The organism is Novosphingobium flavum, from assembly GCF_014230315.1.
In the GTDB taxonomy this organism is placed as follows: Bacteria; Pseudomonadota; Alphaproteobacteria; order Sphingomonadales; family Sphingomonadaceae; genus Novosphingobium; species Novosphingobium flavum.
In genome coordinates, this window is the sequence record NZ_JACLAW010000002.1 from 229,676 (window position 1) to 285,175 (window position 55,500).

Here is a 55,500-nt window from a genome sequence, read left to right on the forward strand (position 1 = left end):
ATAGGCCTCGACCATCTGCTTCATGCAGCCGGGCGCACCGATCATCAGTTCGTCGGGCAGAAAGATCGCAAAAGGTTCCTCGCCCACGATGGCCCGGGCGCACCAGATGGCGTGGCCGAGCCCCAGCGGCACCTGCTGGCGCACGGCGACGAGGTTGCCCGGCTGGATCCGGGTGGCAGCGAGGATATCGAGCACCTTGCCGCGATCGGCCATGGTCGCCTCAAGCTCGAAGGCGGTGTCGAAATGCTCGACGATCGCGGTCTTGCCGCGGCCGGTGACGAAGATCAGCTGTTCGATGCCGGCCTCGCGCGCCTCGTCCACCGCATACTGGATCAGCGGCCGGTCGATAATCGGCAGCATTTCCTTGGGGATTGCCTTCGTCGCCGGAAGAAAGCGGGTGCCGAGGCCGGCAACCGGGAACACGGCCTTGCGGATCGGTTTGCGCACGTTGAATTAAGCCCCTGAGCAGAAAGGTTATTGCCATCGCGACCCGCGCTGCACTGCAGCTAAGCAGAATGCCGGAGGCAGTTCAATCCTGCGCCCGCAAGGTTGCAGCCGTGCGAAAGGTGGCGGGGGACGCGCCCGGCTTATTGCGGGACGGGACGCAGCCCACTACACGGCTGGGATGGACAAGATCATCATCGAGGGGGGCAAGCGGCTTTCGGGCACGCTGCCGATTTCCGGAGCCAAGAATTCCGCGCTGACCCTGCTGCCGTGCGCCCTGCTGACGGACGAGCCGCTGACCCTGCGCAACCTGCCGCGGCTGGCCGACATCGACGGGTTCCAGCACCTGCTCAACCAGTTCGGCGTGACCACGACGATCGCTGGTTCGCGGCCAGAGGACTTTGGCCGGGTGATGACCCTCGCCGCCACGCGGATGACCTCGACCGTGGCGCCCTATGAACTGGTGCGCAAGATGCGTGCCTCGATCCTCGTGCTCGGGCCGATGCTGGCGCGGATGGGCGAGGCGACCGTTTCGCTGCCCGGCGGCTGCGCCATCGGCAACCGCCCGATCGACCTGCACCTCAAGGCGCTTGAAGCGCTGGGCGGACAAATCGAACTGGCCGCCGGCTACGTTCGCGCGATTGCTCCCGATGGCGGCCTGCCGGGCGGGCGCTATTCCTTCCCGGTGGTCTCGGTCGGCGCGACCGAGAACGCACTGATGGCCGCCGTGCTGGCCAAGGGCAAATCGACCCTGCACAATGCCGCTCGCGAGCCCGAGATCGTCGACCTGTGCCGCCTGCTGGTCGCGATGGGCGCGCAGATCGAGGGGATCGGCACCTCCGACCTGACCATCCACGGCGTGCCGCGCCTGCACGGCGCGACGTACCGGGTCATGTCCGACCGGATCGAGGCTGGCTCCTATGCCTGCGCCGCCGCCATCACCGGGGGCGAGGTGACCCTGCAGCACGCGGTAATCGAGGAGATGGAGGCGACCGTCCAGGCCCTGCGCGACGCCGGGGTGATCGTCGAGCCGCGGGCAGACGGGATCTATGTCGCCGCCGACGGCCCGCTCAAGGCGGTCACGCTCTCCACCGCGCCCTATCCCGGTTTCGCCACCGACATGCAGGCCCAGCTGATGGCCCTGCTGTGCCGCGCCGAGGGGGCCAGCGTGCTGACCGAGACGATCTTCGAGAACCGCTACATGCACGTGCCCGAGCTCAACCGCATGGGCGCGCACATCGAGACCAAGGGCCGCACCGCCGTGGTCCACGGGGTGGGCAAACTGACCGGGGCCGAAGTGATGGCGACCGACCTGCGCGCCTCGATGAGCCTCGTGATCGCCGGCCTTGCCGCCGAGGGCGAGACCCAGGTCCACCGGCTCTACCACCTCGACCGCGGCTATGAGCGGCTGGAGGAAAAGCTGGCTCTGGTCGGCGCGCAGATCGAGCGGGTTGGCGGAGATTAAACGCGGAACCCGGGAACCTGACTGACCTCCTCGCGCGTTGATGGAATGAAAGCCCTTCAGCCTCGAGGAGTATTCCGATGGCCCTGTTCAAGCTCGCGTGTGTCAGCGCCGCTGCCTACGCGCTCTATCGCTACGCTACCCACCAGCGACAACACGAAGGCCATGTCGCTTTCGCCGACGGTGAGACCAACGGCGCCAACTTCACCAAGGTCCGCCACGCCGGGCCGCAGGGAATGCGGTCCGATCCGCCCGAGTGGGACAAGACCGACGAAGCCAGCGACGAAAGCTTCCCGGCCAGCGATCCGCCGGGCACCTATTGATGATCGCGCCGTTTTTCGTTCGCGAAGCGCATTAAAAAATTGTTTTAGAAAGAAGGGTTTATGCAGGGGCTAATACCCCTGCACCCCTGTTCTTTGCCGTTGCGAATCCATGCCGCGTTGAACTGACACCGCAAGGCTGACAGGTCCGGGGTCTGGGGCTTAGTTTACCCTGAGCGGCCGGCCTGCCGGCCAGCCGAAGGGGCCCCAGGACTTCCCACTTTCTTTCTTCCCGAAATCTATTCCGCTTCGCGGATTTGCAGGCGCGCCACGAGCCAGCAGCGCACCGCCCCGGCAAGGCCGGGCGGCGTGGGCGCGACGATGCGTTCGGAGTCGATCCTGCCGACGAGGGCGTTGATCGGCAGGCCCTCGGCCTCGGCGGCGGCGTGGAGCATGTCCCAGAACAGAGGTTCGAGGCTGATCGAGGTCTTGTGGCCGGCGATTTCGACCGAGCGCTTGACCGGCGGGTGGAAGAGGTCGTCGTCGTCCATCACAGCAGGACGTCCGCAGCGTGGAGGAGGAGGCCGACGCTGCCGCCGACGAGGGTGCCGTTGATCCGGATGAACTGGAGATCGCGGCCGACGGCGCCTTCGATCCGGGTGGTGACGGTTGAGCTGTCCCAGCCTTTGACGGTTTCGGAGACGAGGCGGACGATCTGGTCGCCATAGCGGTGAGCCGTGCCGACGAGGGTGCGGCGCGCGAAGCGGTTGACGAGGCGCTGGAGGTGGGGGTCGTCGCGCAGGGCTTGGCCCAACTCGCCGCTGGCACGGCCGATAGCCTCGCCGATCGGGCCGGAGAGGGCGCCGGACGGATCGCGCAGGGCGCGCAAGCTGGCGGCGCGCAGGCGCTCCCACATCGCGTCGAGCCATGCCGCGATGGCCGGGTTGGCGAGCAGTTCGCCCTTGAGCGCGGCGACGCGGGCCTGAGTGGCGGGATCGTGAGCGAGATCGCGGGCGAGGGTTTCGAGACCTTCCTCGGCCTTGCGGCGCAGAGGGTGGTTCGGATCGACCATGCATTCGGCGAGGAGCTTGTAGAGCCCGTCGAGGATGGCATTGGCGAGACGTTCGTCGAGCCCGGTCCAGCGCAGGACGGCGTTGGCGCGGTCGTGAATCAGGGCGCGAATCATGCCCTCGTTGGCCTCGAGCGTGAGGCCGGCCCAGTGGAGCAGGCTTTCGAGCACGGCAAGGTGGCGCCTGTCAGCAATGGCGGCGGCGAGCATCTGGCCGAGCAGCGGGGCGAGGTCGAGCTTTTCGAGCTGCGTGCGGAGCCCGCCCTTGACCATGGCGCCAAGCTGTTCGGGATCGAGCGCTTCGAGCACGTCGGCGAGGAGATCGGCCCCGCCTTCGCGCAAGCGCGAGGGGCCGCCGCGCGGAGCCGCGAGGAAGTCCCCCGCCATGGCGGCCAGGTTCATCGCCCCGAGGCGGCGGGCGACAACCTGGGGGGTGAGGAAATTGGCACGCAGGAAGGCGGCCATCGAATCGGCGATGCGGTCCTTGTTTTCCGGGATGATCGCGGTGTGCGGGATCGGTAGGCCGAGGGGATGACGGAACAGGGCGGTGACGGCGAACCAGTCCGCCAGTCCGCCGACCATGGCCGCCTCGGCGAACGACAGGGCCCAGCCCCAACCGGGATGGGCCGGTGCCATGTGGCGGGCGAGCAGGAACAGGCTGGCCATGGCGACCAGCAGGCCGGTTGCCACCCGGCGCATGGTCCGGGCGCGATCGGGGGCGATTGCTGCGGTCGCGATCACTCGGCCGGGAGCTGCGCGTCTGGGCGGTCAGCCTGGGCGGGCAGGGCGTGGTGCGGCTCGAAGGTCAGGAACCGGCGGCGCAGCAGCGGGCCGACCCGCTTTTCAAAGCCGTCGGCAAGGCTGAAGGCGGCCGGGACGATCAGCAGGGTCAGCGCGGTCGACAGGATCAGGCCGCCGATCACGACGATGCCCATCGGCGCGCGCCAGGCCGCATCGCCCGAGAGCGAGACCGCCGTGGGGACCATGCCGGCGGTCATCGCCACGGTGGTCATCACGATCGGCACGGCGCGCTTGTGGCCGGCTTCGACCACGGCCTCGAACTTGGACTTGCCGGCCGCCATTTCCTCGATCGCGAAGTCGATCAGCAGGATCGAGTTCTTGGCGACGATGCCGAACAGCATGAGGATGCCGATGATCACCGGCATCGAGATCGGCTGGCCAGTGATCAGCAGGGCAATCAGACCGCCGAGCGGGGCGAGGAACAGCGAGCCCATGTTGACCAGCGGCGAGACGAAGCGGTGATAGAGCAGGACCAGCACCGAGAAGACCAGCAGGATCCCGGCCACCACGGCGAAGGCGGCGTTGACGATCATCTCGTTCTGCCAGCGGTCCTCGCCAAACAGGGTGTTCGTGACCCCGGCGGGCAGGTTCTTCATGACCGGCAGGGCATTGATCGCGGTCATCGCATCGCTCTTGATCACGCCGCGGGCGAGATCTGCCCCGATGAAGACGCGGCGCTGCTGGTTGTAGCGCTGGATCGAGGTGGGCCCCGAACCGAAGGCGATGTCGGCCACGCGCGAGAGGGGAACCGTGCCGCCGCTAGCCGTCGGCACGGGCAGGTTGGCGATGTTGGAGAGATCGCGCCGGGCCGATTCGGGCATCCGCACCCGGATCGGCACCTGCCGGTCGGACAGCGAGAACTTGGCGGCGTTCTGGTCGATCTCGCCGATCGTGGCGATGCGGATTGCCTGGCTCATCGCCTGGGTGGTGACCCCGAGGCTGGCGGCAAGGTCCATGCGCGGGGTGATGACCACCTCGGGCCGGCGCATGTCGGCCGAGACGCGCGGGGCGACTACGCCGGGAATGCCCTTCATCTGTTCGACGAGGGTGGCGGCGGTCTGTTCGAGCAGGCGCGAATCGGTGCCGGCGAGCATGACCGAGATCGGCCGCCCGCTGCCCCCGCCGCCGCCCATGCCCATGGACTGGAAGGTAACCCGGGCATCGGGGATCTGTTGCAGGCTCGGAGTCATTTCCCGCTGGAATTCGACCAGCTTCTTGTCGCGGTCCTTGCGCATGACCAGGAAAACGCGCGCCGAGCCTTCCGAGATCCGCTCGAGCACGGATTCCACCTCGGGCCGGGCACGGAGCAGCCCGGCGACCTCGCCGGAGACCTGCTCGGTCTGCCGGAGGGTGGTGCCGGGGACCATCTCGACCCGGACCTGGGCGATATTGCCATTTTCGTCGGGGAAGAACTGCGAGGGGACGATGAAGAACATCGAAGCGGTCAGCAGCAGGGCGCCGAGGGCCATGCCGATCATTGCCACGCGGTGATCGCGCAGGCGGGCGGCGAGGCGCTGGCCAATAGTCAGGTGCCCGGCGGCGCCCCGGTGGCGGGCACGGTAGGCTTCGGCCTTCGAGGCATCGAGCGACCAGTGCAGGACCTTGAGGTAGCGGTCCATCCACGCCCCGCCGGCATGTTCGGCCTCGCCATGCGCCTTGATGAAATAGGCCGCGACCATCGGCGTGATCATCCGCGCGACGGCAAGGCTCATCAGCACCGAGACCACCACGGTCAGGCCGAAGTTCTTGAAGAACTGCCCCGAGACGCCCGGCATCAGGCCCACCGGCAGGAACACCGCGACGATCGAGAAGGTGGTGGCGACGACCGCGAGGCCGATCTCGTCCGCCGCGTCGATCGAGGCCTGGTAAGCGGTCTTGCCCATGCGCATGTGGCGCACGATGTTCTCGATCTCGACGATCGCGTCGTCGACCAGCACGCCCGCGACGAGGCCGAGTGCGAGCAGCGACATCTGGTTGAGGGTGAAGCCGAGCAGGCTCATGAACCAGAAGGTGGGAATGGCCGAGAGCGGGATGGCAAGGGCCGAAACCGCGGTTGCCCGCCAGTCACGCAGGAAGAAGAAGACCACGACCACGGCGAGGACCGCGCCTTCGACCATGGCCGACATCGAGCTTTCGTATTGCCGCTTGGTATAGTCGACCGTGTTGACCAGCTTGGTGAACCTGATCCCGGGATTGGCCTTCTCGATATCGCGCAGGGCGGCCTCGGTCGCGTCGTAGACGCTGACGTCGGAGGCGCCGCGCGCGCGGGTGATGCCGAAGGTGACGACCTGCTTGCCGTTCATCTTGGCGATCGAGGTGACCTCGGCCTGACTGTCGCGCACCGTCGCCACGTCGGCCAGCTTGATCGTGCGCCCGCCGCCGAGCGGGATCTGGGTCTGCGACAGTTCATAGGCATCGGCGGCATTGCCGAGCACGCGGACCGACTGGCGCGAACCGGCGATTTCGGCCCGGCCGCCGGCGGCATTGGTGTTGAGCAGGCGCAGCTGGGTGTTGACCTGGGCCGCCGTGACCCCGGCCGACTGCATTCGCGCCGGATCGAGGGTGACGAGAATTTCGCGGTTGACCCCGCCGCCGCGCCCGACCGTCGCCATGCCGTCGATCGAGAGCAGGCGCTTGGCCACGGTATCGTCGATGAACCACGAGAGCTGCTCGAGGGTCATGTCGTCGGCCGAGACGGCGAAATAGGCGATCGGCTCGGACGAAGTCTGGGCCTTGATTACCGAGGGTTCGAGAATCCCGTCCGGCAGGTCGCCGCGGGCCTGGTCGACCGCGTTCTTGACCTCGTTTACCGCCTCGATGATGTCGTCCCCGATCTGGAACTCGATCATGGTCAGGCTCTGGCCTTCGGACGCGGTCGAACTGATAGACTGGACCCCCGAGACCGAGCGCACGGCGGATTCGATCCGCTGGGTGACCTGTTTCTCGATCTCGGTCGGCGCGGCGCCGGGCTGGGTGATCGTGACGATCACCATCGGGAATTCGATGTCTGGCTGCTGCTGCACCTCCATCCGGGCGAAGCTGACGAGGCCCATCAGCATCAGCCCGGCGAAGATCACCAGCGGAACGACCGGGTTGCGGATCGACCAGGCCGAGATGTTGCGCAGGCTCATCGGATCGCCCTGCCGCTCAACGCGCCGCGGCGGCGGCCGGTTTGGGATTCACCGTCTCGCCCGGCTGGAGGAAACCGCCGGCGCGCAGGACCACCCGCTCGCCGCCCGACAGGCCCGAGATCACGGCGATGCCGTCGGCGCTGACCGTGCCGGTCTTGACAGTGCGGCGTTCCACCTTGTTGCCGGGGCCGACGACGTAGACGAACGCGCCGTTTGCGTCCGACATCAGGGCGGATTCGGGCAGCTTGGGCGCGACCACCGTGCCGCTGGCGATCTCCACGCTGGCGAAGCCGCCCGGGCGCAGTTCGGGCGCATAGGCAAGCGCGACGCGCGCCGTGCCCTGGCGGGTGGCGGGATCGATCACCGGCGAGACCTGCCAGACCTGTCCAGTGAAGCTGCGGCTCGACCCGACCGGGGTGACCTTGGCCTGGATGCCCGGACTGAGCCCGGCGAGATCGGTTTCGGAAACCCGGGCGAGAATTTCCAGCTCGCCGCCCTTGGCGATGCGGAACAGCACGCCGCTGCCGGCGCCGACCACCTGCCCGCGCTCGACCCCGCGTTCGAGCACGAGACCGTCTTCCGGCGCGAGGATGTTGAGGCGGCCCGCCTGGGCGCGCAGCTGGCCGAGCTGGGCGCGGGCTACATTGACCTGGGCCACGGCGGCATCGCGCGTGGCGGTCAGCCGGTCGACGTCCGCGCGGGAGATGAAGCCGCGATCGACCAGCTTGAGGGCGCGGTCGAGATTGGCCTGGGCGAGACGGGCATTGGCGGCCGCGACCTCGACCTGGGCCGACTGGCTGGCCTGCTGCTGGACCTGGACCGAACGATCGACCACGGCGAGGACCTGGCCCCGGTGGACCCAATCCCCCGCCTCGACCCGGACATCGACCACCTGGCCGCCCTCGCCGACCGAACCGACCGGCATTTCGCGGCGGGCCGCAATGGTGCCGGTGACGTTGATGATCCCGGGAATCGTGGCACGGCCGGGCGTGATCACGCTGACCGTGGCGGCCTGGCGGGCCGTATCGGCCGCGCTGTCTTCATCCTCGCCGCGGTGGGCCCAGTAGTAGAGGCCGCCAAGCAGCAGGACCGCGACCAGCCCGGCGAGCCATGGCTTGCGGCGGGCACGGTCAGCCCACGAGGCGGCGACGGGCACTTCCTGCCCGATTCCGTCCGTCCCTATCCGCGCCTCGTAATTCATCGTCACACTCGCCCCGTCGGCCAGGCGGCGGCCGGGCCCAGTCCGTTCCGCGAAATCGCGGCACGGATCATTGCCCCGAACGCCTAGGCGCCGGGCCTTGCAGACATAGGCGCCGCACTGCGGCATGGCAATCCGCGCGTTCCTGCGTAGAGCCAAACCTTTGCGGTAACTGGGAAAGGCACGACCAGGCCGCCAAACGACAACGGCCGGGCCTTGCCGGCCCGGCCGTCCTGTGGCGCAGCGCGGGCGCCTGCCGCGCCGTGCTCAGTACTTGAGCTGGCGTTCGTAGAGATCGCGGTAATGCTGGATGCGGGTGACGCGGAGCCCCTGCATTCCCGAACGGTCCACCGCGCGCTGCCACGAGGCGAATTCCTCGAGCGTGAGGTTGTAGCGCTCGCAGGCTTCCTCGATTGTCAGCAGGCCGCCGTTCACGGCTGCGACGACTTCGGCCTTGCGGCGAACGACCCAGCGGGTGGTGGTGGGCGGCGGCAGCGAATCCAGCGTGAGCGGTTCGCCAAGCGGGCCGATGACCATGGCCGGTCGGATGTTCTGGTTCTCGATCATAGCATTCCTCGGTCACCGGGTGTGGGAGAAGCGGCGACGGGTTTCATGATGACCCGTTCGTCTTTGCCATTGGCCGAACAAACAGGGTTAACGACCGGTCGGCGCTCCCGGCAGGCATGAAGCACCGCTTCGCCCGAGGCGGCGAAGCCGCCGCCGGGGAGGAGCGATTCGCCCGACGCAGCCAGGGTATGGTGCAGTGCATGGATCGCGGAAAAGCGGGCGCGCAGGGCCATCCAGTCCGGATGGCGCGCTTCAAGGTCATCCGCCGCGATTTCGCCACGCACCACCGCAGAGCCGGCGAAAAGGCCGATTCGCGGCAGGGGTGCGGGGCCGCGGGGCCCTTCATCGAAGTCATATCCCATCTGCATGAGGGAGGTCATAACCCCGTTTGGTCAACGTCCCGTAAAGACGGGTTTTACCTGCCGGTCAGGATGGTTAATTTGCGGCAACACCACGGTTTTTGGCGATTCAGCTGGCCGCGTGTATGGGGCAGGTCATGGAAATGCCCTTAACCACTGCTGTTGGCGAAGACCTTGCCGCCCTGTTCCAGCTCGCTCCGGCGGCCGATGGAACCCTGGCCGGCAAGCGCATCGTCGTCGCCATGTCGGGCGGGGTGGACTCCTCGGTGGTGGCCGCGCTGGCGGCGCAGAGCGGGGCCGAGGTGATCGGCGTGACCCTGCAGCTCTATGACTACGGTGCCGCGACCGGACGCAAGGGCGCCTGCTGCGCCGGCGACGACATCCGCGACGCGCGGGCCGTGGCCGACCGGCTCGGCATTGCCCACTATGTGTTCGATCATGAGAGCGCCTTCCGCGAGGAAGTGGTCGAGCGCTTTGCCGACGATTACCTTGCCGGGCGCACCCCGATCCCCTGCATCCGCTGCAACATGGGGCCCAAGTTCACCGACCTTTTCGCCATGGCGCGCGAGCTCGGGGCCGATTGCCTTGCCACCGGGCACTATGTGCGGCGGGTGACGGGTCCGGCCGGGGCGGAGCTGCACCGCGCGCTCGATCCGGCGCGCGACCAGTCCTACTTCCTTTATGCCACGACCGAGGCGCAGCTGGACTTCCTGCGCTTTCCGCTGGGGGGCCTGCCCAAGAGCGCAGTACGCGAACTGGCGGCTGCGGCCGGGCTGAAGGTGGCCGCCAAGCCGGACAGCCAGGACATCTGTTTCGTGCCCGACGGCGACTATGCCAAGGTGGTGCGCGCCGTGCGGCCCGAGGGCGCGGCGGCGGGCGAGATCGTCCACGCGACGAGCGGCGAGGTGCTCGGCCACCACAAGGGCGTGATTCACTATACTGTCGGCCAGCGCCGGGGGCTGGAGATCGGCGGCCAGCCCGAACCGCTGTACGTGACCGGGATCGACGCGCCGGCGCGCCGGGTACTGGTCGGCCCGCGCAGCCTGCTGGCAGTGAGCGCGGCGCGGCTGACCGAGACCAACCGAATCGGCCCGCTGCCTGACGCCCCGCTGCTGGCCAAGGTCCGCTCGCTGGCGAAGCCGGTGCCGGTGACGCTGGAGGGTCCGCTCGGCGAGGGGACGGAGACGGTGATCCGCTTTGCCAGCCCGGAATATGGCGTGGCGCCGGGGCAGGCGGCCGTGCTCTATGCCGGGGAACGGGTGATCGGCGGCGGCTGGATCGAGGAAACCAGCGCGGCCTGAGGGCGGCCGGCGCTCAGCCGCGCCACGGCTCCAGCACGCATCCCTGCCCTTCGCGGAAGGTCGCGGTCTGGCTGGCGAAGAAGGGGACGCGCGCGGTGACCGCACGGGCATCCTCGTCCTCGCTCAGCATGACCATGGCCATGCCCGGCTCGAAATCGCCCCGGCAGTCGGACAAGGCGCGGCCCGCGACATAGCGGCACGAACAGGCGATCCGCGCCCCGAACGCGCTTCCGGCCAGCGCGGTCTGACGCAGCGGCACCCAGTAGAGCGCGCCGACCAGCAGGGCGGCGAGCAGGGCAGCAACGGTCAGCCGCCGGCTCCATTTCCGGTTTCCCTTGCCCTGACCAGTGGATCGGTTTTGCTTTGCAGTTGCCATCGGCGCTCGTTCTTCGCATGACCTCGCGCGCCTCCATCATCCCGTCCGGACAAATGCCGCCGCGCCACCTGCCTCTTATCCTTGCGCTTGCCGCCCTGCCAGCCCTTGCCGCCTGTTCGGGCGGCGGGGCGGCGGATAAGCCGCTGAGCGATCAGGCCATGGCCGCGGTTGTCGCCGATCCGGGGATCGCGCGCGAGCCATTGGCGCGGGCGGTGGACGAACTGTTTGCCGATTCGAAGGCCGGGGAAACGCGGGGGCTGGTCGTCGTCTATGCCGGCAAAGTCGTGGCGCAGCGCTACGGCGCGGGCTTTACCGCCGACACGCGGCAGATCGGCTGGTCGATGGCCAAGACCGTGACCGGCGTGCTCACCGGCCTGCTGGTGGCAGACGGACGGCTGCGCCTGGACGAGAGCGTGCCGATCCCGGCATGGCAGCGCAGCGGCGATCCGCGCGGGGAAATCACCCTGCGCCAACTGCTGCAGATGCGCTCGGGCCTGAGGCACAGCGAGCGCGCGCCGCGCCGGGCCGAGAGCGACCAGGTGCGGATGCTGTTCACCGACGGCCGCGACGACATGGCCGCCTATGCCGAGGCCCAGCCGCTCGAGGCCGAGCCCGGGCGGACCTGGAAGTATTCGAGCGCGACCAGCGTGATCCTCGCCGACGTGGCCGCCCGGGTCCTTGCCGAAGGGGCCGATCCGGCGCGGCGGCGGCAGGTCGTGGCCGACTATCTCAAGGCCCGGCTGTTCGCGCCGCTGGGGATGAGGTCGATGACCGCCGAGTTCGACGCGGGCGGGACTTTCATCGGTTCCTCCATGGTCTGGGCGACGGCGCGGGACTGGGCGCGCTTCGGCGAATTCCTGCGCAGCGGCGGGGCCGTGGCGGGGGCGCAGATCCTGCCGCGCGGCTGGGTGGAGTTCATGACCACGCCCGCACCGCGCAATCCGGGCTATGGCGGGCAGCTCTGGCTCAACCGCCCGCAGGCGAATGGCGAGACCGTGCTCCTGCCCGGCCGGGCGCCGCAGAGCCTGTTCGGCATGGTCGGCCACGCCGGGCAATATGTGCTGGTCTCGCCCGCCCAGAAGCTGACCGTGGTACGGCTGGGCGAAAGCCGCGAGGACGAGGTGCCCGCCGTGCGCGACCACCTTGCCGCGATCGTGGGGCTTTTCCCCGCTCGTTGAGTCATTGTCGGGGTGCGCCCTCGAGATCCATCGAGGGCTTGCGGCACCGGCCCGCGCGAGGTCACGCCATCAGGCGAGACCGCTGCACGCACCTAACGCGCCAGCACGTTGGTGCTGGCCAGCCCCCCATCGACGTGGCCTTCGGGATCGGGGTGGATCAGGATCTCGATCCCCGGAAATTCGGCGAGGATCTTTTCCTCGATCTCGTCCATCACGTCGTGGGCCTGCGAGACGGTCATCTTGCCATCGACCCAGACGTGGAACTGGACGAAGTCGCGGTTGCCCGCCGTTCGGGTGCGCAGGTCGTGGACCCCGCGCAGTTCGGGATGGCGGGCGATGACCGCGATGAAGCGGTCCTTCTTTTCCTGCGGCCATTCACGGTCCATCAGGTTGTCGATCGCGTCCTGCGAGGCGCCCCAGGCGCCCCAGCCGAGCCAGCCGGCGATGGCGAGGCCGAACAGCGGATCGGCACCCTTGACGTCGAGATACTGGTCGAGCGCGAGGGCGGCGATCACCGCGAGGTTCAGCATCAAGTCCGACTGGTAATGGACATGGTCGGTCGAGATCGCGAGGCTGTTCGTCCGGGCGATGACGTGGCGCTGCCAGACGAGCAGGGCGACGGTCGCCACCATGGCCACGGCCGAGACCGCGATGCCCTCGCCCGCAGCTTCCGTGCGCGCGCCGGCGATCAGTTCCTGGACCGAGTGGAAGGCGAGCGTCAGCGCCGAGATCGAGATCAGCACGACCTGGAACATGGCCGCCAGCGCCTCGGCCTTGCCGTGGCCGAAGCGGTGATCATCATCGGCCGGGTGCGCCGCGATCCACACTCCGGCGAGGGTGGCGAGGCTGGCGACGAGATCGAGCGTGGTATCGGCAAGGCTGCCGAGCATCGCCGCGGATCCGGTCGTCCAGGCGGCCCAGCCCTTGAGACCCAGCAGCAGCGCGGCGACGGCGATGCTGGCGAAGGCCGCGCTGCGGTTGAGCGCGGCGTTATCGGCGGCGGAGGGCGTCATCGGCGCGCTCATGGATAGAGCAGCGTGCTGGTCCAGCCGCCGGGCGCGGCGGCATCGCGGACATAGCGGCGGCGTTCGTGGAGGCGGTGCTCGCGGTCCTGCCAAAACTCGATCGCGGTGGGGACGCAGCGAAAACCGAACCAGTGGCGCGGACGCTCGACCTCATTGCCGGCGAAGCGGGCCTCGACCTCGGCAAAGCGGGCGAGGAAGGTTTCGCGGCTTTCGAGCGGGGCAGACTGGTCGGACGCGACCGCGCCGAGCTGGCTGTCACGCGAGCGGCTGGCGAAATAGGCGTCGGCGGTTTCTTCGCTGACACGCTCCACCGCGCCCTCGATGCGGATTTGGCGGCGCAGGCTCTTCCAGTGGAACAGCAGGGCGCAGTGCGGATTGGCGATCAGTTCGCCGCCCTTGCGGCTGCGCGAATTGGTATAGAACACGAAGCCATCCGGGCCGTGACCCTTGAGCAGGACCATGCGTACCGAGGGCAGGCCGCTCGGCGTGGCCGTGGCGAGGGCCATGGCGTTTGAATCGTTGGGCTCGGTTCCGCGCGCTTCGTTGTACCACGCATCGAACAGGGCGAAGGGATCGCCATGAGCGAGGGGAGCGGCTGCCGGTTCAGGTTGCAACGGATTTTCCTGACGAAGTTGACACAGTTGACACTGCCCAGGGGTTGGAAAATCCTTTCCCGGACAGGCGGCGGCCTCGGCCCCGTCCATAGCGGCGCGCGGGCGAGTAGGAAAGGCACCACGCGTTCCGCGCCCTTGTGCCGGCCCGATCTGGCGCCTAGCTAGGGGCCATGGCAGACCCATATGTGACCCTGGGGGTGGCTCGCGGCGCGAGCGAGAAGGACATCAAGTCCGCCTATCGCAAGCTCGCCAAGGAGCTTCACCCCGACCGCAACCAGGACAATCCCAAGGCGGCCGAGCGCTTCGCCCAGGTGACCCAGGCCTATGACCTCCTGTCCGACAAGGACAAGCGCGCCCGCTTCGACCGCGGCGAGATCGATGCCGACGGCAATCCGGCCAGCCCATTCGGCGCGGGCGGGTTTGGCGGCGGGCCGTTCGGCGGGGCGGGCCAGCGCGGCTTCGGCGGCGGGGGCGGCGGGGCCGGTTTCGGCGCCGGCCACGAGGGCCCGGACCTGTCCGACCTGTTCGAGGGCCTGTTCGGCGGGCGCGGTGGCGGCATGGGGGGCGGCATGGGCGGCGGGCGACGCCACGCGCCCAAGGGCGCCAACGTGCAGTATCGCCTCAAGGTCTCGCTGACCGATGCGGCGACCCGTGCGGCGCAGCGCATTACCCTTGGCGACGGCAAGACCATCGACCTCAAGCTGCCCGCGGGCGTCGAGGACGGCACCCAGATGCGGCTGGCTGGAAAGGGCGAGCCGGGGCCGGGCGGGGCGGGCGATGCCATCGTGGTGATCGAGATCCAGCACCATCCCCATTTCCGCCAGGACGGCGACAACCTGCGGCTCGACCTGCCGGTGACGCTCGCCGAGGCGGTGAACGGGGCCAAGGTGAAGGTGCCGACCGCCGACGGCGCGGTGATGCTGACCGTGGCGCCGGGCTCTTCCAGCGGCAGGACGCTCAGGCTCAAGGAAAAGGGCATGAGCCGCAAGGACGGCAGCCGGGGCGACCAGTTGGTGACGCTGCAGATCGACCTGCCCGACCTTGACGGGACCGCCGGGGCGGAACTGATCCGGCGGCTTGACGGTTGGCAGGACGAACGCAATCCGCGCGCCCGGCTCGGGGTGTAGAGCCTGATGGCACGGCAACCGGGCAGGACCGCCTGAATGGAAGAACGGCCGATCGTCGGCGCCGGGGCAGCCGACCAACAGACCCTGCTCGACCCGCCCGACCTTTCGCCCGAGGCGCGCCGCCGCCATGCCCAGCGCTGGCAACAGGGGCTCGAGCCGGTCACCCGCAGCGAGGTCGCCGGGCACCGCGACTGGCACGCCCATGTGCGGCAGGTGCTGGGCCGGACCCTGGCCGGGGTGTGGAACGACGGCTTCATCCATGCCGGGAACCTCGCCTATACCGCCGTGGTCGCGCTGTTTCCGTTCTTCATCCTCGCCGCCGCGGTCTTTTCCGCGATCGGCGAGAAGGCCGACCGCGCCGCTTCGATCAACGCCTTCCTGCTGGCCGTGCCGCCCGCCGTGGCCAAGGCAATCGCCCCGGTGGCGCGCGACGTGATCGAGGCGCGGACCGGCTGGCTGCTGTGGATCGGCGGCGTGGTGGGCATATGGTCGGTCGGCAGCCTGGTCGAGACGATCCGCGACGTGCTGCGCCGGGCCTATGGCACGAAGCAGACCCATGCCTTCTGGCGCTATCGCCTGCTCTCGACCGGGATCACCTTTGCCGCCGTGATCCTGCTGCTGCTCTCGCTGATGGCGCAGGTGACGATCGGCGCGGTGGAAACGGCGATCTATGCCTGGTTTCCCCGGCTCGACCCGATCGCGGGCGAAGTGGCGATGACCCGGCTGATCCCCGCAGGGGTCTTGTTCGCCTCGCTCTACCTGCTGTTCCTTTCGCTCACCCCCTCGCAATACCGCAAGCGGGCCTATCCCAAGTGGCCCGGCGCGCTGTTCGTGACGGTGTGGTGGGTGCTGGTGCTGATGGCCCTGCCCTGGGCGATCCGCCACCTGTTCAACTACGATGCGACCTATGGCAGCCTTGCCGGCGTGATGATCACGCTTTTCTTTTTCTGGCTGGTGGGCTTAGGGATGGTATTCGGAGCCGAGCTCAATGCAGCCCTGGCTGAAACACCGGAGGAACGCGACATGATCGGGCAAGCGGATGACCGCAACCGGCAGTCGCGGATGAGGAACGGCGGAGTACGGACGGAATGACAGGATTGATGGCAGGCAAGCGCGGGCTGATCATGGGCCTTGCCAACGACAAGTCGCTGGCCTGGGGCATCGCGCAGAAGCTGGCGGAGCAGGGGGCGGAACTCGCCTTTTCCTTTCAGGGCGAAGCGCTGGAGAAGCGGGTGCGCCCGCTGGCGGCATCGCTGGGCAGCGATTTCCTGATCGAGTGCGACGTGTCGAGCATGCCGGCGCTCGATTCGGCTTTCGACATCCTGAAGGCACGCTGGCCGACGATCGACTTCATCGTCCACGCGATCGGCTATTCCGACAAGAACCAGCTGCGCGGGCACTATTACGACACCACGCTCGACAACTTCCTGATGACGATGAACATCTCGGCCTACAGCCTCGTTGCCGTCACCCAGCGGGCGATCCCGATGATGTCGGCGGGCGGATCGATCCTGACCCTGACCTACTACGGCGCGGAAAAGGTCGTGCCGCACTACAACGTGATGGGCGTGGCCAAGGCGGCGCTGGAAACCAGCGTGAAGTATCTCGCCAACGACTGCGGGCCGCTCGGCATCCGGGTCAACGCGATCTCGGCCGGGCCGATCAAGACCCTCGCCGCCAGCGGGATCGGCGATTTCCGCTATATCCTCAAGTGGAACGAGCTGAACTCGCCGCTGCGCCGCAACGTGACCATCGAAGACGTGGGCGGGGCCGGGCTCTACTTGCTCTCCGACCTCTCCAGCGGGGTGACCGGCGAGACTCACCATGTCGACGCGGGCTATCATCTCGTGGGCATGAAGCAGGAAGATGCGCCGGATATCGCGCTAAGCTGATTTTCCGCGACGCGGTTTCAGATCAAGGATCAATGCAGGGGTTAACGCCCCTGCACCCCGTTCGATCTTCCGGCGATGGGGCCGTGCGGGCGCACGACTTGCGCGCCACGGGCGCGCCGTGAGACGGTATGGGGTCCGGGGACCTGGCCCCGGATTCATCGTTTTATCCTATTCATTTAGCCGATCCCAGCCGGCCCGTTTCGGGACAGGTTTTGGGTGCCTGTGCATAAGTGAAGGCCCGGGGCAGACATGCCACCGGGCCTTCGGGTAGGTCTCCCGACGGAACGCGTTCGATGGAGGCAGCCATGCACGACGTTCCGCCGGAAGTCCGGCTGGCGGCGCGGTGAGGCGCCGCCCGGAAACTCAACTCAGCCGACGGCCGAAAGCCTTGCGGACGAAGCGTCCACGGCCTTCGGCTGGTCGGGCCAGATACCCCGCGTGTCGTAGACGATCTTGCCGAGCCGTTCGGTCAGCGGGATCGACCTGAACAGGTCGTGGTCGACCAGGACGATCAGGATCTCGCAGCGCTCGAGCGCGGTATCGATGTCGATCAGCCCGACCGGGGTATCGCGGTACTCAACCGGAAGTTCCGAAATGAACGGTTCGACGATCGAGATGCGATCCGCATAGCGCCGCGTCAAGGTGGAGGCAACGAGGCGCGCGGGGCTTTCCCGGAAATCGTCGATGTTAGCCTTGAAGGCGAGGCCGAGGCAGGCGACCTGCGCTTCGGGATGGGCCGCGAGCAGGGCATCGGCCCGGGCGATAACGTGGTGGATCTTGCTGTCATTCACCCCGCGCGCGGTGCGGATCAGCGGGGTTTCCTCGGGCGCGCCGTGGACGATGAACCACGGGTCAACCGCGATGCAATGGCCGCCGACGCCGGGTCCGGGGGTGAGGATGTTGACCCGCGGATGGCGGTTGGCGAGGCGAATCACCTCCCACACGTCGAGGCCCATTCGGTCGGCGATGATCGACAGTTCGTTGGCGAAGGCGATGTTGACGTCGCGGTAGGCGTTCTCGACCAGCTTGGTCATTTCCGCGGCGCGGCTGTCGGTGGTGACGCAGGCGCCCTTGACGAAAAGCTTGTAGAACGCGAGCGCGCGGCGGGCGCAGCGCGGGGTGATGCCGCCGATCGAGCGGTCGTTGCCGGCCAGTTCCTCGAGAATGCGGCCGGGAAGGACGCGCTCGGGGCAGTAGGCGATGGAGACGTCGGGCGTGTCGGACACGAGGCCGGGGAAGCGCAGGTCGGGCCGGGCCTCGGCCATCAGGTCGCGCAATTGCTCGGTCGTGCCGACCGGCGAGGTCGATTCGAGGATCACCGTGTCGCCGGGCTTGAGCACCGGGGCGACGGCGCGGCCGGCTTCCATCACGTAGGTGAGGTCGGGCGCGTGGTTCTTGTCGAACGGGGTGGGCACGGCGATGACGAAGACGTCGGCCGGTTCGATCCGGGTGGAAGCGGTGAGCAGGCCGCGCGAGACGACATTGTGGACGAGCCCGTCGAGATCGGCTTCCTCGATGTGGATTTCGCCGCGATTGATCGTCTCGACCACCTCGCGGCTGACGTCGACCCCGCGCACGCGGCAGCCGGCGCGGGCAACGATCGCGGCGGTGGGAAGTCCGATGTAACCCAGCCCGACGACACAGACTTCGGGCTTATTGTCCTGCTTCATTCGCCACGTGCTCCACGATCCGGGCGCTGGCCTGGCCATCCCCGAAGGGGTTGTGAGCGCGGGCCATCGCTTCGTAGGCCGCCTTATCGTCGAGCAGGGTAAATATTTCGGTAACGATACGGCCCTCGTCGGTGCCGACGAGGCGCGCGGTGCCGGCAGCGACCCCCTCGGGGCGCTCGGTGGTCTCGCGCATGACGAGGACCGGCTTGCCCAGCGCGGGCGCCTCTTCCTGCACCCCGCCCGAATCGGTCAGCATGATTTCGGCAAGGCCGAGCAGGCGGGCGAAATGCGGATAGTCGAGTGGGGCGATCAGCGCCACGTTAGGCAGGCCGGCCAGCGCCGCGTCCATCACCGCGCGGACATTGGGGTTGGGGTGGACCGGGAAGATCACCGCGACATCGGGCCGCTGGGCAATGCGGGCGACGGCGCGGGCGATGGCTTCCAGCCCGCCGCCGAAATTCTCGCGCCGGTGGCTGGTGACGCCGATCACCCGCTTGCCGGCGAAGCGCGCTTCGAGTTCGCCGAGACCCGCGACGAGCAGCGGCTGCTCGGCAATGCGGTCCGTCACCCAGTGCAGCGCATCTATCACCGTGTTGCCGGTGACGTGGACCCGCGCGGGATCGACGTTCTCGCGCAGCAGCGCCCCGGCCGCGGTCTCGGTCGGGGCGAAGTGCAGGCTGGCGAGCGAGCCGATGATCTTGCGGTTCACCTCCTCCGGCCAAGGATGGTGGATGTTGCCCGAGCGCAGCCCCGCCTCGACATGGTCGACCGGGAGCTTGCGATAGTAGGCGGCGAGCGCGCCGGCCATGGCCGTGGCCGTATCACCCTGGACCATCACCCGGTCCGGCTTCACCGCGTCCATCACCCCGCCAAGGCCGGTGAGCAGGGCCGCAGTCAGCCCGTCGAGCGTCTGGCCCGGGCGCATCAGGTCGAGATCGTGATCCGGCACGATCCCGGCGATCGAGAGCACCTGATCGAGCATGTCGCGGTGCTGGGCCGAGACGCAGGTGACGCATTCGAACCGGGGATCAGCCTTGAGCGCGGCAATCACCGGGAACAGCTTGATCGCCTCGGGCCGGGTGCCGAAAATGACGAGGATGCGAGTGCGCGTGGTCATGGCGAGCGCGATAGCACGCACAGGTTAAGGGGCGCTAACCGCCTTGGCGGGCGCAATTTCGTCCGCAAAGCGGAATAATTTTCTGGAAGAACAGAAGGATGAAGCCCTGGGGCCATCGCCCCAGACCCCTTTAATTGGCTTACTCAGCGGGCTCATGCGGCATGGCATAAGCGGGAGAGGCTGACAGTAATGGGGTGCAGGGGTTTTGACCCCTGCATAATCCCTTGTTCTTCCGAGATTCTTGGTCCGCTTCGCGGGAAGAAAAAGCGGCAATCCCGATTTCAGGGCTTCGCGGCGGCTTCCTGTTGGGCGCGGGCGGCCTGTTCGCGCTCGACCTGTTCGACGCGGGCCTGGGTGGCGGCGGCGTCGGCGTCGACCGTAGCGGCGCGCTTGGCTCGTTCCTGCGAGATCAGCTCGGCAAAGCCGGGTTCGCTTTCCTGCTTCTTTTCGGCGTAGGCCGCGTCGATCATCTTCTGGGTGCAGCCGACCGAGCCGCCCGGGCCGACCGGCGAACACGACTTGGTGCCGGCGGCGCCGACGGTTTCGTAAGCGAGGACCTTGCTGTTCCAGGCTTCCGAGTGGGTCGAGTTTTCCTCCCGCAGGACGGGCGGGATACGGTAGCGCTCGCTTTCGGCCTTGCGCGCGCAGACGGTGATTTCGCCGCCGGTCGAGGCCGGGCAGGGATCATCGCCGTAGACGATCACGGTGTTGACCTTCTCACCGGCCGCGTCCTGCGCCTGGGCGGGGGCGGCGAGGCCCGAAAGGGCCGCGAGGGCGACGAGCGGAAGGGCAGTAAAGGCGCGCATGGGGAAGGCTCCCGGTCTGGACTGAATGCAACATAGGCCCGTCTGGGCTTGAACGGTAGATGAAGCTTGCGGTTTCCCTCCGCCTTGGGAGAGATCAAGAAACGCGGCGATTTTTGACGCGATCAGATCCGCTCGGACAGGCGAATGGCGAGGCGGCAGCCGAGGCGGATCGCGCCGGAGAGCAGCGGGTAGGCCGGGGCCTGTTCCGCGCCGGCGGCAATGGCCGCCTCCTTGTGCTCGCGCTCCTCGTCGCGGAATTTCTCGATCAGGGCGCCGAGTTCGGGATCGTCGCCGCCCAGTTCCTCGAGCTGCTCGGTGTAGTGGCGGTCGATCTCGGTCTCGATCGCGGCGGTGCAGGCCATGGCGGCTTCGGGACCCATCAGCGCCGTGGCCGCGCCGAGCGCGAAGCCGGCGACGGACCACAGCGGCTGCAGCGCGGTGGGGCGCACGCCGCGCTGCGCCAGCAGGCGGTCGAAGGTGGCGCGGTGCTCGGCCTCCTGCGCGGCCATGCGGGCAACTTCCTGCGAGTGCGGCGCGCGATCACCCATCACCGCGAGCTGGCCGGCGTAGATCCGCACGGCGCCATATTCGCCGGCCTGGTCGACGCGCAGCATGCGGGCGGAGCGGGCCTTGCTCATCTCAGGATTCCTTGGCCGAGCGCCGCAGCAGGGCGGCAACCAGCAGGGCGCCGCCGAGCGAGATGGCGAAGTTGAAGCCCGCCAGCGAGATCCCGAACAGGGTCCACTGCGCCTGGTCGCATGAGACCAGCGGGGCCTTGTTCATGATCGCATCGAGCGGGTCGCCGCTGCCGCCGAGCTGGACCGCGCTGGTGCAGGTGGTGAAGCCTTCCCACCAGCCATATTCGACCCCGGCGTGATAGCCGCCGATCAGGCCGGAGACGGCGATGGCGAGGGCCGCGAGGGCGATGGGCCAGCGCGCTTTCGGCAGGGCGAAGGCAAGGAGCGCGAAGGGCAGGGCGGCGAAATGGGCATAGCGCTGCCACCAGCACATCTCGCAGGGGAACAGGCCGAAACCATATTGCGAGGTATAGGCGCCGCCGAGCAGGGCAGCGGGAACGAGCAGGGCCAGCAGGCGGGCCCGGGACAGGTCAGGCGCCATGTTACTTCGCCTTGGTCGCCGGCATGGGGCTGGGCATGCCCGCCGTGCGCCGAATCGTGTTCAGCGCGTACCACAGCTGGAAATCGTCGATCCCCTTGGTCTTGAGCTCCTCGGCGGTCCACTTGAAGCGCGGATCGGGCTGCTTGTCGTTTTCCAGCTGTTTGTCGTCGAGATCGACCTCGTTGACGAGGTGGCCGCGCAGGTCGCTCTCGCGGAAGGCGAGGGCCGAGCGCTTGCGCTGGTCGGGGTCGGAGATCTGCGGCACGCGGATGTCGGGCTCGATCCCGCCTTCCTGCACCGAGCGGCCCGAGGGCGTGTAGTAGCGCGCCGTGGTGAGCTTGACCGCGTGAGTCTTGTCGAGGCGGATCAGGCTCTGCACCGAGCCCTTGCCGAAGGTCCGCTCGCCCATGATCAGGGCGCGGTGCTGGTCCTGCAGCGCGCCGGCGACGATTTCGGAGGCCGAGGCCGAGCCGGCATCGACCAGCACGATGATCGGCAGGCCCTTGGCCGCATCGCCCTTGAACGGGGTTTGCTCGGCCCGGTAATACTCGTTTTCGCTGGCATTGCGGCCGCGCTGCGAGACGATGTCGCCCGAGGAAAGGAACAGGTCCGACAGGAGCACGGCCTCGTCAAGCGAGCCGCCGGGGTTCTGGCGCAGATCGAGGATCAGCCCGGCGAGCTTGCCGCCCGACTGGCGCTTGAGCGTGGCCAGGCCCTGGTTGACGTAGCTGCCGACCTCGGCCGAGAATTCGTTGACCGAGATGACCCCGACATTGTCGACCAGCTTGGAGGTAACCGGCTCGAGGCTGATCACGCCGCGGGTGACCGTGGCGTCGAACGGCTCGTCGCGCCCCGGACGGTAGATCGTGAGGCGGATCGAGGTGCCGGCGGGGCCGCGCATCCGGCCGACCGATTCGTCGAGATCGAGGCCATAGATCAGCTTGCCGTCGAGGTGGGTGATATAGTCCCCCGCCTTGACCCCGGCCTTTTCCGCCGGGCTGCCGCGCATCGGGGCGACGACCTTGACCGCGCCGTCATCGGCCACGACCGAGAGGCCAAGGCCCGAATAGTTGCCCTCGATCATCGTATCGAGGCGCTGCAGGCTCGACCCTTCGAGATAGGATGAGTGCGGATCAAGCGAGGTCAGCATCCCGTCGATCGCGCCCTTGATCAGCTTGTCGTCGTCCACCGGCTCGACATAGTTGGCCTTGATCAGCTGGTAGACCGTGAACAGGCGGCCAAACTCCGGCCCGGCGCGGCCATCGACCGCAGCAAGGCCAGCCGTGGTGGCCGGCAGCAGCGCGACAGTGGTGAGCAGGACGGCGGCACGGGAGAGGGAACGCAAGTTCATCAGGTTTGTCAGCGCCTTTCGCGCGGGAGTTCGCCCCCCGGTTGTATAGCGGGCGCGCGATGAATGCCAGATGGCGGGGCGAGAAGGATTAATTCCGGTCAGAACTTCGCGAAATCGAGCGGGTTGACCGGCTGCCCGTCCTGGCGAAGCTCGAAATTGACCACCGGGCGTCCCTGCCCCGCCGTACCGAGCGGGGAGCCGGCGACGACCGTGTCGCCCACGGAGACGCCGAGCACGGCGAGGCCGGTGACGAGGCTGGTCCAGCCCTGTCCGTGATCGACGATGACGATCTGGCCATAGCCCCGGTAGGGCCCGGCGAAGGCGATGCGGCCGGGCGCGGCGGCGACGGCCTGGGCGCCAGGGCCGGCCGCGATCGAGACGCCGCGCGAGCGGGGGGCGCCATTGAGGGTTTCCGGGGTCTGCATCCCCTGCTGCGCCTCGCCGAAACCGGCGACGATGCGGCCCTGCACCGGGAGGACGAAAGCGGGCCGGGGATGGGCGGCGAGGACCGGCGGTTCGGGCGGGAGCACCGGCAGGGCCGCGGCGCCGGGAACGGCCGGGCGCATGACCGGGCCGGGCAGGGCGGCAAGCTGGTCGCGCAGCTTGCCGGCTTCGCCGAGCCGGTCTGCGAGGGCGCCGAGATCGCGGGCCTGCTCGGCCAAGGCCAGGGCGCGTTCGGCCTCGCGGTCGGCCACGCCGGCCGATTGGCGGGCGGCGAGGCGCTGGCGGGTTTCGGTTTCGGCCAAGGCGGCGCGGCGCTGGCCGAGATCGGCAGTCTCGGCGCTGAGGGCGGTGACTTCGCGTTCGGCAGCGGCGCGCAGGAGCCGGGCGCGGTCAAGCTCGCCGCGCAGGCCGCGCGTGCGGCGGGCAACCTCGGGCAGGATCGTGGCCATGACCGCGCGGACGTGCATGGTGTCGCGCACCGAGCCGGGGCGGAACAGGGTGAGGAGGAGTGGGCGCCGGGCGAGGCGCTGGAGCCCGGCGGTGAGGCGCAACAAGGGTTGCTGGCGCGCGGCGATGCGGGCGGCGATCGCGTCCTGCTGGCGGTCGATCAGGAGAATCGCGGCGCGGCGGGCGGCGATGGCAGCCTCGGCCTGCTGGATGCGGGCGGCGGCGGCGGCGGCCTCGGCGGCGCTCTTTTCGGCGGCGGCCCCGGCGGCGGCGGCCTGAAGTTCGAGTTGCTCGGCGCGGGTGCGGGCGGCATCGCCTTGGCTGCGCGCCTCCGAAAGAGCGCGGCGGGCGTCACCGGCGCTGGTCAGGGCAGCTTCCTCCTGCGCGCTGCCAAGCGCGGACCAGCCGAGCGCCAGCGCGCCGGTGGCGGCCAGGACGGCAAGGGCGAGAGCGGGCGCGCGGCGCATCGGCGCCTTATCCCGAACGGTGGTAGGGATGGCCAGCGAGAATGCTGGTGGCGCGCCACAGCTGTTCGGCGAGCATGGCGCGGGCCAGCATGTGCGGCCAGGTCATGGCGCCGAAGGCGATGAGGAGATCGGCCTCCGCGCGGCGCTGATCGCCGTGGCCGTCGGCCGCGCCGATCAGGAAGCGCGCCTCGCGCACCCCGTCGTCGCGCCAGCGGCCGAGCAGGGCGGCGAATTCCTCGGATGGCAGGTTGCGGCCGCGCTCATCCAGCAGGACATCGCGCGAGGGGGTGAGCGGAGCGGGAATCGCGCCGCCGATGTCAGGCAATTCGGTGATCTTCACCGGCCAGGCAATGCGCTTGAGGTAGCGGTCGACCAGCTCGCTTTCAGGCGAGCGGCCGATCTTGCCGCGAACGATAAGGTGGAGGCGCATGACAGGCTTCTAGAGGCAAGTGGCCGCGCGGGGAATCCCCAGCCTCGCCCGGTACCGGCGCGCTCCCCCGGCCCGGTCACCTACGGTAGAATCTGGGTGGCCGGGCCGGGGGAGCGGGCCGGCACCGCAAGCCCCTGACGGATGTCAGGGGCGCACAAAACTCACGATGCGGCGGCGACGGCGCCGTCGAAGGCCCACATCCGCTCGAGGTTGTAGAAGCTGCGCACTTCCGGGCGGAACAGGTGGACGACCACGTCTCCGGCGTCGATCAGCACCCAGTCAGCCGCGGGCAGACCCTCGATCCGGGCATTGCCGAAGCCGCCGTGCTTGATCCGCTCGGCCAGTTTCTGCGCCATGGCGGCGACCTGGCGGGTCGAACGGCCCGAAGCGATCACCATGTGGTCGGCGATCGCGGTCTTGCCTTCGAGCGGGATGGAAACAATTTCCTGGGCCTGGTCATCGTCAAGCGATTGCAGGACCAGCGCATGCAGCGAACCGGGAACCGAGGGCGGCAGAGGTGCCGAAGCGGGGTTGCCGGGCTGCGGGGTTGATAGGTCGGTCATCTAGGTTCGTTGTGCTCCTTCGCACAGACGCGGGCATGAGCCGAAACGCTCTGACAAGAGACAGGTTTCATGGGGTCGGCTCGATCGGGCGGAAGGTGACGGGATCCCGCTGGCGTGATGCCGGCAGGCGGCTGGCCCAGTCCGGATCGGCGCGGCGCAAGGCCGTTGCCGAACGGGGATCGGGGTCAAATCGCAGGATCACCAGCGCGGGTGCGCTCCATTCTGCCCGGTTGCGGAAACTGGCGAGAGACCGCCGGTAACGGCCAAGCCAGGCCATCGCGGGGCTCGCGAAGGCAGCGGCATCATAACCCGGACGGGCGATTACGGCAATCGGCACTGTGCGGGCGATCTCGCGCCACGCTTTCCAGCGGTGGAACTGGGCCAGATTGTCGCTTCCCATCAGCCAGACGAAGCGCCGTTTGGGATAGCGGCGGACGAGGCCGCGCAGGGTGTCGAGCGTGTAGCGGGTGCCGAGCGCGCGCTCGATCGCGGTGGCGCGGATCGGGGCGCGGCGCGACTGGTGCCGAGCCGAGGCGAGGCGCGCAGGCAGCGGGGCCATGCCCTTGGCGGGCTTGAGCGGATTGCCGGGCGAGACCAGCCACCACGCCTCATCCAGCCCGAGCGCGGCGAGCGCGGCGAGGGTGATGCGGCGGTGGCCGCCGTGCGCCGGGTTGAAGCTGCCCCCCAGAAGCCCGGTGAGGATCGTTGGCCGATTCAGGGCCGGGTCTGCCCCGTGCCGCGCACCTGCCACTTGTAGGTGGTCAGCCCCTCGAGCGCGACCGGGCCGCGCGCGTGAAGCCGACCGGTGGCGATGCCGATCTCGGCGCCGAGGCCGAACTCGCCGCCATCGGCGAACTGGGTGGAGGCATTGACCATGACGATCGCCGAATCGACCTGATTGAGGAAGCGCTCGGCGACTTGCGAATCGGCGGTGACGATCGCGTCGGTATGGGCCGAAGAGTGCGCGGCGATATGGGCCAGCGCGGCATCGAGCCCGTCGACCACGGCGACCGAGAGGATCGCGTCAAGGTATTCGGTGTCCCAGTCATTGGCCGAGGCCGGCTTGATCCGGGGATCGAGCGCCTGGGCGCGGGCATCGCCGCGCAGTTCGCAGCCCGCATCGAGCAGGGCCGCGACTACGCCATGCGAACCGGGGAAGGCGGCGTCGAGCAGGAGGGTTTCCATCGAGCCGCAAATGCCGGTGCGGCGCATCTTGGCGTTGAGCGCGATCTCGCGCGCCATGGCCGGATCGGCCGCGGCGTGGAGGTAAGTGTGGCAGATCCCGTCAAGGTGCGCGAGCACGGGCACCCGCGCATCGGCCTGGACGCGGGCGACGAGGCTCTTGCCGCCGCGCGGGACGATCATGTCGATCAGGCCCGCCGCCGTGAGCATCGCGCCGACCACGGCGCGGTCCTGCGTGGGGACGAGCTGGACCGCTTCGGCCGGGGCGCCGGCCGCGGCGAGGCCCGCGGCAAAGGCGGCCATGATCGCGCGGTTGGAATGGACCGCCTCGCTGCCGCCGCGCAGCAGGGCGGCATTGCCCGAGCGCAGGCACAGGGCGGCGGCATCGGCGGTGACGTTGGGGCGGCTTTCGTAAATGATCCCGATCAGGCCGATCGGCACCCGCACCCGGCTGAGGGCAAGACCGTTGGGGCGCATCGACCGGTCGATCACCTGGCCGACCGGATCGGGGAGGCCCGCCACCTGGTCGACCGCGTCAGCGATTCCGGCGAGGCGCGCGGGATCGAGCCGCAGCCGGTCGAGCATGGCGCCGGTGAGGCCGTTCGCCTCGCCCGCCGCGACGTCGAGCGCATTGGCGGCGAGAATCTCCGGCTCGGCCGCGCGCAGGGCGGCGGCGGCGGAGCACAGGGCGGCAGCCTTCTCGCCGTCGGTCAGGCCGGCAAGTTCGCGCTGCGCAGCGCGGCCGGCGCGGGCGAGGCGGTGAACCAGCGCTTCGGCGGATTCGGCGGCGCTCTCGGTGAGGGGGTGGACAGCGGCAGTCATGGGGCGGGCGCCTATCATTATCGGGGCGGATTGTCAGCAAGCGACTCTGCCGACAGGGGAATGTGGGGACGACCTACCCGGTTGCGCAATGGTTCCAACGGTTCGTCGCGCGACTCTTTCGATTCAACCCGAGTCTGGCGGCACGGATTCGATTCATCGCCGCTGCCCTGCTAGCGGCTGCGCCCGGACGGGTCTTCGAGATCGGGAAAATAGGGGTCGCTTGGTGCAATCAAACCGGGCTGCGCTGCAAGCGCGGCTGCGGAGCTGGTTTCCGGATCGCGAATTCTTCATGCGATCGGAAGGGCAGGTCCGTTTTATCCGCATTTCCGCGAAGACGCAGATGCGCGCCGCCGGCGTTGCCGCCGCGCTGCTCGTCGCCTGGCTCGGCACCATGGCCTGGGTCGGCGTCGCCTCGGTGATCGCCTCGTTCCAGCACGAAGACCTGCTTGACCGCGAGGCCAAAGTGGCCAGCGCGGAAAGCCGCGTCGCCGCCTATCGCGGCAATATCGACAAGGTGGCCGACGACCTCCAGCGCCGCCAGGATTTCATCTCGAAGATGGTCGAGGCCCATGTGGGCGATCTGCCCGCTGCCACCAAGGCCGGGGAAACCGTCTCCGATTCGGCGGGCGAGGCGAAGAAAACCGTCGACAAGGTCAGCGCCGCCGTGCCCGAGGCCGCGCCGCTGGCCCGGATCGAGGCGCGCCAGCTCGCCTTCGTCGAGGCGCTGACCCGCATGGCCGACCGCCGCTCCGCCGCGGCCGAGACCGCGCTGCGCAAGTTCGGCCTCGATCCGCGCCGGGTTCTTGCCGAAGTGCGCGACGAGAGCGCCATGGGCGGCCCGGCCATGCCGCTGTCCACCTCGGCCGACGGTTCGCTCGACCCGCGCTTTGCCCGTCTCGGCGCTTCGGCTTCCGCAGCAATCCGTTCGGCGGCGGCGGCGGCGAGTTCCACCCCGGGCTCGACTTCAAGGGCCCCTACGGCGCCCCGATCTATGCCGCCGCAAAGGGCCGGGTCAGCTTCGTCGGCCAGCGCTCGGGCTATGGCAACTGCGTCGAGGTCGATCACGGCAACGGCCTCGTCACGCGCTATGCCCACATGTCGGCCTTCCGCACCAAAGTTGGCACACGGGTTGAACCGGGCCAGCTGATCGGCCAGATCGGCAGCACCGGCCGCTCGACCGGGCCGCACCTGCATTTCGAAGTCCGCATCAACGATCGCGCGATCAACCCGCGCCCCTTCCTGGAGGTCGCCCCGCATGTTCTCGAAGAAGCCCGAAGCCCAGCACGCACCTCGGACCCACACACCGCAAACAGGGGGTAATACCATGGCCGGATCGACCTTCTCGGTGCTTGGCGCCGACCTTTCCATCAAGGGCGACATCACCGCCCGCGCCGACCTCCACATCGACGGCACGGTGGACGGCGACATCACCTGCTCCGACCTCGTCCAGGGCGAGGCGAGCACGATCATCGGCGGCGTGACCGCCGAGAGCGCCCGCCTTGCTGGCACGATTCGCGGCTCGGTCAACGCCGCCACGCTGGTGATCCTCAAGACCGCGCGGATCGACGGCGACGTGACCTACGACGCCCTGACCATCGAGCAGGGCGCCCGCGTTGACGGCCGCCTGACGCCGCGCGCCTCGGCCGAACCGAAGCTCAGCGTGGCTGGCGGGACCGAGGCCTGAGGCTTTCCCTCGAAACGGGTTAAGAAAAGTTCTCTAAGAACAATGACTTACGCAGGGGCTAACACCCCTGCACCCTTTGCCGTCTCCCGGCGATGGGTCAATGTGAGGGGGAGCCTTGTACGCCGAGGCCGCGCCGGAAGACGTTACGGGGTCTGGGGCCCTTGGCCCCAGGATCAACGTCCCACTTGGTCAGGCGGGTTGGAGCTCGGCCTGTGCCTCGGCCCGGAGCGCCTTGCGGTCGAGCTTGCCGATCATGGTCTTGGGCATGGTTTCGCGGATCACCACGGCATCGCAGCGTTCGTGCTTGCCGACGCGGTCGTTGAGCCAGTCGCGCAGGTCGGCTGCGCTTGCGGGTTGATCGGGCCGAAGGGTGACGAAAGCGCGGGGCACTTCACCGCGATAGGCATCGGGCATGCCGATCACGAGGGCTTCCTTGACCGCGGGATGCTGCAGCAGGACGGCCTCGACCTGGCTGGGGAATACCTTGAAGCCGCCGACGGCGATCATGTCCTTCATCCGGTCGACGATGCGCACGAAGCCGTCTTCCTCCAGCACGGCGACGTCGCCGGTGCGCAGCCAGCGTTCGCCGGACAGGGTGGTGAAGGCGGAGGCATCGGCCTCGGGGCGGTTCCAGTAGCCCCGCATGATCTGCGGGCCGGCGATGACCAGTTCGCCCGGTTCGCCGGGGGTGGCGAGGCGGGAGGGATCCTCCTTGTCGACCATGGCGAGGCGGGTGGCGGGGAGCGGCTGGCCGATCGTGCCGGGGCGGTCGGCGCCTTCATAGGCATTGGCGCTGGCAACCCCGGAACATTCGGTGAGGCCGTAGCCTTCGCACAGGCGCACGCCGGTGATCGCCTCGAACCGTTCCTTGACCGCGCCCGGCAGCGGGGCGCCGCCGGAGATGCAGACGCGCAGGCTCGACATGTCGGTCCCCTCGAGGCGCGGATCGTCGAGCAGGGCCTGGAACATGGTCGGCACGCCGGGGAACGAGGTGGGCCTCGTGCGGCGGATCGCGGCGAGGACCTGGCCCGTATCGAAACGCGGCAGCATGGCGATGCAGCCGCCGTCGACCACGGTGCGGTTGAGTACGCAGGCATTGGCGAAGACGTGGAACAGCGGAAGGGCGCCGAGGATCACGTCCCGCTCTGACTGGTGGGGATCGATCGCCTCGATCTGGCGGGCATTGGCGGTGAGGTTGAAATGGCTGAGCATGGCGCCCTTGGGGGTGCCGGTGGTGCCGCCGGTATATTGCAGCAGGGCTAGGCTCTCGCGGGGATCGAGCGCGACCGGATCGGGCTCGGCGGGGTGCAGCATGGCCGCCCATTCGTGCATGTCCGCGCGGCGCGGAACGGGGGTGAGCTGGGCGCCGTTGACGAGGCGGAACGCGAAGCCCTTGAACCGGGGCAACATGGCGGTGAAGCGGCCGACGACGAGGCCTTCGAGCGCGGAGCCATCGAGCACGGCGAGCGCATGGGGCAGCAGCTTGGCGAGATCGACCGTGACGAGCAGGCGCGTGCCCGAATCGGCGACCTGGGCTTCCAGTTCCTCGACCGTATAGAGCGGGGAGAAGTTGACCACCGTGGCCCCGGCCAGCATCGCGCCGTAGTAGGCCGGGACGTAGATCGGCACGTTGGGCAGGTAGAGCCCGACCCGGTCACCCGGCCTGATGCCCCATTGCTGCAGCCCTGCGGCGAAGGCCTTCGCCTCGGCATGGAGCGCGGCATAGCTGTAGGTGCGGCCGAAGAATTCGACGAGGGGGTGCGAAGCGTGATCGCGGGCCGCCCGCGCGAAAAGCTCGGGCAAGGTCAGCGGTTCGTAGTCCTGCTCCCACGCACACGGATGAGCGTAACCCGTGCGCCACGGTTCCGGCGCCTTATTGACATCCATGTAAACTAGTGTGCGCCATTGCCGGCGTTTCGGCAAGGGGGTGCCGAGATTTCCTGATCCACGGCGCGGAACAAAAAAGCCCCGGATCGGGTGATCCGGGGCCTTTCGTGTTCGGGTTGGCGCGTGGCTCAGTCTTCGCCGGCGGCCTCGGCAGCGCGCTTGGCGATGAGCCAGGCAGCGGCTTCGGCTTCCTGGGCCGCCTCGCTGGCGATGCGGACCTGGGCCTGGCGTTCGGCGCGCAGTTCTTCGATCAGCGCGTCGCGGTCATCGCCCAGACGCTCGTCGTCGAGGCCATCGTCCTCGATCCCGGCGCGCTTGGCCGCCTTGGCGACGATCGCATCGAGTTCGCGCTGCGAGCAGAGGCCGAGGGTGACCGGGTCCTTGGGGTTGATGTTGGAGATGTTCCAGTGAGACCGATCGCGGATCGCGGCGATCGTGGTGCGGGTCGTGCCGATCAGCTTGCCGATCTGGGCGTCCGACACCTCGGGGTGGTTGCGCAGGATCCAGGCGATGCCGTCGGGCTTGTCCTGGCGCTTGGACACCGGGGTGTAGCGCGGGCCCTTGGTGCGGCTGACGGTGACCGGCGCCTTGAACATGCGCAGGCGATAGTTCGGATCGGCCTGGCCCTTCTCGATTTCGGGCATGGTCAGCTCGCCCGAGCGGACCGGATCGCGGCCGGTGTACTTGGCCGAGGCCAGATCGTCGGCCATGGCCTGTACTTCGAGGATGTGCAGGCCGCAGAATTCAGCGATCTGCTCGAACGACAGCGCCGTGTTGTCGACGAGCCACGAGGCCGTCGCGTGCGGCATCAGCGGGGTGGGCTGGGTCACTGGAACGTACTCCGGAAACAATAAGGGCCGCCCCTTCGGGCGGCCTCACTGTCGACCATCTAGGCGCGCCGGGCGGATTCGGCAAGTTATTGCTGAACCCGCACTCGCCTTCACGGCATTTCGAGCACGATCTTGCCGACATGGCCGCCCGAATCCATCCGCGCATGGGCGGCGGCGGCCGCGGCCAGCGGGAAGGTGCTGTCCATCACCGGGCGGAACTCGCCCGATTCGACCAGCGGCCAGACCTCGGCGGCGATTTCGGCGCGGAGCATGGCCTTGAACTCGGCCGAGCGGGGACGCAGGGTCGAGCCGGTGAGGGTGAGGCGGCGGCTCATGATCACGGCCATGTTGAGCTCGGCCTTCAAGCCGCCGAGCACGGCGATGGTGACGTGGCGGCCATCTTCGGCAAGGCACTTGAGATTGCGCGGGACATAGTCGCCCGAGACCATGTCCAGCACGAGATCGACCCCCTTGCCGCCGGTGATCCGCTTCACCTCCTCGACGAAGTCCTGGCTCTTGTAGTCGATCGCGTGAGCCGCGCCGAGATCGAGCGCGGCGCGGCACTTGGCGGAGCTTCCGCAGGTGACGATGGCGGTGAGGCCGAACAGGCGGGCGAGCTGGATCGCGGTGGTGCCGATACCGCTGGTGCCGCCATGGACCAGCAGGCTTTCCCCATCGCGGGCGAGGCCGCGCTGGAACACGTTGTGCCAGACGGTGAACAGGGCCTCGGGAATCGCCCCCGCCTCGGCCATCGACAGGCGCTCGGGCACGGGCAGGCAGTGGTCGGCCCGGGCGATGCAGTAGGGCGCATAGCCGCCGCCATTGACGAGGGCGCAGACCTTGGTTCCGGGGAGCAGCGTGATCACCCCGGCCCCGAGCGCGGCGACCGTGCCCGAAACCTCGAGCCCCGGCAGCGGCGAAGCGCCGGGCGGCGGCGGATAGAGGCCCTTGCGCTGGGCAACGTCGGGACCGTTGATCCCGGCATAGGCGACCTTGATCAGGACTTCGCCGGGGCCCGGCTCGGGCACGGCCACTTCGACCGGCTGCAACACCTCGGGCCCGCCGGCGCCGGCAAAACCCATTGCGATCATCGTCGTGCCCATCGCAGTCATCCTCATAAAAAACCTGGCAAAGTCCGTCCGTCGGCCAATGGTTTGCTGCGATCCCTTGTGGGTCACTCCATGGAGGGCGTTGACAGGAAGCGCAAGGCGTCCAATGTTGCAGTGCAGTGGATGACGAACCGCCCCTTCGCCGCGGGGATGCCGCGAACCAGCTTTCCCGCGAAAGCCTCGACAGCTATTCGCAGGAGGAACTGGCCGAGCGCGTGATCCTGCTCGAGGCGGAAATCGCCCGGGTGAAGGCGCACGGCCAGAAGGCGGCGGCCCACCGCCTGGCCGCCGAGGCCTTCTTCAAACCACCCAGCGACACGGCAAGAAGCTGATGCCGCGCGCCGCCTCTCCCAATCGCGCGGCGGCCTCCTATATTTCCTGTCGTGCAACCGGGGTGTTCAATCCCTGTTTATCCTGTCGTCCTACCCTGGGTCCGCCGGGACTCGTCTCCCCAACGAAAGAAACATAAATGCCCAGTTTCGCTCAGAGCCTTGAAAAGACGCTGCACGCGGCGCTCGCCAACGCCGCGGAACGCAGCCACGAATATGCAACGCTCGAACATCTGCTGCTCGCACTGATCGACGATCCCGACGCGGCCCAGGTAATGACCGCTTGCGGGGTGGACCTGGGCGACCTGTCGGAAGTGGTGAAGCAGTACCTCGACCAGGAATACCAGTCGCTCAAGACCGCCGAAAAGGGTGATCCGGCGCCGACCGCGGGCTTCCAGCGGGTGATCCAGCGCGCCATCCTCCACGTCCAGTCCTCGGGCAAGGACACGGTGACCGGCGCCAACGTACTGGTCGCGCTGTTTTCCGAACGCGATTCCTACGCGGTCTACTTCCTCCAGCAGCAGGACATGAGCCGGCTCGACGCGGTCTCCTTCATCAGCCACGGCATCGGCAAGGGCGGCAAGCGGATCGAGGATCGCACCCCCAAGGGGAGCGAGGAAGCCCAGCCCGCGCCCGAGGAAAAGAGCGAGAGCAAGAGCCAGTCGAAGAAGGATTCGGCGCTTGACCAGTTCTGCGTCAACCTCAACGAGAAGGCGCTGCTCGGCAAGGTCGATCCGCTGATCGGGCGCGGCCCGGAAGTGGACCGGACAATCCAGATCCTGTGCCGCCGTTCCAAGAACAACCCGCTTTACGTGGGCGATCCGGGCGTGGGCAAGACCGCCATCGCCGAGGGTCTAGCGCGCAAGATCGTCGAGGGCGAAGTGCCCGAGGTGCTGTCGGAAGCGGTGATCTACTCGCTCGACATGGGCGCGCTGCTGGCCGGCACCCGCTATCGCGGCGACTTCGAGGAGCGCCTCAAGCAGGTCGTCTCCGAGCTGGAAAAGATGCCGCACGCGGTGCTGTTCATCGACGAGATTCACACCGTGATCGGCGCGGGCGCGACCAGCGGCGGAGCGATGGATGCCTCCAACCTGCTCAAGCCGGCCCTGTCGGGCGGGACGATCCGCTGCATCGGCTCGACCACCTACAAGGAGTTCCGCAATCACTTCGAGAAGGACCGCGCCCTGCTGCGCCGGTTCCAGAAGATCGACGTGAACGAGCCGACGATCGAGGACACGATCAAGATCCTCAAGGGCCTGCGCACGGCCTTCGAGGAGCACCACCGGGTCAAGTACACGCCCGAGGCGATCAAGACCGCGGTCGAGCTTTCGGCGCGCTACATCAACGACCGCAAGCTGCCCGACAAGGCGATCGACGTGATCGACGAAGTTGGCGCAATGCAGATGCTGCTGCCGCCGTCCAAGCGCAAGAAGACCATCACCGCCCGCGAGATCGAGCAGGTGATCGCAACCATGGCGCGCATCCCGCCCAAGTCGGTCTCCAAGGACGACAAGAAGGTGCTCGAACATCTCGAGCGCGACCTGAAGCGCGTGGTCTTCGGCCAGGACAAGGCAATCGAGGTGCTCTCCACCGCGATGAAGCTGTCCCGCGCGGGCCTGCGCGATCCGGACAAGCCGATCGGCTCGTTCCTGTTCTCGGGCCCGACCGGCGTCGGCAAGACCGAGGTGGCGCGCCAGCTGTCGAACATCATGGGCATTCCGCTCGTGCGCTTCGACATGTCGGAATACATGGAGCGGCACTCGGTCTCGCGCCTGATCGGCGCCCCTCCGGGCTATGTCGGGTTCGACCAGGGCGGCCTGCTCACCGATGCGATCGACCAGCAGCCGCACTGCGTCCTGCTGCTCGACGAGATCGAGAAGGCTCACCCCGACCTGTTCAACATCCTGCTCCAGGTGATGGACAACGGGCGCCTGACCGACCACCACGGCAAGACCGTGGACTTCCGCAATGTCGTCCTCGTCATGACCACCAATGCCGGCGCGAGCGACATGGCCCGCCAGGGCATCGGCTTCGGCGACGTCTCCAAGGCGGATGCCGGGGACGAGGCGGTCAAGAAGATGTTCAGCCCGGAATTCCGCAACCGCCTCGATGCGATCGTGCCCTTCGCCTACCTGCCGACCGCGGTGATCAGCCGGGTGGTGGACAAGTTCATCCTCCAGCTCGAACTGCAGCTGGCGGAACAGAACGTCCACATCCAGTTCGACGCCGATGCACGCAGCTGGCTGGGCGAGCGCGGCTACGACCGCCTCTATGGCGCGCGGCCGATGGCCCGCCTGATCCAGGACAAGGTCAAGCAGCCGCTCGCCGAGGAGCTGCTGTTCGGCAAGCTGGCCTATGGCGGCGAGGTCCACGTCGGGATCAAGGACGACGCGCTGACCTTCCAGCTTACGCCGGCCCCGCCGAAGCTGGTCAAGCGTTCGGCCAAGCCGAAGAAGGGCTCGAAGGAAACCGGCAATGCGCCGGAGACCAGCGAGGACGGCACCGACTGACGGTTTCACGTGGAACGACCAAGAGGCCCCCGGTGCATTCCGGGGGCCTTTTTCTTTGCGGAGACGCGACTTGCCCCTTGGGGCGCAGGGTGGAACTTCCCGGCCCCAAGTGACATTCTTGCCGCATGGCCGCGCCGTTTTCCTGGATCAGACCGCATGTGCATGGGCTCTGCATCGGCCCTGCAAACGCGTGGATCGACCCTGCGCGGCCGGTAGAGCGGGCGCTGGTCACTCATGGCCATGCCGACCATGCCCGCGGCGGCCACGGCGAGGTGATCGCCACGCGCGAGACGCTGGCGATCATGGCCCTGCGCTATGGCCGGCCGGGGCGCGAAGTGGTGGCGGGCTATGGCGAGAGCGTGAGCCTGCCGGGCGGGGTCAGGGCGACGTTCTTTCCCGCCGGGCACGTGCTGGGTTCGGCGCAGATCCTGCTGGAGCATGGCGGCGAGCGGGTGGTGGTGACGGGCGATTACAAGCGCCGGGCCGATCCGACCTGCCCGCCGTTCGAGCCGGTGGCCTGCGACCTGTTCGTGACCGAGGCGACGTTCGGCCTGCCGGTGTTTCGCCATCCGCCGATCAAAGGGGAAATAGGCAAGTTGCTTGAAGCCCTGGCGGCCGATCCCGGGCGCTGCGTGCTGGTGGGGGCCTATGCGCTGGGCAAGGCGCAGCGGTTGATCGCCGAACTGCGCCGCGCGGGGTGGCGCGCGCCGGTCTATCTCCACGGGGCGATGGAGCGGATGTGCCGGCTTTATGAAGAGCTGGGGGTTGAACTGGGTGACCTGCGGCTGGTGGCGGACATGCCGAAGGCCGCGCTGGCGGGACAGGTGGTGATCTGCCCGCCCTCGGCGCTCAATGACCGCTGGACCCGGCGCCTGCCCGATCCGGTCACGGCCATGGCCTCGGGCTGGATGCGCATCCGGCAGCGGGCGCGGCAGCGCAATGTCGAGCTGCCGCTGGTGATTTCGGACCATGCCGACTGGGACGAGCTGACCGCGACCATTGCCGAAGTGAACCCGGCCGAGACCTGGATCACGCACGGACGCGAGGAGGCGCTGCTGCGCTGGTGCGAACTGAACCAACGCAAGGCGCGGGCCTTGGCCCTGGTGGGCTATGAGGACGAGGATGATTGAGGCTCGGGCCCGGGCGGCGCGTGGGCTTGGGCAGGCTCGGCCTGAGCGGGGGGTGCGGGCATGACGGCGCCATGATCCGCTTCGCCGCCCTGCTGGACGCGCTGGTCTATACCCGCAGCCGCAACGGCAAGCTGCGGCTGATCGCCGACTATCTGCGCGCCACCCCCGATCCCGACCGGGGTTGGGCGCTGGCCGCCCTGACCGGGGGGCTGGACTTTCCGGCGGTCAAGGGATCGACCCTGCGCGCCCTGCTGATGGAGCGGGTCGACCCGGTGCTGTTCCAGCTTTCGCGCGACTATGTGGGCGATACGGCGGAGACCGCGAGCCTGCTCTGGCCCGAGCCGGCCGCGCCGCAAGGCCCGGTGCCGCCCGTGGCCGCCCCCAGCGTGAGCGAGGTCGTGACGATCCTCTCCGGCCTCAGCCGTGCCACGGCGGCGGCGGGACTGGCCACCCTGATGGACCGACTGGACGCGAACGGTCGCTATGCCCTGCTCAAGCTGGCGACCGGGGCGCTGCGCATCGGGATCTCGGCGCGGCTGGCCAAGGTGGCCTTTGCCGAGGCCTTTGCCGTGCCGGTCGAGGCGGTCGAGGAATACTGGCACGGGCAGGCACCGCCCTACGGCGCGCTGTTCGCCTGGGCGGCGCAAGGCGCGCCCGCGCCCGATGGCGGCCAGGTGCCGCTGTTCCGCCCCTTCATGCTGGCCCATCCGCTGGAGGAGGGCGTGGAGCTGGACCTTGCCGACTATGCGGCCGAGTGGAAGTGGGACGGAATCCGGGTGCAGGTGGTCTGTGCCGGCGGGGAAACGCGGGTCTATTCCCGATCGGGCGACGACATTTCCGCGACCTTTCCCGAGATCGCCGGCGCGCTTTCGCTCCCCTGCACGCTGGACGGCGAACTGCTGGTGCGCGGCAGCCATCAGGGCGGCGAGGCGGGCGGGGCGGCAAGTTTCAACGCGCTCCAGCAGCGGTTGGGGCGCAAGGTGGTCTCGAAGAAGATGGCCGAGGACTATCCGGCCTTCGTGCGGCTCTACGATGCGCTGATCGTCGAAGGGGAGGACTGCCGCGCCCTGCCGTGGGCGCGGCGGCGGGCGGTGCTGGAGACCTTTTCGGCGCGGCTCGATGCCGTGCGCTTCGATCTCTCCCCGGTGATCCCGGCGGCCGAATTTGCCGAACTGGGCGAGATCCGCGCCCGCGCCCGCGACGAGGCGATTGAGGGGGTGATGCTCAAGCGCCGCGACAGCCCTTACCTGGCCGGGCGGCGCGCCGGGCTGTGGTACAAGTGGAAGCGCGATCCGCTGCTGATCGACTGCGTGCTGCTCTATGCCCAGCGCGGCAGTGGCAAGCGCAGCTCGTTCTATTCCGACTTCACCTTCGGCTGCTGGAACGGCGATCCCGATCAGGGGGCCGAACTGCTCCCCGTGGGCAAGGCCTATTTCGGGTTCACCGACAAGGAGCTGAAATGGCTCGACCGCCATGTGCGCCAGCACACGGTGAACCGCTTCGGCCCGGTGCGCGAGACGGACAAGTCGCTGGTGCTCGAGGTGGCCTTCGATTCGGTTCACGAAAGCCGCCGCCACAAGTCCGGCCTTGCCATGCGCTTTCCCCGGATCAACCGCATCCGCGCCGACAAACCGGCCCACGAAGCGGACCGGATCGAGACCCTGCGGGCGCTGGTCAGGGATTGAGCGTGTTTTCCGCGCCGGATTGATCGGGATCAACGAAACTTGGCACGCCGGACCCTAGCAGCAAGGCTGGAGAGAAATGTTCCGACGGAGATTGACGTGACGACCGAGACCCAGCCGCGCCCGCAGACCCCCTATGAGCGGCTGGGCGGGCGACAAACGCTGCGGGCGATCGTCGACCGGTTCTACGACCTGATGGACGGGGACCCGGCCTATGCGCAGCTGCGCGCCATGCACGCGGCGGACCTTGCGCCGATGCGGGAGAGCCTGACCGGGTTCATGGTCGGCTGGAGCGGGGGGCCGCGCGACTGGTTCGAGCAGGGCAAGTGCGTGATGAGCCTGCATGGCCCGCTGGGCGTGACCGAGGCCACGGCGCAGCAGTGGCTCGGCGCCATGGCCCGCGCGATCGAGGAAACGGTGGGCGGGCGCGATCCGGAGATTGCCAAGGCCATGAACGACGTGCTGCAAGAGATGGCGAAGGGCATGGCACGCTGACCGGCCCGAGCTGACAGGACGCGGATGAACCGGTTCGACCGCAGGCGGCAGGGACTGGCGATCGGACTGGCCGGGCTGGCCGGGTTCGTCGACGCGGCCGGGTTTCTCTCGGCCGACGGCTATTTCGTCTCGTTCATGTCGGGCAACACGACCCGGCTCGGGGTCAACCTTGGCAAGGCGCCCGCGCTGGCCCTCACCCCGGCCCTGCTGATCGCGGGCTTCGTGCTGGGCGTGGCGCTGGGATCGGCCTGTGCCGGCCGGGCCGGGGCTCGGCGCAAGCCGGCGGTGCTGGGGCTGGTTGCGGCCCTGCTGGCGGCGGCGGCGCTGGCGCGCGGGGCGGGCTTTCACGATGCCATGCTGGGCCTGCTGGTCATGGCGATGGGCGCGCTCAACGCGACGTTCCAGCGCGGCGGCGAGGTGGCGGTGGGGCTGACCTACATGACCGGGGCCTTGGTCAAGCTCGGGCAGGCGCTGGCCGGGGCGGCGCTGGGCGAACCGCGCGGCGGCTGGGCCGCCTTCATGGCACTGTGGGGCGGGCTGACGCTGGGCGCGGTGCTGGGGGCGGCGGCCTTCTCGCACTTCGCCGCGGCGGCGCTGTGGCTGGCGGCGGGCTGGGCGCTGGCCATGCTCGCCTTCTCGCTGAGCCTCGACCACGGGCAGGAAAGCGCATAAGCCTCAGCAACATTTCGACACATTCGGAAGGATTGCTGATGGCTGGCCTATCCCGTCGCAGATCATGGGCAGTGGGTGCCGCCGCGATTGCCCTGTTGGGCGCCGCAGCGCCGGCCATGGCCGCGGACGAGGAAATCCAGGTCTACATGGACGAGATGGGCGATGCCGGGGACATCGGCCTCGACATTCACAGCAATTACGTCCTCGCCGGCGACCCTGCCCCGGCCTATCCGGGCGCGGAACCGGCGCTGCACCGCCTGCGGATCACGCCGGAATGGGGGCTGGGGCTGGGCGGCGGGTTCGAAGCCGGGCTCTACCTGCCGCTGATGACCGTTGCCCCCGACGGCGTGCTGCGCGCGAGCGGGGTGAAGGGCCGGATGAAATTCATCGCGCCGCACGAAGCCACCGGCGCCTTCTGGGGCGCAAACCTCGAGATCGGGCGCGTGAAGTACCGGCTCGACCAGAATCCGTGGAACGGCGAGTTCAAGCTGATCGCCGGCTGGCGCAACGACCGCTGGGAGCTCGCCGCCAATGCCAACATCGGCTTCAAGGTTGCCGGCCCGGTCTCCGCCCCGGCCGAACTCGAGATCGCGTCCAAGGCCAGCTACAAGGTGAGCGACAACCTCCGGCTCGGCGTGGAGAGCTACAACGGGGTGGGCCAGTTCCAGGCTCTCGGCCAGTTCGGGCAGAGCGACCAGACCACCTACCTCACCATCGATGCCCTGCTGGGCAAATGGGACATCAATGCCGGAATCGGCAAGGGCTACGGCGCCAGCAGCGATACGACCGTGCTCAAGTTCGTGATCGGGGTGCCGTTGGGAGCGAGGCTCTAGAAGCCATCCACCCGGAACAGCTTCTCGCGAGAAGTTGCGCCGCGCAACAAGTCCAGCCGCGAGGGGGCGAGCTCAAGGGCGGCGGCAAGGAGCGTGCGGACCGCTTCGGTGGCCTTGCCATCTTCCGGCTTGGCCCGGACCTTGGCGAGCAGGCGGCCGCCGACCAGTTCGAGGCCCTCGCTCTTGGCACCGGGGGTGACGCGGACGGCGAGGCGGCCTTCGCCGTCGATCACGGCGCGGATCGCCTCGGCCGGGGGAAGATCAGCCCTGGGCCTGGCCAAGGGCGGCCTCGATCTCGGCGGTGTGGCGGCGGCCATTGTCGACATAGAAATCGACCCCGCGCTTCATGTCGACAAGGCCAGCCTCGGGAATCTCGCGCATGAAGGTAGCGGGACGGCCGCTCCACAGCTGGCGCGAGGGGATGCGCTTGCCGGGCGTGAGCTGCGCCCCGGCGGCGAGCATGGCGTCGCTCTCGATCACGCAGCCGTCCATCACGATGGTGCCGAGGCCGACGAAGGCGCGGTCTTCCAGCGTGCAGCCGTGGATCATCGCCATGTGGCCGATCAGCACGTTCTCGCCGATGATCGTGGGGAAGCCTTCGGGGCGATGGGGCTTGGGACTGTCGACGTGAATCACCGAGCCGTCCTGCACGTTGGAGCGGGCGCCGATGACGATGCGGTGCATGTCGGCCCGGATCACGCAGTTGTACCAGATGGACACGTCGGGCCCGATCTCGACATCGCCGATGATCCGGCAGCCCGGCGCGATGAAGGCGCTGTCGTGAATGCGGGGGGTCTTGCCGGCGAAGGGGAGGATGGTGACGTCTGGGCGATGGGGCATGGCACTCAGTTCCTGAACAGGCTCGACCAGTCAACATAGGGCAGGACCGAGGCGTGGTCATCCGTCCAGGCGCGGCCGGTGGGTGGGAGGAGCGAATCCCACTTCTGCTGCGGCGAGGCGGCGCGGACCCGCTGGAGCAGGGCGGGATCGCGCGCGAAGAGAACCCAGGTGCTGGGCGAATAGACCTTGCGATCCTCCGGCACATCATGGCGGACCATGGCGGCGAGGCCTCTCTGGCGGGCGATTGCGGCCAGCACCGGTTCCAGCTCGATATGGCGGTTGGAGATGTGGACGACCAGCAGGCCGCGCGGCTGAAGCACGCGGAAATAGACGCCGAAGGCTTCCGAGGTGAGCAGGTGGAGCGGGATGGCATCCGAGGTGAAGGCATCGACCGCCAGGAAGTCGAGGCTGCCGGGGGCCTGTGCGGCGAGTTCGAGGCGCGCGTCGCCGATCGTGACCCGCGCATCGGGGGCGCAATCGGCCAGATAGGTGAAGCGGCGCGTGGTGGAATAGGCAAGGATCGCCGGGTCGATCTCGTAGAAGCGCCACGACTGGCCGGGCTGGTGGAAGCAGGCGAGCGTGCCCGCGCCGAGGCCGACCACCCCGACCCGCGCCGAGGGCCCGATCAGTTGCGGCAGCTTGCCGAGGGTGAGCGCGGCGCCGGAGGTGGGGCCATAATAGGTCTGGACGAGGCGGCGGCCGGCCGGGTCGGTCCGCTGCTGGCCGTGGAGCGTGGTGCCGTGGGCGAGGGTGCGCAGGTGGGCCTGCGGATAGTCGCGCACCGCGTAGATCCCGAAGTAGGAACGGGTGCGGACGTGTTCGAGCGTATCGTGCACCGTCCACCAGCCGCCGCTGGCGAGCATGGCGGCGAGCAGGACGCCGACGAACAGCGGGCGCCATGCGAGCAGGCCAAGGCCAAAGGCGGCCAGCGCGAGGTGCAGCATCCAGCCGAGCATCCCGTCGGCATCGGCCTCGACCACGTCGTGGAGAAGCCAGGCGAGGAACAGGCAGAAGGCGAAGACGACGCCCGCGGTAACGCGGCAGACCTCGGGCGAGAGGCCGGGCATCTCGCGCCAGTCAAGCCGCGCGGGGAAAGGCAGCAGGGCGGCGGCGGCGAGGATCAGGATCGGGTGTTCCCACGCCCAGTCGAACACCAGGGGCGCGATCAGGGCGCAGAACAGGCCGCCGAGCGCGCCGCCGACCGACATGATGAAATAGAACAGGGTCAGCTGCGAGGCGGCGGGGCGCAGGTCATAGAGCCGGGAGTGCAGCGCACCGGCGATGAAGAACAGCAGGATCACCCCGAACAGCGCCGCGGCCATGGTGCCCGATCCGGTCGAGACCATGGCGTATGACCCGGCCACGACCATGATCGCCGGAGCGGCGAGCGTGACGAAATAGGCCGGCACGCGGTTGTGCGCGAATGCGACCACGAAGCTGAGCAGGTAGAGCCCGAGCGGGATCACCCAGAGCAGCGGCATTGCGAAGACGTCTGTCGTCAGGTGAGTGGTGGTCGACAGCATCAGGCCCGAGGGCACGGCCGAGAGCGCCAGCCACAAGGCGATGCGGCGCGCCGGGATCGGTTCGGCCGGAGCGGCTTCGGCGGCCTGTGCGGCGACCATGCCGGCGGCGCGGCGGGACCATGCCGCGCAGGCGACGAGGATCAGCAGCAGCCCGTACCCCGCGCTCCACCCCCACGACTGGGCATGGAGCGAGAGCAGCGGCTCGGCCAGGAGCGGATAGGCGAGCAGGCCCGCGAACGAGCCAAGGTTGGAGGCGGCATAGAGCGGATAGGGATCGCCCGCCGCACCCGCCGCCGCATACCAGCGCTGCATCAAGGGTGCTTGGGCCGAGACCAGCAGGAAGACCGGGCCGATCGTCAGCAGGAACAGCAGCGGCACCCACCAGACCTCGCTGCCCGGCGCGGGCGGGGCGAGCGGATAGAGCGTGATCGGCAGGGTCAGCGCGGCCAGCGCGAGCAGGGCGAGGTGGATGCGACCCTGCGTGCGCACCGGCCAGCGGCCCATCAGGTGCGCGTAGAGGTAGCCGCCGAGCAGCAGCGCCTGGTAAACCAGCATGGCGCTGTTCCAGACATTGGGCGCGCCGCCGAGCCGGGGCAGGGCGAGGCGCGCGACCAGCGGCTGGACGAGGAACAGCAGGAACGAGCCAGCGAAGATCGCGGCGACGAACAGGCCGCGCCGCGCAGCCGGCGCGGCGGGCACGGACGAGGGAGCCGCGCTCAAGCCCCGAGCAGGCGGGCGGCGTGGGCCGCGTGGTAGGTCAGCACGCCCGAGCAGCCCGCGCGCTTGAAGCTGGTCAGCGTTTCCAGCACGAGCGCGTCGCGGTCTCCCGCGCCGGCCGCGGCGGCGGCCTCGATCATCGCGTATTCGCCGGAGACCTGATAGGCGAAGACCGGCACCTCGAAGCGCTGCTTCACCCTGACAACGATGTCGAGATAGGGCAGGCCCGGCTTGACCATCACGCTGTCGGCGCCCTCGGCAAGATCGAGCGCGACTTCGCGCAGGGCTTCCTCGCCGTTGGCAGGGTCCATCTGGTAAGTCTTCTTGTCGCCCTTCAGGAGCCCGCCCGAGCCGACCGCATCGCGGAACGGGCCATAGAAGGCCGAGGCATATTTGGCGGCATAGCTCATGATCTGGACGTTGGTGTGGCCGCCCTGTTCGAGCGCGGCGCGGATCAGGCCGACGCGGCCGTCCATCATGTCGGACGGGGCGATGATGTCGGCCCCGGCATTCGCCTGGTTGAGGCTCTGCGCGACGAGGATCCCGGCCGTCTCGTCATTCGCCACGTAGCCAGCCGCATCGAGCACGCCGTCCTGCCCATGGCTGGTATAGGGATCGAGCGCGACGTCGGTGAGGATGCCGATGTCCGAACCGACCGCATCGCGGATCGCCTTGGTGGCACGGCACATCAGGTTGTCCGGGTTGAGCGCTTCCGTCGCCCGGTCGTCGCGCTGGTCGCGCGCCGTGTTGGGGAAGAGGGCGAGGCACGGAATGCCGAGGGCAACGGCCTCCTTCGCCCGCTGGGCAATGCCCTTGACGCACCAGCGCGAAACGCCGGGGAGCGAGGCGATCGGCTCCTCCACGATGCTGGAGTTGTCGGCACCCTCGGTGACGAACAACGGCCAGATCAGGTCGGCCGGGGACAGGACGATCTCACGGTGGAGCGCGCGGCTCCACGCGGTGGCGCGGGTGCGGCGCAGGCGCAGCGCAGGATAGGCGGCAGTCATGGTGCGGCTTCCCTGCCGCAAAGGCGGGGCGGGTTCAAGCGCCGGGGTTGAAATGGCCGATGTGAAAGGCGCCGGGGCGGTTGCCCCGCGCCGCCTCAGCGCATGGCGATGCGCTGGATCTTCTGCGGGGCCGCGGCGAGGGCGGCGCCGGTCCGCAGCGATTTCATCTGGACCAGCTTGGCGCGGAAGGCATCGAGATCGCGGGTATCGACCTGGCGGGTGACGGTGGCGAAGGCCGTGCCGAGCGGGTTCACCGTGTGGCCGCTGCGATACATCTCGTAGTGCAGGTGCGGGCCGGTGGAGAGGCCGGTCGAGCCGACATAGCCGATCACTTCGCCCGCGCTGACCCGCTCGCCAGGGGCGACGGCGATGCGGCTCATGTGGCCGTAGCCAGTGCCGAGGCCGCCGCCGTGTTCAAGCCGGACGTAGTTGCCGTGGCCGCCGTGATAGCCGGCGAAGGAAACCACGCCCGCCGCCGTGGCGACGATCGGCGAGCCCCAGCGCGCGCCGAAATCGACGCCCGCGTGCATGCGGCTGTAGCCGAGGATCGGGTGGAAGCGCTGGCCGTAGGACGAGGTGACGCGGCCGTTGACCGGGAGCAGCATCCCCGCGCCGCCCTGCACCCAGGACTCGGTGGTGAAGGACGAGGCGGAATAGAAGGCGCCGTCATTGCCCCAGCGCAGCAGTTCGGCGACCGGGGCACTGCCGCGATCGAGCCCGGCATAGAGCAGGTTGCCGACTTCGGTTTCCCCGGTGACGGCGCGCTTCATTGCGAAGACCAGATCGAACGAATCGCCCGGCTGGACATCGCCTTCGAGGCTGATGTGGGCATCGAGCGCCTGGAGATATTCCTGGATGGTCTGCGGCGGGGCGCCGGCGGCGCGGGCCGAGCGATAGAGGCTGTCCCCCACCGTGCCGCGAATGCGCAAGGGGGTGGTGTCGACCGCGATCGGCAGCTTCTGCAGGGCCAGCGCGGCGCCGACGCGGTGCAGGGCGAGGGCGAGATCGAACCGAGCGCGCAACTGCGCGCCGACGAGCGGGCGCGGCTCGCCCGGCGCCCGGCGCGGGCCGAGGACGAAGGAGACGCGGGTGCCGGGGGCTATGCCGCCTTGCTCCGCCTGCGCGGCGATCAGGGCCTCGGCGCGGGCGGCATCGTCCGATGCGGCACCGGCGCGCTGGAACAGGCGGGCGAGGCTGTCGCCCGGAGAGAGGACCGAGGTCAGTTCGATCTCGGCCCGCTCGGGCACGAAGGGCACTTCGCGGTAGGCGCGGGTCGGCCCCATGCGGCGGCCCGATTCGCCGCCGCGCGCGAGCGGCATGATCGACTGGGCGCGGAATTCCTCGGCCGATGCGGCATCGACCGCCATGGCGGGGGCGGCATCGAGCCGGGCGAAATCGGGCCAGAAGCCAAGGGCGAGCACGATCAGGCCAAGCAGGGTGCCCATGCCGCGCCACCAGCGGCGCGAGCCGATATCCTCGGCCAGATCGGGGACGAGATCGGCGCGGGCGAGGCGTTCCCGCCAATTTCCGGGGTTGCAATCGGCCGGCGGGGCAAGTTCGGTGAGGTCGAGGACGGCGCTGCCGCACGCGACAGGACGTGCGAAAGCGGCAGGATTGGCAAAGGACGCGGCACGGCCCGCCGCCATGCGGCGCGCCGGGGCCATGCCCTGCTCTTCTGCCTCTTGCGGTCTGAACACGTACCCTCCGTCGCGCGCGGGCGTTTTTCCGCGCTGTGCGACGGGATCGACCCTGCACCCGAACGGTTAACACCAGCCTAAAGCCGCGTTTTTACGGAGCTTGTTTGCTCCCGCCGCGCGGACGCAGCTGTGGTCAATTCATCGCCGCAGCCTTGCGAGAGGACAGGGGCGATGCCAGATCGGGGGTAGCGATGGCCAATCGACTGCCTCATCCTGTTTCACGCGGCGCCGAGGGCAAGGTGTTGGCCGTGCTCGGCCCGACCAACACCGGCAAGACTCACCTCGCGATCGAACGGCTCTGCGCCCATTCCTCGGGCGCGATCGGCTTTCCGCTGCGCCTGCTGGCGCGCGAGGTCTATGACCGGGTGGTGGCGATCAAGGGGCCCAGCGAGGTTGCCCTGATCACCGGCGAGGAGCGGATCGAGCCCAAGGGCGCGCGCTGGCTGCTCTGCACGGTCGAGGCCATGCCCCGATTCGGCTATGGCGACAGGCCGGACCTGTCCTTCGTCGCGCTGGACGAGGCGCAGCTGGCCGCCGACCGCGAGCGCGGGCACATCTTCACCGACCGGCTGCTTCATGCGCGGGGCCGCGACGAGACGATGATCCTCGGCTCGGCGGTGATGGAGCCGATGGTCCGCGCGCTCGTGCCGGGGGCCGAGATCGTCAGCCGCCCGCGCTTCTCCACGCTGAGCCATGCCGGGGCCAAGAAGCTTTCGCGGATTCCCCCGAGGAGCGCGATCGTCGCCTTCTCGGCCGAGCAGGTCTATGCCGTGGCCGAAATGCTGCGACGCTTCCGCGGCGGGGCGGCGGTGGTGATGGGGGCGCTCTCGCCCGAGACCCGCAACCGGCAGGTGGCGCTGTTCCAGTCGGGCGAGGTCGACTATCTCGTCGCCACCGACGCGATCGGGATGGGGCTCAACCTCGACGTGACACACGTCGCCTTCGCCGGCCTTTCGAAGTTCGACGGGGTGCGCAACCGGCGGCTGACCCCGATGGAGATGGCCCAGATCGCCGGGCGCGCCGGGCGGCACCAGCGCGACGGGACGTTCGGCACGCTGGCGGGCGCCGGCGGGATGGATGCCGAGTTCACCGAGGAAGAGATCTGGGCGATCGAAGAGCACCGCTTCGCCCCGCTGACCAAGATCTTCTGGCGCGATTCGCAGCCGCGACTCGACAGCCTGGACCATTTGATCGACGATCTGGCCCGCCCGCCCGAACGGCCCGAGCTGGCCCCGGCGCCCGAGGCGATCGACCTGGCGGTGATGCGGCGGCTGGCCGAGGACCCCGAGATCGCCGCCAGCGTGCGCGGCCGCGCCGCCGTCGCCCGGTTTCGCGAGGCGTGTTCGCTGCCCGATTTCCGCCAGCACGGCGCCGACACTCATGCCCGGTTCGTCGCACGCTTGTGGGAAGACCTGCGCAGAGGCTATCTGGGCAGCGATTTCGTTGCCAGCCGGATTGCCGAACTGGATAATCCGGGCGGGGATATCGATACGCTGCAGGGGCGGATCGCCGCGATCCGTTCGTGGAGCTATATCGCGCAGCGCCCCGACTGGGTGCTGGCGCGGGAGGAAATGGCCGCGCGGGCCCGCGCGGTCGAGGCTCGCTTGTCGGACGCGCTCCATGCGCGGCTGACCGAGCGGTTCGTGAACAGGCGCACGGCGGTGCTGATGCGCAAGGTGGGGCCCGATGCGGCCCTGCTGCCGGTGACACTCGAAGGGAATGTACTGTTGGTGGACGGGGAAAAGCTGGGGAAGCTCGAAGGCTTCCACTTCAAGGTCGATCCGGAGGCGCACCATAGCGACCACAAGCTGCTGTTCGCCGCGGCAGAGCGCCACTTGCCGCAGCTGTTCGCCGAGCGGGCGGGCGCGCTGGCGGGCGAGATCGCGGGCGGAACCGCCGCGCTCGAACTGAGCGGCGGGGCGATCCTCAATGGCCGCGAAGTGCTGGCGCGGCTGGCACCGGGCAAGGCCCTGCTGGCGCCGCAGGTGAAGCTCGAGCCCGCGCTCGAGGCGATCCCGGCTGCCGAGCGCAAGCTGCTCAAGGAAGCGATCGACGCCTGGCTGGCGGCAAAGCTGGCCGTGCTCGCCCCGCTTGCGGCGGTGGACGAGGCGAGCCGCGCCGAGGCGGGCGGGCCGGAACTGCGCGCGCTGCTGATTCGCCTTGCCGAGCGCGGCGGCCTGCTGGAGCGGGCCGGGTCCGGGCTCGAGGCGCTGAAGCCCGAGCAGCGCGACGGCCTGCGCAAGCTTGGCGTGCGGATCGGCGCGATTGACCTGTTCATGCCGGCCATGCTCAAGCCCGCCGCGCTCGGCGCCTGGCGCGAGCTGGCGACGATGCGCGGCGTGCGCCTGCCCGAGGTGGCCGCGGAAATGCCACCGGTCCTGCCCGCGACCGGGGGCCGCGCGCCGCTCGGCTATCGCCGCTTCGACAAGCAGGCCCTGCGCATCGACATGGCCGAGAAGCTGCTGCGCGAGGCCCATGGCCGCCGCGCGGCCTCGGCCGGCAACAAATTCTGGATCGACCCGGCGCTGGCCCGTTCGACCGGGCTGACCCCGGAAGCGCACATGCACCTGCTGCGGATCGCGGGCTTCGCTCCGCAGGTTCCGCCGACGCTGGGCGAGGGCGTGTTCGGGCCGCCGGCCCCGCCGCTGTTCCGCTGGCGGCCGCCCCGGCGCGCCGAGGGCGGCGAGCAGCAGGGTCATGGCGAGCGCGGGCGCGGGCAGCATCGCGATCAGGGCAAGCGCCATGAACGCGGGCCCGGCAAGCAGGCCGAAGCACCGACCCAGGACCGGCGCGGCAAGGACAAGCCCAAGGGCCCGCGCCCGCCCCGCCCGGCCCCGCCGCGCGAGGAAGCACCTGCGGGCGGCGGCGCCTTTGCCGCGCTCGCCGCGCTGGTCGGCCGGGTCTGAGAGGCGCGCTTGCGCATCGACAAGCTGCTCTGGTTCCTCCGCTTCGCGCCGAGCCGCAACTCGGCGCAGGAATGGGTGGCGGCGGGGCACATCCGGCTGAACGGGCGGCGGATCGAGCGCGCCAGCGCCGCAGTGCGTGAGGGCGACGTGCTGGTCCTGCCGCTGCGCAGCCACGTCAAGGTGATCGAGCTGCTCGCCCTGCCCGAGCGGCGCGGACCGGCCCCGGAAGCGCAGGCGTGTTATCGCGTGCTTGACGCAGGGACCGCAAATCCCATAGCAGCGGCGATAACATCGCCCGACAGCGATAGACCGGAACACCAAGGGGAACCTTCGCCATGACCTATGTCGTCACCGACGCCTGCATCCGCTGCAAGTATATGGACTGCGTCGAGGTCTGCCCGGTCGACTGCTTCTACGAGGGCGAGAACATGCTCGTCATCAACCCCAACGAATGCATCGACTGCGGCGTCTGCGAGCCGGAATGCCCGGCCGAGGCGATCCTGCCCGATACCGAGAGCGGGCTGGAGCAGTGGCTCGAGCTCAATGCCAAGTATTCGGCCGAGTGGCCGAACCTGACCACCAAGCGCGACACCCCGCCCGATGCCGACGAGCACAAGGGCGAGGATGGCAAGTTCGACAAGTACTTCTCCGCCGAACCCGGCGAGGGCGACTGATCGCAGCCCGAGGAGGCAGCGGGTAAGCGGCGATTCGCCCGCTGGCCCCGCTGCTGACAACATGCCGCACTGCCGCATCCGCGGCACTCAGGCCTGAAATCCTTTGGCATCACGCAAAGCTTCACCCTCCTGCCCCAAGGGGCATGGGGGGCCTTCGCACATGCGTTAGCCCTTAGGGCTGGAAATTTTATCCACACGGTGTTATATAGGCCACACCTGCCCGGGCGCCCGCCCATTGGCAGCAGGAATCACGAAAGGCAGGATAACAGCAAATCGGGTTGTTCAAGGGGGCTTCGCGTGGCGGTGCCCCGTGGCGATTTTCGCCCCTTCAATTCCGTGAATCCTGGCCGGGGCTGGTCAGGCGGCTGAAATCCTGCATGAAAGGACGATACATGGCGGCCAAGGCTTTCGCCTTCGATGTTGGTGATTACGTCGTTTACCCGAAGCACGGTGTGGGACGGGTGATCGAGCTGCAAGAACAGGAAATCGCGGGCATGAAGCTGGAGCTCTACGTGCTCCGCTTTGAAAAAGAGCGCATGACCCTGCGCGTGCCGGTGAACAAAGTCGAAGCGATCGGGATGCGCAAGCTTTCCTCGGACAAGACCCTGCGCGAAGCGCTCGATACCCTGAAGGGCAAGCCCAAGGTCAAGCGCACCATGTGGTCGCGCCGCGCCCAGGAATACGAAGCCAAGATCAACTCGGGCGATCTCGTTTCGATCGCCGAGGTGACCCGCGACCTGTTCCGTGCTGACGACCAGCCGGAGCAGTCCTATTCCGAGCGTCAGATCTTCGAAGCCGCCTCCTCGCGCCTTGCGCGCGAACTGGCCGCGATGGAAAAGACCGACGAACCGGCCGCGCTCAAGAAGATCCTCGCGATCCTCAACGAACATGCGCCGAAGTATTACGAAGCCGCGCCGGTCGCCTGAGGCGGGGCCAGGTTTCGTGCGAAAGGGCCGTCCTTCGGGGCGGCCTTTTTCTTTGCAGGTTACGCGGCTGCGCGGCGCAGGCGGTCGTTGATCGCGGCGCCGATCCCGCTTTCGGGAATGGGGGCAATGGCGATGCGCGGCTGCTGTGCGGCGGCGCCCTCGTGCAGGGCGGCATAGAGCCGGGCGGCAGCCTCGGCGAGATCACCGGCGGGCGACAGGCTCGCGTGGCCGGCGATGGCCCCGAAGCCGATCAGGAATTCATCCGCCTCCGCCGCCACGGCACCGAGCCGGACCGGCTTGCCCGGGGCATAGTGGCTGGCGAGCTGGCCCGGAGCCTCGATCGCCGCGCCGGGGGCCGCGGCCTCACCGCCGGAGCCAAGGACTTCGGCGATCTGCTCGGCAGTGATCGGGCCGGGGCGCAGCACGGACCAGCCGGACGGCCGCAGGGCGACAATGGTCGATTCGATGCCCTGTGCGGTCGGCCCGCCGTCGAGCACCAGATCGACCGCTTGGCCGAGGCTTTGCCCGACATGCGCCGCCGTGGTCGGGCTGATCGCGCCGGAGCGGTTGGCCGAGGGCGCGGCTAGCGGCAGGCGGGCCGCCGCGAGCAGGGCCTGCATCGCCGGGTGCGCCGGGCAGCGCAGGGCAAGTGTCGGTAGGCCTGCGGTGACGGCCGGGGCAATGGCCGTGCCCGCGCGGAGCGGCAGGACCATGGTCAGCGGCCCGGGCCAGAACCGCGCCGCCAGGGCCTCGGCCCGCGCATCGATCTCGGCCAGGGCCGCAGCCTCGGACAGCGACGGCACATGGACGATCAGCGGATTGAAATCGGGCCGCCCCTTGGCGCGGTAGATCGCGGCCACCGCCTCGGCCCGGTCAGCCCGCGCGGCAAGACCATAGACCGTCTCGGTCGGCACGGCGACCAGCTTGCCGGCCTGCAACAGGGCCGCCGCCTCGGCGATGCCGGCAGAATCGGCGGGGACGGTCCGTGGGCGGTTGTGAGCATTCATTGCCAGGGGCTATAGGCGCTGGACCCCAAAAAAGCCAAACCCCCCAGCCTATTCCGCCAAGCGAGGCCCGAATGAACGACCAGACCCTGCTCCGCATCGCCGACGCGCTGGAGCGCCTCGCTCCGCCCGCAGCCGCACCGGTCGACTGGGTCGCCGCGCCCGCCTATGTCTGGGACCGGGCCGGAGCCCGCACCGTGAGCGCCCTTGCCGCACCCCCGCTTTCCCTGCTGCGTGGGATCGATGCGCAGAAGGAGGCCGTCGTCGCCAATATCGAACGGCACGCCGCCGGCCATTCCGCGCACGACATGCTGCTGTGGGGCTCGCGCGGGATGGGCAAGTCGGCCCTGCTGCGGGCCGGGATCGTTTCCGCACAGGCCGCCCATCCCGGCGCGATCGCCCTCGTCCAGGTCGCCCCCGATGCCCTCTCCGGCCTGACCGGGCTGTTCACCCTGCTGGGGCGCCTGTCCCGCCGCTTTCTCGTCTACATCGACGATCTCGGCTTCGAGGACGGGGATTCGACCGGGCCGCGCCAATTGCGCTCATGGCTAGAGGGCGGGGTCGAGGCACGGCCGGGTAATGTCCGCCTCGCCGTCACCGCCAACCGCCGCGCCATCGTCTCGCGCCACCTTTCCGAGCAGGACGACCCGATCAACCCGCGTGATGCGGTCGACGACCGCCTGGCCCTAGCCGATCGCTTCGGCCTGTCGATCGGCTTCCACAATTGCAGCCAGGACGACTATCTCGCGATCATCTCGGGCTATTCCGAAGAATATGGCCTGCCCTTCGCCGAAGCCGACGCACTGGAATGGTCCAAGCGCCGCGGCCAGCGCTCGGGCCGGGTAGCCTGGCACTATGTCACCGAACTGGCTGGGCGCGCCGGGCGCACAATCTGATCCGAAGTTGGCTGTCTTCCCGCGAAGCGGCTTTCTCAGACAGGCTCAATGTCAGGCATTTATGCAGGGGTTAATACCCCTGCACCCCAGAACGTCTTCCGGCGATCGGGCAGTGCGCGGGGTAGCCATCCGCGCGGCATTAGCATCGGAAGACGGTCAGGGGTCTGGGGCCCATGGCCCCAGAATCATTCCTGCCTCGCCGCGCCTACTTCTGCCCTTCCGCCGGATCGGGCCGGAAGCTGGCGATGGCTTCCGCTTCCGAATTGAGCTGGGTGCGCGGCGGCATGTGTCCGGTGACCACGGCCTTGACCCCGGCGGTGGGCGCGGCGGTGGGTGAGATCACGCGCCAGATGATCCCGGCCGTATCGTCGGATACGAGCAGGCCGCCGGTCTTGTCGAAGGTCAGCCAGGTTGGGCGGCCACGGGTCTTCCCGCCATTGTCGGCGAGGAAGCCGGACAGGACGGTGACGGGAAGCCCGCGCGGGTTGCCGTTGGGATCGAAGGTGACGAAGACCACGTCGTAGCCGACGGCGGGCTTGCGATTCCACGAACCGTGGCGGGCGACGAAGGCGCCGTTGGCGAAGCCGGCGCCAAGCCGGTTGCCGGCGATCGCGAAGCGCAGGCCGAGCGGGGCGACGTGCGAGCCGAGGGCGAATTCGGGCTTGCGGACATATTCGTTGAGATATTCGGGCATCGGGTCCTTGACCCGGTCGTCCTGCTTGTCCTTCCAGTAGAACCACGGCCAGCCGTACTGGGCGCCGATGGGCAGGTTGGTCAGGTAATCCGGGACGAGGTCGCCGCCGAGCTGGTCACGCTCGTTGACCACGGTCCACAGTTCACCCGTCGCGGGGTTCCAGTCCATCCCGTTGGGATTGCGCAGGCCGGCGGCATACTGGCGCTGGCGCCCGGCGGCGACATCGAGTTCCCAGACCATCGCGCGGCCTTCCTCGGCCTTCATCCCGTTTTCGCCGATGTTCGAGGCCGAGCCGACCGCGACGTAGAGCTTCTTGCCGTCGGGGCTCAGTTCGAGGTTGCGCATCCAGTGGTTGCCGCCGGGGGGCAGGTCCATGATCTTGTGCGGCGCGCCGGTCAGCGCGGTCTGCCCGAGGGTGTAGGGGAAGGCGAGGACGGCGTCGTGATCGGCGATGTAGAGGGTGCCCCCGCCAAAGGCCATGCCGGAGGGCGAGGAGAGGCCTTCACGCAGGGTAAAGCGCTGCTCGGCCGTGCCGTTGCCGTCGGCATCGCGCAGCAGCAGGATACGGTCGGGCGAAGGCACCCCCGCGCCGGCGAGATCGAAGAAGTAGTTCATGATCCGGCCGGTGATCCCGCCGCCGCCCTTGCTCGGCGGGCGGTTCGTCTCGGCCACGAGGACGTCGCCATTGGGCAGGGTGATCATCGTGCGGGGATGGTCGAGGCCCTCGGCGAAGCGGTTGACGGCCAGGCCCGCGGCGGCCGTGGGCGCTTCGCCCGGCTGCCAACCGATCGGCTTGGCAATGCCGATGGTGGGAAACTTTTCCGGCTCTGGATCAACCAGTTGCGGATATTTGCCGGTGCTGGCCGCGAGGGTGCGGTCAGTCGGATTGCCATGCCACAGCCAGGCCCCGATCCCGATGACGAGAACCAGGGCGATCCCGAGCGCGATCAGCGCCTTGCGAAGAATGGAGTTCATCGCGGTTGGATAGGCTTGCTGCGCCCGCGCGGCAACAAGGCAGTGCAGGAGCGGGCCGCGCACGGCCTTCGCGGAGGACTGCGCCAGAACGGGACAGGCCCGGGACCACGCTTGGTTTTGCACGCACCACGATGCTAAATTCCGGGTTAATTCCCGGTTTCTCGCCGGGTCTCCAACGGGGAATACCTGTCATGCGTCTGCGCGCCGCGCTTGCCATCCTGACTGCCGCTGGCGCGCTGGGCGCCGGCACCGCCGAGGCCCATCCGCACGGCAGCGCCATCCTGGCCCCGCCCGTGGTCGGGCCGTGGGGCTTTGGCGGCACTTACGGCGTCTGGCCTGGAGCCTGGCAGCCGCCCTACACCGTGGCCATGCCCGATCAGGCCGCGCCGCAGTCGCCAGCGTTCGATCGCGACCTGTGGCTGCGCGATTGCCGCCAGCGCTTCAGTGACAATGGCGTGGATGGGGCCGTGATCGGCGGGATCGTGGGCGGTGTCGCCGGGAATGCGATCGCCGGCTCTGGGGACAAGGTGCTGGGCACCGTGGCTGGCGCCGCGGTCGGCGCCGTGGCGGGGGCGGCCATCGACAAGGCGGAAGATGCCCCGCGGGCGCGCGATCGCTGCACCGAGATGCTGGACGGCGGCATGGCCATGCTGCCTCCGGGCTACGCGGTTCCGCCCGGCTACACGATGACGATGGTTCCGGTGATGATGGTCCCGGCCGGGGGCGCCGCGGCGCGCAAGTGCATCGAGACAGTGGTGACCGAGGAGATCGACGAGCCGCAGCCGCGCGCGACCCGGCGAATTCCGCCGCGTGCGCCTGCGCGGCGCGTGCCGGACAAGCGGATCAGGATTTAAGTATTTGATTTAACGAAATAGATGCGGCCGGAGGAGCATCGAGGCCCTCCGGCCGGGCTTTCGTCAGATCTGGCCGCCGGTCAGGCGCTGACAGATCAGGTCGAGCTGGTCGAGCGTCTTGTAGCGGATCGCGACCGTGCCCGAAGCCGGATCGGCATCGGCGGTGATGCGGATCGAGAGACCGAGGAATTCCTCAAGATGATTTTGGACGGCGAGGATGTCCGCATCCTCGCCATGGCTGTTGCTGCGCGCGCGGCGCGGGGCGGCATGGCCTTCGCCCTTGGGCTTGCGGCGGGTCAGCTTTTCCACCTCGCGCACCGAGAGCTGCTTGTCGACCGCCGTCTGGGCCAGTTCGCTGGCATCGTCGCGGCCGATCAGGGCGCGGGCATGGCCCATCGACAGGG

The 55,500-nt window shown here is 68.8% G+C and carries 54 protein-coding genes and 1 pseudogene (2 of these 55 only partly in view); 23 read left to right on the forward strand and 32 right to left on the reverse strand.

Going from position 1 to position 55,500, the window contains the following annotated elements:
* Positions 1-447: the 5' portion of a UTP--glucose-1-phosphate uridylyltransferase GalU gene (galU, locus tag H7F51_RS02995; protein WP_185662730.1), read on the reverse strand. It extends 426 nt beyond the left edge of the window; only the first 447 of its 873 coding nucleotides appear in the window; it begins with the start codon at positions 445-447; the stop codon falls past the left edge of the window.
* Positions 448-625: 178 nt separating this feature from the next.
* Here galU and murA point away from each other — a divergent pair, with 178 nt between their 5' ends.
* Together murA and H7F51_RS03005 are read left to right on the forward strand one after the other, a co-directional pair.
* Positions 626-1,909: a UDP-N-acetylglucosamine 1-carboxyvinyltransferase gene (gene murA, locus H7F51_RS03000; RefSeq protein WP_185662731.1), complete on the forward strand. Its 1,284-nt coding sequence runs from the start codon at positions 626-628 to the stop codon at positions 1,907-1,909.
* 77 nt (positions 1,910-1,986) lie between these two features.
* Positions 1,987-2,229 (forward strand): hypothetical protein, encoded by a 243-nt coding sequence (locus tag H7F51_RS03005; RefSeq protein WP_185662732.1) that lies wholly within the window; start codon positions 1,987-1,989, stop codon positions 2,227-2,229.
* Between the two features lie 236 nt (positions 2,230-2,465).
* On the opposite strand, the gene H7F51_RS03010 is transcribed toward H7F51_RS03005, so the two are convergent.
* The 6 genes from H7F51_RS03010 to H7F51_RS03035 all read right to left on the reverse strand — a co-directional run bounded on the left by H7F51_RS03010 (position 2,466) and on the right by H7F51_RS03035 (position 9,300).
* Positions 2,466-2,717 carry a ribbon-helix-helix domain-containing protein gene (locus tag H7F51_RS03010; protein WP_185662733.1) on the reverse strand — a complete coding sequence of 84 codons (252 nt, stop codon included), beginning with the start codon at positions 2,715-2,717 and terminating at the stop codon, positions 2,466-2,468.
* Entirely contained in the window at positions 2,717-3,934 is a 1,218-nt protein-coding gene (locus tag H7F51_RS03015; RefSeq protein WP_185662941.1) for a DUF445 domain-containing protein, read from the reverse strand. Before H7F51_RS03015 ends, H7F51_RS03010 begins: the two co-directional genes overlap by 1 nt.
* 38 nt (positions 3,935-3,972) lie before the next feature.
* Positions 3,973-7,167: an efflux RND transporter permease subunit gene (locus H7F51_RS03020; RefSeq protein WP_185662734.1), complete on the reverse strand. Its 3,195-nt coding sequence runs from the start codon at positions 7,165-7,167 to the stop codon at positions 3,973-3,975.
* Positions 7,168-7,183: 16 nt separating this feature from the next.
* Positions 7,184-8,368 (reverse strand): efflux RND transporter periplasmic adaptor subunit, encoded by a 1,185-nt coding sequence (locus H7F51_RS03025; RefSeq protein ID WP_185662942.1) that lies wholly within the window; start codon positions 8,366-8,368, stop codon positions 7,184-7,186.
* A 264-nt stretch (positions 8,369-8,632) separates the two neighbouring features.
* A complete protein-coding gene (sciP, locus tag H7F51_RS03030) occupies positions 8,633-8,932 on the reverse strand; it encodes a CtrA inhibitor SciP (RefSeq protein ID WP_185662735.1) in 300 nt (99 codons plus the stop codon).
* On the reverse strand, positions 8,929-9,300 hold the full coding sequence (locus tag H7F51_RS03035) for a hypothetical protein (RefSeq protein WP_185662736.1): 372 nt from the start codon (positions 9,298-9,300) through the stop codon (positions 8,929-8,931). Before H7F51_RS03035 ends, sciP begins: the two co-directional genes overlap by 4 nt.
* 134 nt (positions 9,301-9,434) lie before the next feature.
* Between H7F51_RS03035 and mnmA the strand changes: the two genes are divergently transcribed.
* Positions 9,435-10,592, forward strand: a complete 1,158-nt coding sequence (mnmA, locus tag H7F51_RS03040) for a tRNA 2-thiouridine(34) synthase MnmA (protein ID WP_185662943.1) — start codon at positions 9,435-9,437, stop codon at positions 10,590-10,592.
* A 13-nt stretch (positions 10,593-10,605) separates the two neighbouring features.
* On the opposite strand, the gene H7F51_RS03045 is transcribed toward mnmA, so the two are convergent.
* Entirely contained in the window at positions 10,606-10,968 is a 363-nt protein-coding gene (locus tag H7F51_RS03045) for a hypothetical protein (protein ID WP_246447686.1), read from the reverse strand.
* 17 nt (positions 10,969-10,985) lie between these two features.
* Between H7F51_RS03045 and H7F51_RS03050 the strand changes: the two genes are divergently transcribed.
* Complete coding sequence (locus tag H7F51_RS03050) at positions 10,986-12,146, forward strand: serine hydrolase domain-containing protein (RefSeq protein ID WP_246447688.1); 1,161 nt, start codon at positions 10,986-10,988, stop codon at positions 12,144-12,146.
* Positions 12,147-12,238: 92 nt separating this feature from the next.
* Here the strand turns inward: H7F51_RS03050 and H7F51_RS03055 are convergent, their stop codons facing one another.
* On the reverse strand, positions 12,239-13,159 hold the full coding sequence (locus tag H7F51_RS03055) for a cation diffusion facilitator family transporter (protein WP_185662737.1): 921 nt from the start codon (positions 13,157-13,159) through the stop codon (positions 12,239-12,241).
* 8 nt (positions 13,160-13,167) lie between these two features.
* Entirely contained in the window at positions 13,168-13,785 is a 618-nt protein-coding gene (gene pdxH / locus H7F51_RS03060) for a pyridoxamine 5'-phosphate oxidase (protein WP_246447690.1), read from the reverse strand.
* Positions 13,786-13,955: 170 nt separating this feature from the next.
* Here pdxH and H7F51_RS03065 point away from each other — a divergent pair, with 170 nt between their 5' ends.
* The 3 genes from H7F51_RS03065 to fabI are packed head-to-tail and all read left to right on the forward strand — an operon-like array spanning position 13,956 to position 16,804.
* Positions 13,956-14,912, forward strand: a complete 957-nt coding sequence (locus tag H7F51_RS03065; protein WP_185662739.1) for a DnaJ C-terminal domain-containing protein — start codon at positions 13,956-13,958, stop codon at positions 14,910-14,912.
* 36 nt (positions 14,913-14,948) lie between these two features.
* Positions 14,949-16,004, forward strand: coding sequence for a YihY/virulence factor BrkB family protein (locus H7F51_RS03070; protein WP_185662740.1), 1,056 nt, complete (start codon positions 14,949-14,951; stop codon positions 16,002-16,004).
* Positions 16,001-16,804, forward strand: a complete 804-nt coding sequence (gene fabI / locus H7F51_RS03075) for an enoyl-ACP reductase FabI (RefSeq protein ID WP_185662741.1) — start codon at positions 16,001-16,003, stop codon at positions 16,802-16,804. The genes H7F51_RS03070 and fabI overlap by 4 nt, the downstream gene beginning before the upstream one ends.
* A gap of 368 nt (positions 16,805-17,172) precedes the next feature.
* Here the strand turns inward: fabI and wecC are convergent, their stop codons facing one another.
* From wecC to H7F51_RS03130, 11 genes are all read right to left on the reverse strand, one after another.
* Positions 17,173-18,474: a UDP-N-acetyl-D-mannosamine dehydrogenase gene (gene wecC, locus H7F51_RS03080; protein WP_185662742.1), complete on the reverse strand. Its 1,302-nt coding sequence runs from the start codon at positions 18,472-18,474 to the stop codon at positions 17,173-17,175.
* Entirely contained in the window at positions 18,458-19,591 is a 1,134-nt protein-coding gene (gene wecB, locus H7F51_RS03085) for a non-hydrolyzing UDP-N-acetylglucosamine 2-epimerase (protein ID WP_185662743.1), read from the reverse strand. The genes wecC and wecB overlap by 17 nt, the downstream gene beginning before the upstream one ends.
* 281 nt (positions 19,592-19,872) lie before the next feature.
* Complete coding sequence (locus H7F51_RS03090; protein WP_185662744.1) at positions 19,873-20,397, reverse strand: hypothetical protein; 525 nt, start codon at positions 20,395-20,397, stop codon at positions 19,873-19,875.
* A 122-nt stretch (positions 20,398-20,519) separates the two neighbouring features.
* Entirely contained in the window at positions 20,520-21,035 is a 516-nt protein-coding gene (locus tag H7F51_RS03095) for a demethoxyubiquinone hydroxylase family protein (RefSeq protein ID WP_185662745.1), read from the reverse strand.
* Between the two features lies 1 nt (position 21,036).
* On the reverse strand, positions 21,037-21,516 hold the full coding sequence (locus H7F51_RS03100; RefSeq protein WP_185662746.1) for a disulfide bond formation protein B: 480 nt from the start codon (positions 21,514-21,516) through the stop codon (positions 21,037-21,039).
* A gap of 1 nt (position 21,517) precedes the next feature.
* On the reverse strand, positions 21,518-22,867 hold the full coding sequence (locus tag H7F51_RS03105) for a S41 family peptidase (protein ID WP_185662747.1): 1,350 nt from the start codon (positions 22,865-22,867) through the stop codon (positions 21,518-21,520).
* A gap of 98 nt (positions 22,868-22,965) precedes the next feature.
* Complete coding sequence (locus H7F51_RS03110) at positions 22,966-24,225, reverse strand: murein hydrolase activator EnvC family protein (RefSeq protein ID WP_185662748.1); 1,260 nt, start codon at positions 24,223-24,225, stop codon at positions 22,966-22,968.
* 7 nt (positions 24,226-24,232) lie between these two features.
* Positions 24,233-24,655, reverse strand: a complete 423-nt coding sequence (locus H7F51_RS03115; RefSeq protein WP_185662749.1) for a 23S rRNA (pseudouridine(1915)-N(3))-methyltransferase RlmH — start codon at positions 24,653-24,655, stop codon at positions 24,233-24,235.
* 161 nt (positions 24,656-24,816) lie between these two features.
* Positions 24,817-25,218, reverse strand: coding sequence for a ribosome silencing factor (rsfS, locus tag H7F51_RS03120; RefSeq protein ID WP_185662750.1), 402 nt, complete (start codon positions 25,216-25,218; stop codon positions 24,817-24,819).
* A gap of 67 nt (positions 25,219-25,285) precedes the next feature.
* Positions 25,286-25,969: a nicotinate-nucleotide adenylyltransferase gene (locus tag H7F51_RS03125; protein WP_185662751.1), complete on the reverse strand. Its 684-nt coding sequence runs from the start codon at positions 25,967-25,969 to the stop codon at positions 25,286-25,288.
* Positions 25,933-27,222 (reverse strand): glutamate-5-semialdehyde dehydrogenase, encoded by a 1,290-nt coding sequence (locus H7F51_RS03130; RefSeq protein ID WP_185662752.1) that lies wholly within the window; start codon positions 27,220-27,222, stop codon positions 25,933-25,935. The genes H7F51_RS03125 and H7F51_RS03130 overlap by 37 nt, the downstream gene beginning before the upstream one ends.
* Positions 27,223-27,511: 289 nt before the next feature.
* On the opposite strand from H7F51_RS03130, the pseudogene H7F51_RS18990 reads away from it, so the two are divergent.
* The 3 genes and pseudogenes from H7F51_RS18990 to H7F51_RS03140 all read left to right on the forward strand — a co-directional run.
* Positions 27,512-27,604 (forward strand): annotated as a pseudogene (locus H7F51_RS18990) (hypothetical protein); the annotation flags it as partial.
* Positions 27,605-28,209: 605 nt separating this feature from the next.
* Positions 28,210-28,542, forward strand: a complete 333-nt coding sequence (locus H7F51_RS18860) for a M23 family metallopeptidase (protein ID WP_343061196.1) — start codon at positions 28,210-28,212, stop codon at positions 28,540-28,542.
* Positions 28,543-28,546: 4 nt separating this feature from the next.
* Positions 28,547-28,906 (forward strand): bactofilin family protein, encoded by a 360-nt coding sequence (locus H7F51_RS03140; RefSeq protein WP_185662753.1) that lies wholly within the window; start codon positions 28,547-28,549, stop codon positions 28,904-28,906.
* A gap of 189 nt (positions 28,907-29,095) precedes the next feature.
* Here H7F51_RS03140 and H7F51_RS03145 read toward each other — a convergent pair whose 3' ends face one another.
* From H7F51_RS03145 to H7F51_RS03155, 3 genes are all read right to left on the reverse strand, one after another.
* Positions 29,096-30,793, reverse strand: coding sequence for a long-chain-fatty-acid--CoA ligase (locus H7F51_RS03145; protein ID WP_185662754.1), 1,698 nt, complete (start codon positions 30,791-30,793; stop codon positions 29,096-29,098).
* Between the two features lie 128 nt (positions 30,794-30,921).
* The gene (locus H7F51_RS03150; protein WP_343061183.1) at positions 30,922-31,623 is read right to left on the reverse strand and encodes a DUF1013 domain-containing protein; all 702 of its coding nucleotides are present in this window, start codon (positions 31,621-31,623) and stop codon (positions 30,922-30,924) included.
* Positions 31,624-31,733: 110 nt separating this feature from the next.
* Positions 31,734-32,726, reverse strand: coding sequence for an NAD(P)H-quinone oxidoreductase (locus H7F51_RS03155; RefSeq protein WP_246447692.1), 993 nt, complete (start codon positions 32,724-32,726; stop codon positions 31,734-31,736).
* A gap of 125 nt (positions 32,727-32,851) precedes the next feature.
* Between H7F51_RS03155 and H7F51_RS03160 the strand changes: the two genes are divergently transcribed.
* The 7 genes from H7F51_RS03160 to H7F51_RS03190 all read left to right on the forward strand — a co-directional run bounded on the left by H7F51_RS03160 (position 32,852) and on the right by H7F51_RS03190 (position 40,383).
* Positions 32,852-33,064 (forward strand): DUF1192 family protein, encoded by a 213-nt coding sequence (locus tag H7F51_RS03160; RefSeq protein WP_185662755.1) that lies wholly within the window; start codon positions 32,852-32,854, stop codon positions 33,062-33,064.
* A gap of 137 nt (positions 33,065-33,201) precedes the next feature.
* Complete coding sequence (gene clpA, locus H7F51_RS03165; RefSeq protein ID WP_185662756.1) at positions 33,202-35,571, forward strand: ATP-dependent Clp protease ATP-binding subunit ClpA; 2,370 nt, start codon at positions 33,202-33,204, stop codon at positions 35,569-35,571.
* Between the two features lie 125 nt (positions 35,572-35,696).
* Entirely contained in the window at positions 35,697-36,701 is a 1,005-nt protein-coding gene (locus tag H7F51_RS03170; protein WP_185662757.1) for a ligase-associated DNA damage response exonuclease, read from the forward strand.
* 71 nt (positions 36,702-36,772) lie between these two features.
* A complete protein-coding gene (locus H7F51_RS03175) occupies positions 36,773-38,386 on the forward strand; it encodes a cisplatin damage response ATP-dependent DNA ligase (RefSeq protein ID WP_185662758.1) in 1,614 nt (537 codons plus the stop codon).
* Between the two features lie 96 nt (positions 38,387-38,482).
* Complete coding sequence (locus H7F51_RS03180) at positions 38,483-38,878, forward strand: globin domain-containing protein (RefSeq protein WP_185662759.1); 396 nt, start codon at positions 38,483-38,485, stop codon at positions 38,876-38,878.
* A 24-nt stretch (positions 38,879-38,902) separates the two neighbouring features.
* On the forward strand, positions 38,903-39,550 hold the full coding sequence (locus H7F51_RS03185; RefSeq protein ID WP_185662760.1) for a YoaK family protein: 648 nt from the start codon (positions 38,903-38,905) through the stop codon (positions 39,548-39,550).
* A gap of 38 nt (positions 39,551-39,588) precedes the next feature.
* Positions 39,589-40,383 carry a hypothetical protein gene (locus tag H7F51_RS03190; RefSeq protein ID WP_185662761.1) on the forward strand — a complete coding sequence of 265 codons (795 nt, stop codon included), beginning with the start codon at positions 39,589-39,591 and terminating at the stop codon, positions 40,381-40,383.
* Here H7F51_RS03190 and H7F51_RS03195 read toward each other — a convergent pair.
* The 5 genes from H7F51_RS03195 to H7F51_RS18865 all read right to left on the reverse strand — a co-directional run bounded on the left by H7F51_RS03195 (position 40,380) and on the right by H7F51_RS18865 (position 46,167).
* Positions 40,380-40,664, reverse strand: a complete 285-nt coding sequence (locus H7F51_RS03195; protein WP_185662762.1) for a DUF167 domain-containing protein — start codon at positions 40,662-40,664, stop codon at positions 40,380-40,382. The genes H7F51_RS03190 and H7F51_RS03195 overlap by 4 nt on opposite strands.
* Complete coding sequence (locus tag H7F51_RS03200; protein ID WP_185662763.1) at positions 40,645-41,223, reverse strand: gamma carbonic anhydrase family protein; 579 nt, start codon at positions 41,221-41,223, stop codon at positions 40,645-40,647. Before H7F51_RS03200 ends, H7F51_RS03195 begins: the two co-directional genes overlap by 20 nt.
* A gap of 5 nt (positions 41,224-41,228) precedes the next feature.
* Positions 41,229-43,466, reverse strand: a complete 2,238-nt coding sequence (locus H7F51_RS03205) for a spermidine synthase (protein WP_246447695.1) — start codon at positions 43,464-43,466, stop codon at positions 41,229-41,231.
* Positions 43,463-44,470 (reverse strand): porphobilinogen synthase, encoded by a 1,008-nt coding sequence (gene hemB, locus H7F51_RS03210; protein ID WP_185662764.1) that lies wholly within the window; start codon positions 44,468-44,470, stop codon positions 43,463-43,465. The genes H7F51_RS03205 and hemB overlap by 4 nt, the downstream gene beginning before the upstream one ends.
* 95 nt (positions 44,471-44,565) lie before the next feature.
* Positions 44,566-46,167 (reverse strand): peptidoglycan DD-metalloendopeptidase family protein, encoded by a 1,602-nt coding sequence (locus tag H7F51_RS18865; RefSeq protein ID WP_185662765.1) that lies wholly within the window; start codon positions 46,165-46,167, stop codon positions 44,566-44,568.
* 191 nt (positions 46,168-46,358) lie between these two features.
* Here H7F51_RS18865 and H7F51_RS03220 point away from each other — a divergent pair, with 191 nt between their 5' ends.
* From H7F51_RS03220 to H7F51_RS03235, 4 genes are all read left to right on the forward strand, one after another.
* Positions 46,359-49,073, forward strand: a complete 2,715-nt coding sequence (locus H7F51_RS03220; protein WP_185662766.1) for a helicase-related protein — start codon at positions 46,359-46,361, stop codon at positions 49,071-49,073.
* A gap of 9 nt (positions 49,074-49,082) precedes the next feature.
* Complete coding sequence (locus H7F51_RS03225) at positions 49,083-49,412, forward strand: RNA-binding S4 domain-containing protein (protein WP_185662767.1); 330 nt, start codon at positions 49,083-49,085, stop codon at positions 49,410-49,412.
* Positions 49,409-49,747 (forward strand): ferredoxin FdxA, encoded by a 339-nt coding sequence (gene fdxA, locus H7F51_RS03230; RefSeq protein ID WP_185662768.1) that lies wholly within the window; start codon positions 49,409-49,411, stop codon positions 49,745-49,747. Before H7F51_RS03225 ends, fdxA begins: the two co-directional genes overlap by 4 nt.
* 392 nt (positions 49,748-50,139) lie before the next feature.
* Entirely contained in the window at positions 50,140-50,673 is a 534-nt protein-coding gene (locus H7F51_RS03235; protein ID WP_185662769.1) for a CarD family transcriptional regulator, read from the forward strand.
* Between the two features lie 59 nt (positions 50,674-50,732).
* Here H7F51_RS03235 and H7F51_RS03240 read toward each other — a convergent pair whose 3' ends face one another.
* A complete protein-coding gene (locus H7F51_RS03240; RefSeq protein ID WP_185662770.1) occupies positions 50,733-51,680 on the reverse strand; it encodes an L-threonylcarbamoyladenylate synthase in 948 nt (315 codons plus the stop codon).
* A gap of 71 nt (positions 51,681-51,751) precedes the next feature.
* Here H7F51_RS03240 and H7F51_RS03245 point away from each other — a divergent pair, with 71 nt between their 5' ends.
* Positions 51,752-52,573 carry an ATP-binding protein gene (locus tag H7F51_RS03245; protein ID WP_185662771.1) on the forward strand — a complete coding sequence of 274 codons (822 nt, stop codon included), beginning with the start codon at positions 51,752-51,754 and terminating at the stop codon, positions 52,571-52,573.
* A gap of 205 nt (positions 52,574-52,778) precedes the next feature.
* Here the strand turns inward: H7F51_RS03245 and H7F51_RS03250 are convergent, their stop codons facing one another.
* The gene (locus tag H7F51_RS03250) at positions 52,779-54,242 is read right to left on the reverse strand and encodes a PQQ-dependent sugar dehydrogenase (RefSeq protein WP_185662772.1); all 1,464 of its coding nucleotides are present in this window, start codon (positions 54,240-54,242) and stop codon (positions 52,779-52,781) included.
* A gap of 191 nt (positions 54,243-54,433) precedes the next feature.
* On the opposite strand from H7F51_RS03250, the gene H7F51_RS03255 reads away from it, so the two are divergent.
* A complete protein-coding gene (locus H7F51_RS03255; protein WP_246447698.1) occupies positions 54,434-55,096 on the forward strand; it encodes a glycine zipper 2TM domain-containing protein in 663 nt (220 codons plus the stop codon).
* A 63-nt stretch (positions 55,097-55,159) separates the two neighbouring features.
* Here H7F51_RS03255 and H7F51_RS03260 read toward each other — a convergent pair whose 3' ends face one another.
* Positions 55,160-55,500 carry the 3' end of a ParB/RepB/Spo0J family partition protein gene (locus tag H7F51_RS03260; RefSeq protein ID WP_185662774.1) on the reverse strand. Its footprint extends 637 nt past the window's final position, so 341 of the gene's 978 nt are visible here — the last part of the coding sequence; the start codon falls outside the window, past its right edge; the stop codon is at positions 55,160-55,162.

Excerpts from the sequence above, each read along its gene's own strand:
- murA (WP_185662731.1), top strand. The coding sequence starts at position 626 with ATGGACAAGATCATCATCGAGGGGGGCAAGCGGCTTTCGGGCACGCTG.
- H7F51_RS03005 (WP_185662732.1), top strand. The coding sequence starts at position 1,987 with ATGGCCCTGTTCAAGCTCGCGTGTGTCAGCGCCGCTGCCTACGCGCTC.
- H7F51_RS03010 (WP_185662733.1), bottom strand. The coding sequence starts at position 2,717 with ATGGACGACGACGACCTCTTCCACCCGCCGGTCAAGCGCTCGGTCGAA.
- H7F51_RS03015 (WP_185662941.1), bottom strand. The coding sequence starts at position 3,934 with ATGCGCCGGGTGGCAACCGGCCTGCTGGTCGCCATGGCCAGCCTGTTC.
- H7F51_RS03020 (WP_185662734.1), bottom strand. The coding sequence starts at position 7,167 with ATGAGCCTGCGCAACATCTCGGCCTGGTCGATCCGCAACCCGGTCGTT.
- H7F51_RS03025 (WP_185662942.1), bottom strand. The coding sequence starts at position 8,368 with ATGAATTACGAGGCGCGGATAGGGACGGACGGAATCGGGCAGGAAGTG.
- sciP (WP_185662735.1), bottom strand. The coding sequence starts at position 8,932 with ATGATCGAGAACCAGAACATCCGACCGGCCATGGTCATCGGCCCGCTT.
- H7F51_RS03035 (WP_185662736.1), bottom strand. The coding sequence starts at position 9,300 with ATGCAGATGGGATATGACTTCGATGAAGGGCCCCGCGGCCCCGCACCC.
- mnmA (WP_185662943.1), top strand. The coding sequence starts at position 9,435 with ATGCCCTTAACCACTGCTGTTGGCGAAGACCTTGCCGCCCTGTTCCAG.
- H7F51_RS03045 (WP_246447686.1), bottom strand. The coding sequence starts at position 10,968 with ATGGCAACTGCAAAGCAAAACCGATCCACTGGTCAGGGCAAGGGAAAC.
- H7F51_RS03050 (WP_246447688.1), top strand. The coding sequence starts at position 10,986 with ATGACCTCGCGCGCCTCCATCATCCCGTCCGGACAAATGCCGCCGCGC.
- H7F51_RS03055 (WP_185662737.1), bottom strand. The coding sequence starts at position 13,159 with ATGACGCCCTCCGCCGCCGATAACGCCGCGCTCAACCGCAGCGCGGCC.
- H7F51_RS03065 (WP_185662739.1), top strand. The coding sequence starts at position 13,956 with ATGGCAGACCCATATGTGACCCTGGGGGTGGCTCGCGGCGCGAGCGAG.
- H7F51_RS03070 (WP_185662740.1), top strand. The coding sequence starts at position 14,949 with ATGGAAGAACGGCCGATCGTCGGCGCCGGGGCAGCCGACCAACAGACC.
- fabI (WP_185662741.1), top strand. The coding sequence starts at position 16,001 with ATGACAGGATTGATGGCAGGCAAGCGCGGGCTGATCATGGGCCTTGCC.
- wecC (WP_185662742.1), bottom strand. The coding sequence starts at position 18,474 with ATGAAGCAGGACAATAAGCCCGAAGTCTGTGTCGTCGGGCTGGGTTAC.
- wecB (WP_185662743.1), bottom strand. The coding sequence starts at position 19,591 with ATGACCACGCGCACTCGCATCCTCGTCATTTTCGGCACCCGGCCCGAG.
- H7F51_RS03090 (WP_185662744.1), bottom strand. The coding sequence starts at position 20,397 with ATGCGCGCCTTTACTGCCCTTCCGCTCGTCGCCCTCGCGGCCCTTTCG.
- H7F51_RS03095 (WP_185662745.1), bottom strand. The coding sequence starts at position 21,035 with ATGAGCAAGGCCCGCTCCGCCCGCATGCTGCGCGTCGACCAGGCCGGC.
- H7F51_RS03100 (WP_185662746.1), bottom strand. The coding sequence starts at position 21,516 with ATGGCGCCTGACCTGTCCCGGGCCCGCCTGCTGGCCCTGCTCGTTCCC.
- H7F51_RS03105 (WP_185662747.1), bottom strand. The coding sequence starts at position 22,867 with ATGAACTTGCGTTCCCTCTCCCGTGCCGCCGTCCTGCTCACCACTGTC.
- H7F51_RS03110 (WP_185662748.1), bottom strand. The coding sequence starts at position 24,225 with ATGCGCCGCGCGCCCGCTCTCGCCCTTGCCGTCCTGGCCGCCACCGGC.
- H7F51_RS03115 (WP_185662749.1), bottom strand. The coding sequence starts at position 24,655 with ATGCGCCTCCACCTTATCGTTCGCGGCAAGATCGGCCGCTCGCCTGAA.
- rsfS (WP_185662750.1), bottom strand. The coding sequence starts at position 25,218 with ATGACCGACCTATCAACCCCGCAGCCCGGCAACCCCGCTTCGGCACCT.
- H7F51_RS03130 (WP_185662752.1), bottom strand. The coding sequence starts at position 27,222 with ATGACTGCCGCTGTCCACCCCCTCACCGAGAGCGCCGCCGAATCCGCC.
- H7F51_RS03140 (WP_185662753.1), top strand. The coding sequence starts at position 28,547 with ATGGCCGGATCGACCTTCTCGGTGCTTGGCGCCGACCTTTCCATCAAG.
- H7F51_RS03145 (WP_185662754.1), bottom strand. The coding sequence starts at position 30,793 with ATGGATGTCAATAAGGCGCCGGAACCGTGGCGCACGGGTTACGCTCAT.
- H7F51_RS03155 (WP_246447692.1), bottom strand. The coding sequence starts at position 32,726 with ATGGGCACGACGATGATCGCAATGGGTTTTGCCGGCGCCGGCGGGCCC.
- clpA (WP_185662756.1), top strand. The coding sequence starts at position 33,202 with ATGCCCAGTTTCGCTCAGAGCCTTGAAAAGACGCTGCACGCGGCGCTC.
- H7F51_RS03170 (WP_185662757.1), top strand. The coding sequence starts at position 35,697 with ATGGCCGCGCCGTTTTCCTGGATCAGACCGCATGTGCATGGGCTCTGC.
- H7F51_RS03175 (WP_185662758.1), top strand. The coding sequence starts at position 36,773 with ATGATCCGCTTCGCCGCCCTGCTGGACGCGCTGGTCTATACCCGCAGC.
- H7F51_RS03185 (WP_185662760.1), top strand. The coding sequence starts at position 38,903 with ATGAACCGGTTCGACCGCAGGCGGCAGGGACTGGCGATCGGACTGGCC.
- H7F51_RS03190 (WP_185662761.1), top strand. The coding sequence starts at position 39,589 with ATGGCTGGCCTATCCCGTCGCAGATCATGGGCAGTGGGTGCCGCCGCG.
- H7F51_RS03200 (WP_185662763.1), bottom strand. The coding sequence starts at position 41,223 with ATGCCCCATCGCCCAGACGTCACCATCCTCCCCTTCGCCGGCAAGACC.
- hemB (WP_185662764.1), bottom strand. The coding sequence starts at position 44,470 with ATGACTGCCGCCTATCCTGCGCTGCGCCTGCGCCGCACCCGCGCCACC.
- H7F51_RS03220 (WP_185662766.1), top strand. The coding sequence starts at position 46,359 with ATGGCCAATCGACTGCCTCATCCTGTTTCACGCGGCGCCGAGGGCAAG.
- fdxA (WP_185662768.1), top strand. The coding sequence starts at position 49,409 with ATGACCTATGTCGTCACCGACGCCTGCATCCGCTGCAAGTATATGGAC.
- H7F51_RS03235 (WP_185662769.1), top strand. The coding sequence starts at position 50,140 with ATGGCGGCCAAGGCTTTCGCCTTCGATGTTGGTGATTACGTCGTTTAC.
- H7F51_RS03240 (WP_185662770.1), bottom strand. The coding sequence starts at position 51,680 with ATGAATGCTCACAACCGCCCACGGACCGTCCCCGCCGATTCTGCCGGC.
- H7F51_RS03245 (WP_185662771.1), top strand. The coding sequence starts at position 51,752 with ATGAACGACCAGACCCTGCTCCGCATCGCCGACGCGCTGGAGCGCCTC.
- H7F51_RS03250 (WP_185662772.1), bottom strand. The coding sequence starts at position 54,242 with ATGAACTCCATTCTTCGCAAGGCGCTGATCGCGCTCGGGATCGCCCTG.
- H7F51_RS03255 (WP_246447698.1), top strand. The coding sequence starts at position 54,434 with ATGCGTCTGCGCGCCGCGCTTGCCATCCTGACTGCCGCTGGCGCGCTG.